The following is a 54,757-nucleotide window of genomic DNA, read 5'->3' on the forward strand; positions in this document are numbered from 1 at the left end:
CCGGCCGGGGCGGTTCACCGTGCTGCTGGCCCTGCGCGGCGGGCGCGAGCCGGGTGCCGCGCACCGCACGGTCGTCCACCCGCCGGACCCGGAGGCCGAGCTGGACTTCCTGGTCTCGGCGGGCGGTGACGAACCGCCGCGTCCCACGGTGACCGTGCTGCGCCCCGACGACCCCGCGCTCGCACCGGACGACGCGCACGAGTCCGTGGTGCTGTCGGCGGTGGTGCCGGCCGGTGCCGGCTGGGACCGGGAGGGCACGGTCCGGCGGTACACGGACCATCTCCTCGAAGCCGCCGGTCGCGCACTACCGGGGCTGCGGGAGCGTGTCCTGTGGCAGGAGGTGCGCACACCCGGGCACACCGACGACGGGGCGAGCGGCTTCCCCGGCGCGGTGACCGCGCCCGCGCTCGCCGCCGGCCAGGGCCGTTTCCTGCACCCGGCGAACACCACCCGGCTGCCCGGTCTGTACCGGGTGGGCGGCTGGTCGCACCCCGGAGGCGGTCTGCCGCACGCGGGCATGTCGGGCGCGCTGGTGGCGGGGCTGATCGTGGAGGGCCCGGAGTTCCGCGGCTCCCAGTGAGCCGCGGCCCGGCCCGCGCAACGGCACGGGCCGGGTCTCAGAAACGGTACTGCTCGTCGTACCCGGTGCCGGGCTGTGCCTGCGGTGCGTGGCCCTGCGGCTGGCCCTGGTACGGGTAGGGCTGCTCCTGCGGGAGTTCGCCGCCGTAGGTCTCGTCGGTGCGCTGCTGCGGCACCCACACACCGCCCGCCGGGGTCTCGCCGTAGCCGCCGCCGGCGTACGGGTCCTGGGCGTAGCCCTGCTGGCCGTACTGCCCGGAGTAGCCGGCGTCGTACGGGGCGCCCCCGTAGGACTGGCTGCCGATGTACGGGTCGGAGTAGTTGGCGTAGGCCTGCTGGCCGGTGGCGTCGTAGCCGTAGCCCTGCTGGCCGTAGCCCGAGTAGTCGTAGGCGTAGTTCTGCTGCTCCGCGCCCTGGGCCTGGGGGGCGCCAACGTGGGCGGGGTCGCCGTAGACGCCGTAGGAGCCGGTGTCCTCGGGGAGCGGCTGCGGCTCGTAGACGGCGGTGCTCTCGGCGGCGGTGGGGTCGGCGGGTCGGGCCGGGGTGAAGACGTCGTCGCGGTCGTAGTCGTCGTAGTCGCCGTGGCCCTGCTGGTAGCCGGCCCGGCCGGGGTCGTCGTCCGGGCCGCCGGGCTCCAGGTCGGGGGCCTCCGGCTCCGGGTCGTGCCGGTCCGTCCTGCCGCGGCGGCGCTTGCTGCCGCCGCCGGTCTCGGCGTCGGGGCGCTTGACCGCCCAGCCCGCGGCGAAACCGCGGCGGAAGGAGAGCGTGACGTAGGTCTGGCCGAGCGCGAAGGCGATCGCGCCGACGCCGATCACGATCACGGACGGCATCAGGACGCCGACCACGACGCCGAGGAAGCCCGCGAACGCGAGCAGCCGCCAGCGCAGGCGTGCCTTGTACTGCAGCAGCACCTCGCCCAGCAACCACAGTGCGACGATGCCGAACGCGATGTAGAGGACCGTCCAGCCCATGTACGCCCCTCTCCCAGTGACCGCTACGCAGTGTGTCGTACGGCGGTGCGGCCGGTCTAGGCCTGCGGGGGGTGGTGCAGGCCCAGGTTCTCGTAGATTTCCAGGGTCGCCGTGGAGTTGTTGAGCGTGATGAAGTGCAGTCCGGGCACTCCCTCGGCGAGCAGCCGAGCGCAGAACTCCGTGGCGAAGTCGATACCGATGGAGCGTACCGCCGCCGGATCGTCCTTCGCTGTGAGGATCCGCTCTTTCAGGGCGTCCGGAAAGTACGCGTTGCTGAGTCTGGGCAACCGTTCCAGCATCTTCACGCTGGTGACCGGCAGGACTTCCGGGATCACCGGGGTGTCACAGCCCGCCGCCGCCACGCGGTCGCGCAGCCTGAGATACGACTCCGGCTGGAAGAACATCTGTGTGATGGCGTAGTCCGCGCCCGCACGGCACTTGTCCACGAAGTGGGCGACATCGGCGTCCCACTCCGTGGAACGGGGGTGCATCTCGGGGAACGCGGCGACGCCCACGCAGAAGTCGCCCGACTCCTTGATGAGCCGGACGAGCTCGGCGGCGTAGGTCAGGCCCCGCGGGTGCGGGACCCACTCGCCCATGGGGTCGCCGGGCGGGTCGCCGCGGACGGCGAGCATGTTGCGGATCCCGGCGTCCGCGTACTGGCCGATGATGTTGCGCAGCTCGGCGATGGAGTGGTCGACCGCGGTGAGGTGGGCGACCGGCGTGAGCGTGGTGTCCGCGACGATCTGCTGGGTCTCCTTGACCGTGCCGGCGCGGGTGGAACCCCCGGCGCCGTAGGTCACGGAGACGAAGTCGGGCGCGACCGCCTCGACCCGCCGGAGCGCGCTCCACAGGTTCCGCTCGCCCTTGGGGGTCTTCGGTGCCGAGAACTCGAACGAGTACGTCGTCTTGCCGGTGGCGAGGATCTCGCGCACGGTGCGTGCGCGATCAGTCCTGGTGGATGCGGTTCCGAGGGCCATACGGGCAGGTTAGCCAGGGGTGGACGGTCCCCCAACCGAATGCCGGAAATTTGCCCGAATTGTCGCTCTCCTGTCCACCCCTTGGACAGGAACGTGGACAGAGGGCGTCTCTAGGCCTGCCGCAGCCGCTTCGCGAACTCCGCGGCGGCGGCTCCCGGGTCGTCGGCCTCGGTGATCGCGCGGACGACGACCACCCGGCGGGCGCCCGCGTCCAGCACCTCGTCGAGGTTCGAGAGGTCGATGCCGCCGATCGCGAACCAGGGGCGGTCGGTGCGCAGGCCGGCGGTGTACCGGACCAGGCCGAGGCCGGGGGCGTGGCGGCCGGGCTTGGTGGGGGTGGGCCAGCAGGGGCCGGTGCAGAAGTAGTCCACGCCGTCCTGCACGGCGGCCGCCGCGGCCTCGGACTCGGCGTGCGTGGAGCGGCCGATCAGCACCCCGTCGCCGAGGATGGCGCGGGCCGCGGGCACCGGCAGGTCGTCCTGGCCGAGGTGCAGCACGCCGGCGCGGGCGGCGTGCGCGACGTCCGCGCGGTCGTTGACCGCGAGGAGCTTGCCGTGCCGGGCGCAGGCGTCGGCGAAGACCTCCAGGTGCGCGAGCTCCTCGGCGGCCTCCATGCCCTTGTCGCGCAGCTGCACGATGTCGACACCGCCGGCCAGCACCGCGTCCAGGAACTCGGGCAGGTCGCCCTGGCGTGTGCGCGCGTCCGTGCAGAGGTACAGACGGGCGCCGGTGAGCGCGGCGCGGGCGGTGTCGGACATACGTGGGTCCCCCTGGTGGGTGGGCGGGCGGCAGGCGCGCGTGGCGTACGGGTCGGTGCGGCCCGCACGCCACCGCGCGTGGTGCAGGTCGGCTCAGACGGCGAGCGCCTGGGCCCGGCGCTTCACCTCCGTGCCGCGATTCTCGCTCAGGGCCTGCGCGGGGGTGCCCGGCAGGGTCGGGTCGGGGGTGAAGAGCCACTCGATCATCTCTTCGACCGTGAAGCCGTCGTCCCGCAGGAGCGTCAAGGTGCCGGACAGGCCCTTGACGACCTTGTCCCCGTCGATGAAGGCGGCGGGGACGTGCAGCGCGCGGTTCTCACCCCGGCGTACGGCGATGAGCTGGCCGTCCTTGACCAGCTGCCGCACGCGCGTCACCTCGACGCCGAACTGTTCGGCGATGTCGGGGAGGGTGAGCCAGGCGGGCACGAGAGCATCGATTTTTGCGTCAATCTCGGTCACGGCCTCTAGCGTAGGCGCTCCGCCGGTGCGCTCGCGATGTCGTCGGCGCCGGGTTGTGTCGCCGGTCGGCCACGGGTCCGTCGTGGTGGCTCGCGCCCGCGCGGCGGATCCGTACGCCGGGACGGCCCCGCGCCCCTCGGGCAGGCCGCCGCCCAGGGCGCCGATCAGCCGGACGTGGCGTCCTTCAGGGGCTTTGCCGGATCCGCCAGGGCCTGCGTGTCCATGGTGCGGCCCGCCTCGATCAGGCGGCGGCCCTGGGCCAGATCACGCGGTCGGCCCACCGCCAGCAGGGCCACCAGGCGGTCCTCCCGGAGCCAGCACACCGACCAGGCCGGGCCCTGCGGGTCGCCGCGCCACACCATGCGGTCGGCGCCGGAGTGGTGGCCGGCGTACTGGACGAAGCGGCCGAACTGCTCGGACCAGAAGTACGGCACCGGGTCGTAGACCGCCGGGGTCTCGCCGAGGATGTTCGCCGCGACCGTGCGGGGGCCCTGCAGGGCGTTGTCCCAGTGGTGGACGAGCAGCCGTTCGCCGTAGCGGGCGGAGGGGAAGGAGGCGCAGTCGCCGACGGCGTACACGTCCTCCGCGGAGGTGCGCAGACGGTCGTCGGCGAGGACGTCCCCGTGCGGGCCCAGCTCGATGCCGGAGCCGGCCAGCCAGGCGGTGGCGGGGCGGGCGCCGATGCCGACGACGACGGCGCCCGCGGGCAGCCGGGCGCCGTCCGTGAGGAGGACGGCGCCGGGCTCGACGCGCTCCACGCGCGCGTGGGTGCGCAGTTCCGCGCCCGCGTCGGCGTACCAGGCGGTCATGGGGGCGGTGGCCTCGGCGGGCAGGGCGCCGGCGAGCGGCCGGTCGGCGGCCTCCACGACGGTCACCGCGCAGCCGGCCTCGCGGGCGGCGGTGGCGAACTCGGCGCCGATCCAGCCGGCGCCCACGACCACGATCTCGTGCTGCCGGGCGAGCACCGGCCGCAGCCGTTCGGCGTCGTCCAGGGTGCGCAGCAGGTGCACGCCGGGCACGCCCTCGGTGCCGGGCAGGGTGATCGGTTCGGCGCCGGTGGCGAGGACCAGGACGTCGTACGGGACCGGGCCCGCCTCGGTGTCCAGCTCGTGCGCGGCGGGGCGCACGCCCAGCACCTCGCAGCCGAGCCGCAGCTCGACGCCGAGCGATTCGAAGTCCACGTCGAAGGCGGAGTCCTCGGCCTTGCCGAGCAGCACGGCCTTCGACAGCGGCGGCCGGTCGTACGGCTGGTGGGGTTCGGCGCCGATGAGGGTGACGGTGCCCCTGAAGCCCTGTTCGCGCAGGGCGACCGCGGTCTGCACCCCGGCCATGCCGGCACCCACGACGACCACGCGCCGCCCCTGTGACGTGCCCTCTTGTGCTGTCTGCTCGCTCACTCGATCACCATAGACACGTGACGGAACGTCAGTCAGCGGGCGTGCTCCGTGACCTGTTCCACAACACTCGTGCCGGAGCCCGCCCGGGACTCCCACTCCCACGTCTCCTCCAGCCGCACGCGCCCGTCCGGCAGCTCGACGACCGTGGACACACAGTGCCCGGAGGCGGTCGTCCCGTCGGTCCGCAGCTGGACGTAGCGGAAGTCCAGCCGGTCCCCCTCCCGGGTGCCGACCAGGTGGCCGCGCACGACATCGCCGCCCGCGTACTCGGCCCAGATCTCGCCGTCCTTCTCGTGGTACGCGAACCGGGTGTGAGTGCCCACCTGACCTGGGGCTTGGTCCGCCACGGGGGCGAGGGTCAGTCCGTCGAGCGACCGGGGCATGGGCAGGGGCTCCCTTACGGGTGACGAGTGCGGCGGGCTAGGGTGGCCACCGTACAAGCACTCGCGGGAGCCCGGACGCACCGGGCTGAGAGGGAGGCTGGCGGCCTCCGACCGTACGAACCTGATCCGGGTCATGCCGGCGAAGGGAGGGGCTGGACGCCCATGTCGTCACGTACGTCCGACACATCCGACACGTTTGACGTCCTGGTCATCGGGGGCGGACTCATCGGCCTGGTCACGGCCTGGCGCGCGGCGCAGCGCGGGCTGACCACGGCCGTGGTGGACCCCGAGCCCGGCGGCGGGGCCGCGCGGGTGGCGGCCGGGATGCTGGCCGCGGTCACCGAACTGCACTACGGCGAGGAGCGGCTGCTCGCCCTGAACCTGGAATCGGCGCGCCGCTACCCGGACTTCGCGGCCGAGCTGACCGAGCTGACCGGCCATGACCTCGGCTACCGCCGCTGCGGCACCCTGGCGGTCGCGCTCGACGCCGACGACCGTGCCGATCTGCGCGAGCTGCACGCCCTGCAGCGGCGCTCGGGCCTGGAGTCGGAGTGGCTGTCCGGGCGGGAGTGCCGGCGCCTGGAGCCGATGCTGGCGCCCGGGGTGCGCGGGGGGCTGCGGGTCGACGGCGACCACCAGATCGACCCGCGCCGGCTGGCGGCGGCCCTGGTGGCCGCGTGCGAGCGGTCCGGCGTGGTGTTCCACCGGGCGTGGGCCGAGCGGCTGGACGTGGTGCGGGACCGGGCCGCGGGGGTCACCACGGCGGACGGCACCGAACTGCGCGCCGACCAGGTCGTCCTCGCGGCCGGCAGCATGAGCGGGCGGCTCGCGGGCGTGCCCCGGGCGCTGCTGCCGCCGGTGCGTCCGGTGAAGGGCCAGGTGCTGCGGCTGACGGTGCCCCGCCGGTACGCGCCGTTCCTCAGCCGGACCGTGCGGGCCGTCGTCCGCGGCAGCCACGTCTATCTCGTGCCCCGCGAGAACGGCGAACTGGTCGTCGGCGCCACCAGCGAGGAGCTGGGCTGGGACACCACGGTCACCGCGGGCGGCGTGTACGAGCTGCTGCGCGACGCCCATGAGCTGGTGCCGGGCATCACCGAACTGCCGCTCACCGAGACCCGGGCCGGACTGCGCCCCGGGTCCCCCGACAACGCGCCGCTGCTCGGTCCGTCCGGGCTCGACGGGCTGGTGCTGGCCACCGGGCACTACCGTAACGGGGTGCTGCTCACCCCGGTCACCGGCGATGTGCTGGCCCGGCTGCTCGCCGACGGCGAACTTCCGGAAGAGGCCCGCCCGTTCACACCGCGGCGCTTCGGTGCCGCCCTCCTCATGGAGCAGCCCGCATGAGCATCTCGATCTCCGTCAACGGAGAGCGCCGGGAGATCGTCCCGGGCACGGCTCTCGACATCGTCGTACGGTCGCTGGTCGCGGCGCCGGCCGGGGTGGCCGCCGCGGTCAACGAGACCGTCGTCCCGCGCGCGCAGTGGGCCGCCACGGCACTGGCCGAGGGCGACCGGGTGGAAGTCCTCACCGCGGTCCAGGGAGGCTGAGTCATGGCCGACGATTCCTTCGTCCTCGGAGGGACGACCTTCTCCTCGCGGCTGATCATGGGTACGGGGGGTGCGCCCAGCCTCGACGTGCTGGAGCGGGCACTGGTCGCCTCCGGTACGGAGCTGACGACGGTGGCCATGCGGCGGGTGGACCCGTCCGTGCACGGCTCGGTGCTGTCGGTGCTGCAGAAGCTGGGCATCCGGGTGCTGCCGAACACGGCGGGCTGTTTCACCGCGGGCGAGGCCGTGCTGACCGCGCGGCTGGCGCGGGAGGCGCTGGGCACGGATCTGATCAAGCTGGAGGTCATCGCCGACGAGCGGACGCTGCTGCCGGATCCGGTGGAGCTGCTGGAGGCGGCGGAGACGCTGGTCGACGACGGATTCACGGTGCTGCCGTACACCAACGACGATCCGGTGCTGGCCCGGAAGCTGGAGGACGCCGGGTGTGCGGCGGTGATGCCGCTGGGGTCGCCGATCGGCTCCGGACTCGGGATCCGCAACCCCCACAACTTCCAGCTGATCGTCGAGCACGCGCGGGTGCCGGTGATTCTGGACGCGGGGGCCGGTACGGCGTCGGACGCGGCGCTGGCCATGGAGCTGGGGTGCGCCGGGGTGATGCTGGCGTCCGCGGTGACGCGGGCGCAGGAGCCGGAGCTGATGGCCGCCGCGATGCGGCACGCGGTGGAGGGCGGCCGGCTGGCCCGGCTGGCCGGGCGGATCCCGCGCAGGCACTTCGCCGAGGCGTCGTCTCCTGCGGAGGGACTGGCCGTGCTGGATCCCGAGCGTCCCGCGTTCTGAGCCGGTGCCGCAGGGGTGCGGGAAGCGTCACAGGTCGGCTTCAGTGCCTGCGGGAAAGCGGTCTCGGCCGGGGAAGTACCGGTCGCTCCTCGTAGACTCCCCTCTCGTGGATACGACCCTTCAGGACCCCCTCGTCGGGCAGGTGCTCGACGGCCGCTACCGCGTCGACGCACGGATCGCGGCCGGCGGGATGGCCACGGTCTACCGGGCCCTGGACACCCGTCTCGACCGCGTTCTCGCGCTGAAGGTGATGCACCCGACGCTCGCGTCCGACGGATCGTTCGTGGAGCGGTTCATCCGGGAGGCGAAGTCCGTCGCCCGGCTGGCGCACCCGAACGTGGTGCAGGTCTTCGACCAGGGGACCGACGGGTCGTACGTGTACCTGGCGATGGAGTACATCGCCGGGTGCACCCTGCGCGACGTGCTGCGGGAGCGGGGCGCGCTGCGACCGCGGGCCGCGCTGGACATCCTGGAGCCGGTACTGGCCGCGCTGGGCGCCGCGCACCGGGCCGGGTTCGTGCACCGGGACATGAAGCCCGAGAACGTGCTGATAGGGGACGACGGCCGGGTCAAGGTCGCCGACTTCGGGCTGGTGCGGTCTGTGGACACGGTGACCAGCACCACCGGCGCCGTCCTCGGGACCGTGTCGTACCTCGCGCCCGAGCAGATAGAGCAGGGCACCGCCGACCCGCGGGTCGACGTCTACGCCTGCGGTGTCGTGCTCTACGAGATGCTGACCGGTGCCAAACCCCACTCCGGCGACTCCCCGGCCCAGGTCCTCTACCAGCACATCCACGAGGACGTGCCGCCGCCCTCGGCGCTGGTCCCGGGCCTGCCGTACCCGCTGGACGAGCTGGTCGCGTCGGCGGCCGCGCGCACCCCGGACATCCGGCCGCACGACGCCGTGGCGCTGCTCGCCCAGGTGCGCGAGGCGCGCCGGGGGCTGAGCGAGGAACAGCTGGACACGGTGCCGCCGCAGGCGCGCGCCGCGGAACACGACAACGCCGAGGACCGTACGAGCGTGATCCCGCGCTCGCTGACCGTGCCCCGGCCGCTGCCCGTGAACGGGGACGAGCCCCCCGTCCAGCACACCAGCCGGCTGCAGGCACCGCCGGTGCCGCCGCGCCGGCCCAGGCGCCTGGTGCTGGCCGTGGTCGCCGCCGTGCTGGCGGTGTTCGGCGTGGGCGCCGGGATCTGGTACATCAACTCCGGCCAGTTCACGAAGGTCCCGCCGCTGCTGGCGAAGACCGAGGCGCAGGCGCGGGACCGGCTCGACGCGGCCGGGCTGAAGGTGGGGCAGGTCAAGCGCGCGTACAACGACACCGTCAAGCGCGGCACGGTCATAGGCACCGACCCGGCGCCCGGCGCCCGGATCCGCGACCACGACGCGGTGACGCTGACCGTCTCGCTGGGCCCGGAAACGGTGAACGTGCCGGATGTCGCGGGCCGCACGCTGGCCGAGGCGCGGGCGCGGCTGAAGGCGGACGGGCTGGAGCCGGGCATGGTCACCCGGGCGTTCAGCGAGGACGTCGGCAAGGGTTCCGTGATCGCCACGACGCCGAAGGCGGGCACCAGGCGGCACGCGGGTTCGGCGATCGCGCTGACCGTCAGCAAGGGCAGCCCGATCGATGTGCCGGACGTCACCGGTGACGACCCCGACGACGCCAGGCAGGAGCTGACGGACGCCGGGCTGAAGGTCGTGATCGCCCCGGAGCAGGTCAACTCCGACGTCGACAAGGGCAAGGTGGCGCGGCAGAGCCCGGGCGACGGCAGCCAGGCCGCCGAGGGCGACACGGTGACACTGACGCTGTCCAAGGGCCCGGAGATGGTCGAGGTGCCCGACGTGGTCGGCGACAGCGTGGACGACGCCCACAAGGCGCTGGAGGGCGCCGGCTTCAAGGTGGAGGACGACCGCGGGCTGCTCGGGCTGTTCGGCGACACCGTGAAGGAGCAGTCCGTGAAGGGCGGCGACACGGCGCCCAAGGGGTCGACCGTCACGATCACCATCCGCTGACCGGGCGCACGAGCGGCCTCGCGCCGGGTGCGCCGGTCCGGTCGTACCCTGACCGGGGCCTTCCCCACCCGTACTGGCATGCTGGACAGGTCATGACCTCATCTGTTTCTCGCTCCCTGCCGCGCAATCCCGTCGGCGGTCACGTCCCGGTGGCCGGCGGCCTGCACTCCGTGGGGATGACGTACGCCCGTGAGCTGGCGGCGGAGACCGTGCAGGTCTTCGTGGCCAATCCGCGCGGCTGGGCCACCCCCGCCGGGAACCCCCGGCAGGACGAGGCGTTCCGTGAGGCGTGCGCCGAGCAGTCGGTGCCGGCGTATGTGCACGCCCCCTATCTGATCAACTTCGGCTCGCACACCGAGGCGACCGTGGAGCGGTCGGTGGAATCGCTCCGGCACTCGCTGCGCCGCGGCCGGGCGATCGGCGCACTGGGTGTGGTCGTGCACACCGGCAGCGCGACCGGCGGGCGGGCCCGGGACGTGGCGCTGAAGCAGGTGCGCGAGCACATGCTTCCGCTGCTGGACGAGCTGACCCACGACGACGATCCGTTCCTGCTGCTGGAGTCGACGGCGGGGCAGGGCGCGTCGCTGTGTTCCCGCACCTGGGACTTCGGACCGTACTTCGAGGCGCTGGACGCCCATCCGAAGCTGGGCGTGTGCCTGGACACCTGCCACATCTTCGCCGCCGGGCACGACCTGGCCGGGCCGGGCGGGATGCACCGGACGCTGGACCTGCTGGTGGACACCGTCGGCGCGGGGCGGCTGAAGCTGATCCACGCGAACGACTCCAAGGACGTGGCGGGCGCGCACAAGGACCGCCACGAGAACATCGGCGCCGGTCACATCGGCGAGGACCCGTTCCGGGAGCTGATGACGCACCCGGCGACCGAGGGGGTACCGCTGGTCATCGAGACACCGGGCGGCAAGCAGGGGCACGCGGCGGACGTGGAGCGGCTGAAGAAGCTCAGGGCCGGCTGAGCCCGTCCGGGGGCGCGGGACTCACAGCTCCGGGCCGTCGCCCGGTCCCTCCTGGTAGGAGTAGCGCTGTTCCTTCCAGGGGTCGCCGATGTTGTGGTAGCCGCGTTCCTCCCAGAAGCCACGGCGGTCGGCGGTCATGTACTCCACGCCGCGGACCCACTTGGGGCCCTTCCAGGCGTACAGGTGGGGCACGATCAGCCGGACCGGGAAGCCGTGCTCGGCGGTGAGCAGCTCGCCGTCCTTGTGGGTGGCGAAGATGGTGCGGTCGCCGGTGAAGTCCGACAGGCGCAGGTTGGAGCTGAAGCCGTACTCCGCCCACACCATCACATGGGTGACGTCGGGCGCCGGCGGGGCCAGGTCCAGGATCGCGCGGGCCGGGATGCCGCCCCACTCCGCGCCGGTCATGCTGAACTTCGTCACGCAGTGCAGATCGGCCACCACGGTGGTGTACGGCAGGGCCGTGAACTCCTCGTGGTTCCAGGTGTGCTTGTCGCCGTCGGCGGTGGCGCCGAAGACCCGGAACTCCCAGCGCTCGGGCCGGAACTTCGGGACGGGCCCGTAGTGCGTGACCGGCCAGCCGCGCTGGAGCCGCTGACCCGGCGGAAGCTCGGACCCTGCCGCTGCTCCAGACTCGCGCTCCACCGGATGACCCATGTATCCATCCTGACAGACCTGGGGCAGTGCCCTTGACCACCCCCCGATGAAACGGACAAGCACTACCAACCCAGGACGCACTTACTAAGTGCACACTTACTGGACGATCTTCCCTGCCGGTGCAATCATGCCGCCGCACACCTCCCCCGTTACCCCGTGTGGAAGGAGCCGCTGCGATGCAGGGCGACCCCGAGGTCATCGAGTTCCTCAACGAGCAGCTCACCGGCGAGCTGACCGCGATCAACCAGTACTTCCTGCACGCGAAGATGCAGGAGAACTTCGGCTGGACGAAGCTCGCCAAGTACACACGGCACGAGTCGTTCGACGAGATGAAGCACGCGGAGGTGCTCACCGACCGGATCCTGTTCCTGGAGGGGCTGCCCAACTACCAGCGGCTCTTCCACGTCCGGGTCGGACAGACGGTGCGGGAGATGTTCGAGGCCGACCGGCAGATCGAGGTCGAGGCGATCGACCGGCTCCGGCGGGGCATCAAGGTGATGCGCGAGAAGGGGGACATCACGTCGGCGAACATCTTCGAGGACATCCTCGCCGACGAGGAGCACCACATCGACTACCTCGACACCCAGCTGGAGCTGCTGGACAAGCTCGGCGAGGCGCTCTACATCGCCCAGGTGATCGAGCAGCCGGAGAGCTGAGGCTAGGCCGCTTCGGGAAGGCCGGCGGGGCCGCCCGCGGGGATCTCCGCCAGCATCGGCCGGCCCTGGTCGGCCAGCTCACGGCGCGGGCAGGCGCCCCGGCCGAGAAGGGCCTGGATCCGGCGGACGCACGAGCCGCAGTCCGTGCCCGCCTTGCAGGCGGAGGCTATCTGGCGGGGGGTGCAGGCACCGTCCTCCGCGTGCTTCTTGACCTGGGCCTCGGTGATGCCGAAGCAGCTGCAGACGTACACGCGGACTCACCTCCCGACGGGATCACTCTGTCTACTGCCATCCCGTTTTCCGGTGAGGCAAACCTAACCTTACCCATCCCCCGGGGTCCGCGAAAGGAGGAGGAGCGCGGATCCTGTGTGATCCGCGCCCCTTCGGATGCTCACTGGTCCCGGTACATCTCCGCGACGAGGAACGCCAGGTCCAGCGACTGGCTGCGGTTCAGCCGCGGGTCGCAGGCCGTCTCGTAGCGCTGGTGCAGGTCGTCGACGAAGATCTCGTCGCCGCCGCCCACGCACTCGGTGACGTCGTCGCCGGTCAGCTCCACATGGATGCCGCCCGGGTGGGTGCCCAGCGCCTTGTGGACCTCGAAGAAGCCCTTGACCTCGTCGAGCACGTCGTCGAAGCGGCGGGTCTTGTGCCCGGAGGCCGCCTCGAAGGTGTTGCCGTGCATCGGGTCGGTCACCCAGGCCACCGTCGCGCCGGACGCCGTGACCTTCTCCACCAGCTCGGGCAGCCGGTCGCGGACCTTGTCGGCGCCCATCCGGACGATGAAGGTCAGCCGGCCCGGCTCGCGGTCGGGGTCGAGGCGCTCGATGTACTGCAGCGCGTCCTCGGCCGTCGTCGTCGGGCCGAGCTTGATGCCGATCGGGTTGCGGATCCGCGACGCGAACTCGATGTGCGCGCCGTCCAGCTGCCGGGTGCGCTCACCGATCCACACCATGTGCCCGGAGACGTCGTACAGCTTGCCGGTGCGGGAGTCGACCCGGGTCAGGGCGGACTCGTAGTCCAGCAGCAGCGCCTCGTGCGAGGAGAAGAACTCGACGGTCTTGAACTCCTCCGGCTCGGCACCGCAGGCCCGCATGAAGTTCAGCGCGTTGTCGATCTCCCGCGCGAGCTGCTCGTAGCGCTGGCCCGAGGGCGACGTCTTCACGAAGTCCTGGTTCCAGGCGTGCACCTGGCGCAGGTCCGCGTAACCGCCGGTGGTGAAGGCGCGCACCAGGTTGAGCGTGGAGGCGGAGGCGTGGTACATCCGCTTCAGGCGCTCGGGGTCCGGGACGCGGGCGGCCTCGGTGAAGTCGAAGCCGTTGACGGAGTCGCCGCGGTAGGTCGGCAGCGTCACGCCGTCGCGGGTCTCGGTCGGCTTGGAGCGGGGCTTGGAGTACTGCCCGGCGATACGGCCGACCTTCACCACGGGCACGGAGGCCGCGTAGGTCAGGACGGCACCCATCTGGAGCAGCGTCTTGAGCTTGTTGCGGATGTGGTCGGCGGACACCGCGTCGAAGGCCTCGGCGCAGTCGCCGCCCTGGAGGAGGAACGCCTCTCCCTTGGCGACGGCCGCCATCCGGGCGCGCAGCTGGTCGCACTCGCCCGCGAAGACGAGCGGCGGATACGACTCGAGGTCCGCGATCACTGCGCGCAGAGCCTCGGGGTCGGGGTACTCGGGCTGCTGCGCCGCGGGCAGGTCTCGCCAGGTGTTGCCAGCGCTCGCGCTGGTCTTAGCGTTCACGGTCACCTCGTAAACATTACGGGGTCGTGTCGCGTGCCCCCTCTTCTGGCTCGAAGGGTGAGACGCGAAGGTTGTCCCGTGGACAGCGCCCCTTCCCGGGACACGTGCGGTAGGGTGCCTGCCATGTTCGCGCTTTCGACCCGGAACCAGACCCGGAACTGGTGGTGGACCGCTTCTCCGGCGGCCCACTGATCGCGCGTACCAAGACTTCGCGAAGGCCGCCCGAGGGGCGGCCTTCGGTGTGTCCGGGGTCGTTCCTCTCCGTCAGAAGATCGAGAAGGAGCCCCCGTGAACCTCCAGGACCTGCTGTCCGACCACCGCCCCTTCGCCCTGCTCCGGCGCCGCGTCCCGGGCCGTGACGAGCACCCGGTGGAGCTGCTGCTCGGCCCGGTGACCAGCCGCGACCGGCTCGCCGACCTGCCCGACGAGGGACTCGCGCTGGTCCCCTTCCGGCAGATCCGCGAGCGCGGCTTCGACGTCCGCGACGACGGCACGCCGCTGCTGGTGCTGACCCCCGAGGAGTCCTGCGAGATCCCGCTCGACGTCGCGCTGTCCCAGCTTCCGGCGCACGAGGTGCGCGTGGCGGGCGGTGGCTTCGACGTCGGCGACGAGGCGTACGGCGAGATCGTCGCCCGGGTGCTGGAGCAGGAGATCGGCCGGGGCGAGGGCGCGAACTTCGTGATCCGGCGCACGTACGAGGGCGAGATCCCGGGGTTCGGCCGGGCCGACGCGCTCGCGCTGTTCCGCCGGCTGCTGGAGGGCGAGCGCGGCGCGTACTGGACCTTCGTCGTGCACACCGGGGACCGCACGCTGGTCGGGGCCAGCCCGGAGGTGCACGTCCGGATGTCCGGCGGCACGGTCGTCATGAACCCGATCAGCGGGACGTACCGCTATCCCGCCGGGGGGCCGACCCCGGAGCACCTGCTGGACTTCCTCGCCGACGGCAAGGAGACCGAGGAGCTGTCGATGGTCGTCGACGAGGAACTGAAGATGATGTGCACCGTCGGCGACATGGGCGGGGTCGTCGTCGGGCCGCGGCTGAAGGAGATGGCCCACCTCGCGCACACCGAGTACGAGCTGCGCGGCAAGTCCTCCCTGGACGTGCGGGAGGTGCTGAGGGAGACCATGTTCGCGGCGACGGTGACCGGGTCGCCGGTGCAGAACGCCTGCCGGGTCATCGAACGGCACGAAGCCGGCGGACGCGGCTACTACGCGGGCGCGCTGGCCCTGCTCGGCCGGGACGGTGGAGGCGCGCAGACCCTGGACTCCCCCATCCTGATCCGCACCGCCGACATCTCCGCCGAGGGGCGTCTGCGCGTGCCGGTGGGCGCCACGCTGGTGCGCGGCTCGGACCCGGCGGGCGAGGTCGCGGAGACGCACGCGAAGGCGGCGGGGGTGCTGGCGGCCCTCGGGGTACGGCCTTCCCGGCCGCGCGCGGAGCGGGAGCGGCCCCGGCTGGCCGACGACCCGCGGGTGCGGGCGGCGCTGGACGGGCGGCGGGCCGCGCTCGCGCCCTTCTGGCTGCGGATGCAGGAGCCGGCCCAGGAGCTCACCGGCCATGCCCTCGTCGTCGACGGCGAGGACACCTTCACCGCGATGCTGGCGCATGTGCTGCGCTCGACCGGCCTGGAGGTCAGCGTACGGCGGTACGACGAGCCGGGACTGCGGGCGGCCGTGCTCGCGCACGGGGGCCCGGTGGTGCTCGGCCCCGGACCGGGCGACCCGTCCGACCGGACCGATCCGAAGATGCGGTTGCTGCGCGAGCTGACCGCCACCGTGATCCGGGAGCACCGGCACGGGGTGCTGGGGGTCTGCCTGGGCCATGAGCTGATCGCGGCCGAGCTGGGGCTGGACATCGTCCGCAAGGAGGTGCCGTACCAGGGGGCGCAGACCACGATCGACCTGTTCGGCCGGGCCGAGACCGTCGGCTTCTACAACAGCTTCGTCGCCCGCTGCGACGACGAGGCGGCCCGGGAGCTGGCCGCGCACGGCATCGAGGTGAGCCGGACCGCAGGCGGCGAGGTGCACGCCCTGCGGGGTGCGGGCTTCGCGGGTGTCCAGTTCCACCCGGAGTCGGTGCTCAGCCTGAACGGGGCGGCGATCGTGCGGGAGCTGGCCGGCCGGCTGCGCGGGACGGGCACGTCCTGCGAGCCGCGGCCCGCCGGGTAGCCCAGGACGTCGTCGTCCTCTGCGCGTGACGCCGCCGCGGTGGCCGCGGCGGCGTCACGGGGGTGGTGCGAGGTCTGTGTGATGACAGGCGGGCCGGCTGCCGGGGTCAGCCGAAGAAGACCCCGATCTCCGCGTACAGCTTCGGGTCCACCGTCTTCAGCTTGGCCGTGGCCTCGGCGAGCGGGACGCGGACGATGTCGGTGCCGCGCAGGGCGACCATCGTGCCGAAGTCGCCGTCGCGGACGCAGTCGATGGCGTGCAGGCCGAAACGGGTGGCCAGCCAGCGGTCGAAGGCGCTGGGCGTGCCGCCGCGCTGGACGTGCCCGAGGACCGTGGTCCGGGCCTCCTTGCCGGTGCGGCTCTCGATCTCCTTGGCCAGCCACTCGCCGACCCCCGAGAGCCGGACATGCCCGAAGGAGTCCAGCGACCCGTCCTTGAGCACCATGTCGCCGTCCTTCGGCATGGCACCCTCGGCGACGACGACGATCGGCGCGTACGACGCCCGGAAGCGGGAGGTGACCCAGGCGCAGACCTGGTCGACGTCGAAGCGCTGCTCGGGGATGAGGATGACGTTGGCGCCGCCGGCCAGGCCCGAGTGCAGGGCGATCCAGCCGGCGTGCCGGCCCATCACCTCCACGACCAGGACCCGCATATGGGACTCGGCGGTGGTGTGCAGCCGGTCGATCGCCTCGGTGGCGATGTTGACGGCGGTGTCGAAGCCGAAGGTGTAGTCGGTGGCGGACAGGTCGTTGTCGATCGTCTTGGGCACCCCGACGCAGGGCACCCCGTACTCGTCGGACAGCCGGGCGGCGACACCGAGGGTGTCCTCGCCGCCGATCGCGACGAGGGCCTGGACGTCCAGCTTGGCCAGGTTGTCCTTGATCCGGCGGATGCCGTTCTCCACCTTGAGGGGGTTGGTGCGCGAGGAGCCGAGGATGGTGCCGCCGCGGGGCAGGGTGCCGCGCACGGCGGGGATGTCCAGACGGACCGTGTCGCCTTCGAGGGGGCCGCGCCAGCCGTCCCGGAAGCCGGTGAAGTCATAGCCGTACTCCTGCACGCCCTTGCGGACGATGGCCCGGATGACGGCGTTGAGCCCGGGGCAGTCGCCGCCTCCGGTCAGTACTCCGACCCGCATGGAAATGTCCCTTCGCCGCGGTTCCCTGACACAGAGTCACGCTAGTGGTGATTCGCGTCACATCGGGAGAGGCGGGAAGGGTGATTCGTGGCGGACGCCTCCGCGGCGGGGGCTACGCGTCGTCCAGCCCGCGCTCTATGGCGTACCGCACCAGCTCGACCCTGTTGTGCAACTGGAGCTTGCCGAGGGTGTTCTGGACGTGGTTCTGGACCGTGCGGTGGGAGATGACGAGGCGTTCGGCGATCTGCTTGTAGCTCAGGCCCTTGGCGACCAGCCGCAGCACCTCCGTCTCCCGGTCCGTCAGCCGGGGCGCCCCGGGCTCGTCGGTGTCGGGGGCGGCCACGGGCTCGGCGGCCAGCCGGCGGTACTCGCCGAGGACGAGCCCGGCCAGGCCCGGCGTGAACACGGGGTCGCCGACGGCGGTACGGCGCACGGCGTCCAGCAGCTCCTCGGTGGAGGCCGACTTCAGCAGGTAGCCGGTCGCGCCGGACTTCACGGCCTCCAGGACGTCGGCGTGCTCACCGCTCGCCGAGAGGACCAGGACGCGCAACCCCGGGTCGTGGCCGACCAGTTCCTTGCACACCTGGACGCCGGGCTTGGCGGGCAGGTTGAGGTCCAGCACGAGGACGTCGGGGGCGGCGGCCATGGCGCGGCGGACCGCCTGCTCGCCGTCGCCGGCGGTCGCCACCACCTCGAAGCCGGACTCGGCCAGGTCCCGGGCGACCGCGTCGCGCCACATGGGGTGGTCGTCCACCACCATCACCTTGATCGGGTCCTGCTGCTCGCTCATCGCCGCTCCGCCTTCTTCCCCCGCGCCCGTGCGGCGCTCTTCGGTACCTTCAGTTCCACTTCCGTGCCCTGCCCGGGGACGGAGACGAGTTCGGCGCTGCCGCCCAGGTCGCGCAGCCGCCCCCGGATCGACTGGGCCACGCCGAGCCGGCCCTCGCCCTCGGCCTGGGCGAGCCGGCCCTCGGGGATGCCGGGGCCGTCGTCCCGGACGGTCACGACGATCTCCTCCGGCTCGTCCTCGACCAGGATCCAGGCCCGGGCCCCGGCCCCCGCGTGTCTGCGGACGTTGTCCAGGGCGGCGCCGACCGCGGCGGCCAGCTCCCGCGCGGCCGGCCGGGGCAGCTCGACCGGCGCCCCGGGCTCGGCCAGGCTCACCCGGGCACCGGCGTACGGCGCCAGCAGGGAGCGCAGATCGAGCGGGGCGTCCGGTTCGTCCTCGTACGGCTCCTCCACGGCCCGTACGAACGCCCCGTCGGAGGCGTCCTCGGACACCCGGGAGACGGGCACCAGACCGCCGGAGACCAGCGTGCGCAGCGCCACCTCCTGCTCCCCCGCGAGCCGTCCCAGCTCGGCCGCCTCACCGCCGATGACCGTGCCGCGCCGCTGCACCATCGCCAGCACCTGGAGCACCCCGTCGTGGATGTCCCGGGCCAGCCGCTCCCGCTCCCGGGTCGCGGCCTCGATCTCCAGGGCGCGGGCCAGGGTGCGCTCGGAGGCGCGGGCGACCTCCACGACGTAGCCGATGGCGATCGAGGCCACCCAGACCAGGATCACGTTGTGCACGGTGTCCAGGGCGGGGTGGCCGCGCTCGACCAGGTTGGCGGCCGCCACCGGCGTGGAGGCGACCGCCGCCCAGCGCCAGCCGCCCTTGAGGGCGAAGGCCAGCACCGAACCGGCGGTCCATATCGACGGCAGGGTGGGCCCGTCGCTCGCGATCCGCGCGTGGCTGTCGGCGAACGGGGTGAGCAGGATGCCGACGAGGGCGATGGTCAGGTCGGCGGCCAGGAAACGCCTGGTGCAGCTCGCCGCGTTGCGCACCCGGGGCAGGGTGGCGAGGGTCCACACGAGCAGGACCGCGTAGTAGGCGACGGCGATCCAGGGGCGGACGAAGTGGGAGTACGCGGTGGCGCACAGACCGATGGCGTACAACACGGTCAGCACGCGGTAGCCGGTGAGCGCGCGCCACAGCGGCAGCTCGACCGACATCCTCATGACGCGCTCGCGCTTGGGCATGTCCCCCCGTCCCCCGTCCCCTGGATCCCCCCGGGCTCCCCTGCTCCCCGGCTAGCCTTCCGCCTTCTTCTTCTCGGCCTCCCTGGCCTTCTCCGCTTCCTTGGCCGCCTTCGCCGCCTCCGCGATCTGCCGCTTGGCCGCCGTCGCGTACATGTCGACGTACTCCTGGCCGGAGAGCTTCATGATCTCGTACATGACCTCGTCGGTCAGCGCGCGCAGGACGAAGCGGTCGTGCTCCATGCCGTGGTAGCGGCTGAAGTCCAGCGGCTTGCCGATGCGGATGCCGGGCCGCATCAGCTTCGGCATCACCTTGCCGGGCGGCTGGATCTTCTCGGTGTCGATCATCGCCACCGGGATGACCGGCGCGCCGGTGGCGAGCGCCACGCGCGCGAGGCCGCCGGGCTTGCCCCGGTAGAGCCGCCCGTCGGGCGAGCGGGTGCCCTCCGGGTAGATACCGAACAGCTCGCCGCGCTCCAGCACCTCTATGCCGCTCTTGATCGCGGCCTCGCCCGCGCCGCGCGCCCCGGAACGGTCCACCGGGAGCTGTCCGACGCCCTTGAAGAAGGCCGCCGTCAGCCGGCCCTTGACGCCCGGGGTGGTGAAGTACTCGGCCTTCGCGATGAAGGTGACCTTGCGGTGCAGGACCGAGGGCAGGAAGAACGAGTCCGAGAAGGACAGGTGATTGCTCGCCAGAATGGCGGCGCCCTCGGCCGGTACGTTCTCCAGGCCTTCCACCCAGGGCCTGAAGGCGACCTTCAGCGGTCCCCCGATGGCGACCTTCATCGTCCCGTACAACACCCGTGTGCCTCCTGTTTCCGTCGGACAGACCTTAACCCGGAGGACCGTCGATGGACCCGACGACCCTGGTCGGTGTCAGTGCGGTCGCGTACGGTGAACCACATCCGCGCGTTGTCCCCTCGCCTCTGCCGGCCATCGGTGGGGGCCCTCTCAGAAAACAGGAGCGTCGAAGGTGCCGGTCCTCCCCGGAGCCGAGCCGTACCGCCACGAGGGCGGGGAAGTGGGGGTCCTCCTCTGCCACGGCTTCACCGGCTCGCCCCAGTCGCTGCGCCCCTGGGCGGAGCACCATGCGGCGCACGGCCTGACCGTGTCGCTGCCGCTGCTGCCCGGCCATGGCACCCGCTGGGAGGACATGCAGGTCACCGGCTGGCAGGACTGGTACGCGGAGGTGGACCGCGAACTGCGCGTGCTGTCCGAGCGCTGCTCCCGGGTGTTCGTCGCGGGCCTGTCGATGGGCGGCGCGCTGGCGCTGAGACTGGCGGCCCGGCACGGCGAGCGGGTCGCCGGCGCGGTGGTCGTCAACCCGGCGAACCGCGTGCACGGCCTGTCGGCGTACGCCCTTCCGGTGGCACGGCATCTCGTGCGGACGACGAAGGGCATCGCCAGCGACATCGCGAAGGAGGGCGCGGCCGAGCTGGGCTACGACCGGGTACCGCTGCACGCGGCGCACTCGCTGCGGGTGTTCCTGCGCCGGCTGGACGGCGAGCTGCCCCAGGTCACCCAGCCGTTGCTGCTGCTGCGCAGCGCCCAGGACCATGTCGTCCCGGCGGCCGACTCGGCGCGGGTGCTGAGCCGGGTGTCGTCCACGGACGTGACGGAGACCGTGCTGGAACACAGCTACCACGTGGCGACGTTGGACGAGGATGCGGACCGGGTCTTCGAGGAGAGCCTCGCCTTCATCGGCCGGCTCGCACCCGGTGTCGGTGAGGAAGGGACGGCCACAGGTGGCTGAGCACGAGTCCGGCCGCGAGGACCACGAGGGCCGCGAGCCGGACGAGCAGAAGGTGCCCTTCGACGAGGACGCCGCCTGGCGGGCCATCGTCGCCGGGTACGGCGACGAGCCGCCGGATCCGCCGGGCTCCAGGCCCTTCAAGCCGGTGGAGGACCTGGCGCTGCCGGAGCCGGAGAAGGACGCCGAGAGCGACACCGGCAAGGCACCGGTCCGGCCGCTGGGCAGCTCGGTCTCGTTCGCGCCCGGCGTCGGCCCGCGCGACTACACGGCTGCGGAGCCCTCCGAGGACGACTTCGACGAGGACGACGAGGGCCACTTCGAGCCGCCGGAGCCGCCGCCGCTGCCCGCCGCCGATGCCACGGCGAAGTTCGCGTGGCTGGGTGTCGTCGGCGGGCCGGTCCTGGTGCTGCTGGCGGTGCTGCTCCGCTGGGACATGACCTGGTGGCTGACGACCCTCGGCGTCGGCGGCTTCCTCGGCGGCTTCGCCACGCTGGTGATGCGGATGCGCACGGACGACGAGGAGGACGACGACCCCGGGCGGGGCGCCGTGGTCTGAACTTTGTACAGGTCGCCGCCGGCTCGCCTATCGTGAGCCCATGCCGCGTGACACGCTCACCCCGGGACAGATCGTCCGGACCGCCGTGGAGCTTTTGGACGACGAAGGTCTCGAAGGGCTGAACATGCGCAGCCTCGGCACACGGCTGGGGGCCGCGGCGACCGCCGTCTACTGGCATGTGAAGAACAAGGACGACCTCGTGCTGCTCGCCGCCGACCGGGTGTGGCAGGAGATCGAGCTGCCGGCACTCGACGCGGCGGACTGGCGGGGGGCCGCCACGGCGATGGCCGACCGGCTGCGCACGATGCTCGTGCGGCATCCGTGGCTGGTGCAGGCGATCGGCTCCCATCTGCTCTACGGCACCGGGAAGGCCCGTTACGACGACCATCTCCTCGGCGTCTTCGAGACCGCCGGGTTCTCGGCGCGGGAGGCGGACCGGGCGGCGGGCGCGGTGGTGACGTACGTGCTCGGGAACGCGCTCGGGGCGTCGGCGACGGCGTCCTTGTCGCGCAGGCTGCGGCGCGCCGGCGAGGACGCCGAGGGGCGGTTCGAGGAGACGCTGGCCGAGGCGGCGAAGGCGGCGGAGGGGTTTCCCCGGCTGCGGGCGCGGCTCGACACGAGTGCGGCGACGGCCGCGGGGTACGCCGACGCACCGGACGGGACCTACGCGGCCGGGTTGCGGGCGCTGCTGGAGGGACTGCGGCCTGACGCGGTGCGCGACACTGCCTGAACGAGTCGGTGCCGCCGACGAGCGCCCCGAAGGGGCGCGGGGGACCACGCGACCAGCCCCCACGCGCCCGCAGCCGCGTACGGCGAGTCAGACCCGGTTGAAGAGACGCCCCGCCAGGTCGACCCCCGTCACCGTGCCGTCGGCCGCGCGGGAGAAGAAGCCCCGCTGGCCCTTCAGGCCGCCCTCGACGACGAGGTACTCGTCCCCGGGCAGGAAGCCGATCTCCGCCGCCGGATAGTCCGGCGGCATCTGCGCCTCGGACGCCGCGCGGATCTCCGGCTTGATGCCCACGGCCAGCGTGAGCCGGCCGTCCCCGGCCACGATGTCGAGGTTCAGCGCGTCGATCTCGTACCGCCCGGCGGCCTCCCGCGCCCGCTCCTCGTCGTACGGCAGCGGCTCGGGCTCCCGCTCGACCACACCGAGGAAGAGCTCCAGCGCCTGCTTCAGCACCGCCTGGTTGAACTGGTAGCCGTCCGGGCCGGCATTGGCCAGCGAGACGACGGCGAAGTCCCGTCCGGGCACCAGGAGGAGCTCGGCGAACTGCCCGTTGCCCGAGCCGCCGTGGCCGACCGTGCGTACGCCCTCCACGTCCCGCAGGAACCAGCCGATGCCGAAGGCGTCGCCGAGCGTGCTGCCCCGCAGTGCGACGGTCGGTTCCTGCATCCGGCGCAATGACTCGGTGGCCAGCACCCCCTCCCCGTCGCCCAGTTGGAACCGCGCCCAGCGCAGCAGGTCGCTCGCCGAGGAGACGACGCCGCCGCCGGGGTTGTTGCCGCGCAGTCCGGCCCGCCAGGACTTCCAGGGGCGGGCGAGGGTGAGGGTGCCGTCCTCGGCGCGGTTGTGGCCCGTGGCGAAGCGCCGGACCACGACGTCGTCGAGATCGAAGACGGTGTCGGTCAGGCCCAGCGGCCGCAGCACCAGATCGGCCAGCGCCTTCTCGAACGTGCTGCCGGTGACGTTCTCCACCACCCGGCCGAGCAGGTTGTACCCGGCCTGGCTGTAGGAGGCCCGGGCACCGGGCGGCGCGATCAGCGGCAGCCGGTCCAGCTGTCCGACGAACGCGGCGAGCGAGCCGTCGCCCTCGTCCGCGTCGATCAGGTTCCAGTCCAGGCCGGCGGTGTGGTTGAGCAGGTTCAGCACGGTGATCCGGGCGGCGGTGTCCTCGTCGGCGAGGCGCAGCTCCGGGACGTACCGGCGGACCGGTGCGTCGAGGTCCACCCTGCCCTGCCCGGCCAGGCGCAGCAGCGCGGTCGCCGTGAAGGTCTTGCTCACCGAGGCGATCGGGAAGAGCGTGTGCTCGTCGACGGGCAGGGGGTGTTCCACGTTCGTCACGCCGTGCGCGACGTGGATCTCCTCGCCGCCCGTCAGTACGGCGACCGCGGCCCCCGGCACCCCGTACTCCTTCGCCGCCGTCTCCACGAACGCGGCCAACCGCTCACGCCTGCCGGACATCGGACTCCCCCTCCTGGCCTCTGGGACCAAGCGACTTGAACTAAGTACAGGAAGGACTGTAGGCGAGCGCGGTGAGGCGCACAAGGCGTTTCCTGTACTTAGTTCAAGAAGGCCTCACGCCACGGGTACGCGCAGTGCCGCCAGCACCGGGAGGTGATCCGTGGCCGCGTCCAGGTCGGCCCTGGTGACACCCGGCTGGTCCAGCGGGACCCCGCAGCCGAGCGTCTCGATGCCCTGCGTCGTGAAGACGGCGTCGATGCGCTCCGGGGGCTCGCTGTGCGGCCAGGTCTCCTCGCCGCCCCAGGGGGCGGCGGCCCGGCAGTCCTTGAGGGTCGCGGAGACCAGGCGGAAGGCGGGGCCCTCGGGACCCTCGTTCAGGTCGCCGCCGGCGACGACGTGCTCCACCCCCAGGGCGGCGACACGGTCCAGGAGCAGGGCGGCCTGCGCGTACCGCTCCGTGTCGTCCAGGCTCAGATGGCAGCTGATCACGCCCAGCCGGGCCCCGCCGAAGCGGATCACCGCGGTGGCGAGGCCGCGCCGGTGCAGGCCGGGGGTGAGGGGCAGCAGGAGGTCCTCCGTCCGCTCCACGGTGGCCCGGAGCGAGCAGAGGATCGCCGGACCCGCCGCGGTGGCGCCGCCGGTGAGGATCACCTGGCCACAGGCCGCGGCGAGCCGGGCGAGCTTCTTGCGCCAGCGGAAGAAGCGGGGGGCTTCCTGGATCAGGACGAGGTCGGGGGCGCAGGCGGTGATCACTCTCGCGAGGGCGTCGGTGTCGTCGCGCATCGAGCGGATGTTGTAGCTCAGGACGCGGATGACGGATGAACCGTCGGCTTCTGTGCGGGAGTTGGGGAGCAGGGGGGTTGCCATGCCGTCAATGTACGACGCGCTCGGGGCGGGGGCGCCCAACAACTCGGGGCGCGGGGTTCGTCGCGACCGCCGGTGGTGGATGGCTGGTCGCGCGGTTCCCCGCGCCCCTGAGGTCGGCGCAGCGGCCGCGGCCGGGAAGCGAGCGTCACATGATCGGGTCGGGCTCCCGGGCCAGGTCGGCCGCGCCCACCAGGCCCGCCTTGTTGCCGAGCTGGGCCGCGATCACGTCGGCCACCGGACGCCAGTTGCCGCCGACCAGCCAGCGCTTGTAGGACTTGCGGATCGGGTCGAGGACCAGTTCGCCCTCGTCGGACAGACCGCCGCCGACGATGAACGCGGACGGGTCGAAGAGGGAGGCCAGGTCCGCGAGGCCCGCACCGGCCCAGCGGGCCAGCTCGCGGTAGGAGTCGACGGCGACCGGGTCGCCCTGACGGGCGGCCATGGAGATGTGCTTGCCCTCGATGCCGTCGGGGGTGCCGTCGCCGAGGCCGAGCAGGATCTCGGCGTGCTCGGGGGTGGCGTTGGCGCGCTGCTTGGCGTACCTGACGAGCGCACGGCCGGAGGCGTACTGCTCCCAGCAGCCCTGCGAGCCGCAGCCGCACAGCAGACCGTCCGGGACCATCCGGATGTGCCCGAACTCCGCGGCCACGCCGAAGTGGCCCCGGCGCAGCTTGTTGCCGATGATGATCCCGCCGCCGAGGCCGGTGCCGAGCGTGATGCAGATGACGTTGCGGTGGCCCTTGCCGGCGCCGAATTTGTACTCGCCCCAGGCGGCGGCGTTGGCGTCGTTCTCGACCACGACCGGGAGGCCCACGCGGGCCTCGACCTTCTCCTTCAGCGGCTCCTGGCGCCAGTCGATGTTCGGCGCGAAGTACACCGTGGAGCGCTGCCGGTTCACGTAACCGGCCGCACCGATACCCACGCCGACGATCTCGTGTCCGGCGCGCGCGCCCTCCACCGCCGAGGCGATGGCGTCCACGATGGCCTCGGGCGTGGTGGGGGTCGGCACCTTGAAGGTCGAGAGGATGTTGCCTTCCTCGTCGACCACGCCGGCCGCGATCTTGGTGCCGCCGATGTCGACGCCGATGGTGAGTCCCATGAATCCCTCAGTTTCGGTCGAGCCCCGCTACGGCCAACCGTACCCGAGGCCCTGCTGGAGAAGGGCTTCAGTCCAGGTCGATACGTTCCCCCGGGCCGGTGCCCTCGCCCCGGTCGTGCCGGCCGTCCGGCCCCTCGCGGGTGAGGTCGTCGGCCGTGCGGGCGGTCCAGCGCTGCTCCTGCGCCTGGACGGCCGAGCGGTAGGCGGCGAGCAGTTCACCGCCGGCCGCGGCCAGGTGGTCGAAGACGTCGGGGTTGCGGTCTATGACGGGCTCGACGGCGGCCTTGGCCTGCTGGACGACCTGGCGCACCACCTGCTGGGCGGCCGGTCCGGCGAGGCTGCCGAGGAGCGGTGACGAGAGGCCGGAGAGCTTGTCGGCCACCGTGTCCACGAGTTTCTTCAGTTCCTCGGCGGCCGAGCCCGGCTCCGGGCCGTACTCGGTGCGGCGGCGGGCCTTCTCGGCGGCGAGGTCCTCGGCGCAGGCCGTGGCCCAGGCGTCGGCGTCGGCCGCCCGGCCCTGCTCCTCGGACGAGTCGGATGCGGGACGCTCTTCGCTCATGGCGGACTCCTGACTACGGTTCGCCTTTACGACGTTACCTGAACGGCCGTATCCGGTTCACCGTCCGCCGGCGGGCCACAGGCCGGGGTCCGGGGCGAAGCGGATGCGCAGCTCGCCCTCGCGCAGGGCGGCGCCGGCGACGGTGCAGCGGCGCAGGGCGGACGGCAGCGGCACGAGCCGGCGGAAGGGTCCGGCGGTGATGACGAGTTCGTCGCCGCGCCGGATCAGGTCCAGCTCGTCCCGTATCGCGCCGGGCAGCGGGATGTGCCAGACCAGCACGCCGTCCTCGGCGATCCGGTCGGCGACGGGCCACTCGGGCGGGGCGGGCGACGGGTTGACGGCGGGCAGGTCGAGGGCGCCGAGGTCGTCGGTGCCGCGCGGGTCGCGCCCGAGGTGGGGGACGGGGTGGACGTCGTACGGCTCGTCCTGCCAGTCGGCGAGCGTCTTGCGCTGCTGGGCGAGGAGGGAGGAGAACCAGCTGTCGCCGGTGGCCTCGGGCAGGACGCGGTTGGCGATCAGGGCCTCGGTGCGCAGGGCGCGCAGGGCGAGGCCGAGGCCGGCGGCGCGTACGGCGTCGGCACCGGCCGGGCCGGGTTCGGCGACCAGGCGTACGACGGTGTCCCGGTCGGCGAGGACGGCCTCTACGGCGGCCAGTTCGACGTCCCAGCGGGCCGCGGTCTCGTACAGCCAGTCGGCGGGCATGGGGACGCCGGCCAGCCGGCCGAGGACGGGGCGCAGGGCGCGGGCCGCCTGCCGCTCGGGCGGGAGCAGACGGCGCAGGTAGCGGCGCAGCTCCTCGGGGAGGGCGAGCAGGGCGAGGGCCTGCGGCAGGGGCGGGAGGTCGACGACGAGGAGGTCGTAGCGCTCGCAGAGGGCGGCGTCCCGCAGGGCGCGCAGGAAGGACAGCTCCCCGGCGCCGGGCAGCGGGGTGACCTCCTCGGCGTCCAGCCGGGCGGCGCCGAGCAGGTCCAGGACGTTCGCGGCGCGGCTCTGGAAGGCGGTGAGGTCCTGGCGGAAGCGTTCGGCGGCGTCCGGGCGCCAGGCGGTGAGGTTCGCGGCGGCCTCGACGGGGGCCGGTCCGGTCGCGGAGCCCAGTGCGGCGCCCAGGGTGTCGGTGTGGTCGGCGCCGAGCAGGAGGGTGCGGGTGCCGTCGGCTGCGGCGCGCAGTGCGGTGGCGGCAGCGATGGTCGTACGACCGCTGCCGCCTGGGCCCGTGATCAGGATGGTGCGCATGAGGCTGAACGGTACCGCCGTGCGCGGGTGCCGGACCGGGGTGACTACTTCTCCCCCGACTCCACCCTCTTCTTCAGGCCCGCCAGGGCGCGGTCGATGATGACCTTCTCCGCCTTGCGCTTGATCATGCCGAGCATGGGGATCTTGACGTCGACCGTGAGGAGGTAGGTGACCTCGGTCGTGGCGGGGCCCGCGGGCTTGAGGATGTACGAGCCGTCGAGCGAGCGGAGCATCTGGGACTTGACCAGGGTCCAGGAGACCTCGTTGCCGCCGGTCCAGGTGTAGGCCAGCGTCTGGTCGTCCTTGATCGCCCCCGCGTCCATGACGAGGCGGACCTGCTCGGCGCGGCCCTGGTCGTCGGTCCTGAGGACCTCCGCCTCCTTCACCTCGCCCGTCCAGTCCGGGTAGCGGGCGAAGTCGGCGATCACCCCCATGACGTCGGCCGGTGCCGCCTCGATCGTGATGCTCGAGCTGGTGTGTTCCGCCATCGCCGTGGCTCCTCCAGATGCGGGCCGGTACAGAGGTCGTGTGCGCACGTGTGTGCAGCGTGAAGGCTACCGCGCCGCCGACCTGCCGCCTTCACCCATGTCCCGCCGGTCACCGTCCATGGCCTGCCGACGACCATCCATGGCCTGTTGATCACCATTCGAGCGCCCAGGGCCGGCCCGTCCCGGCGAAGTGGCCCACGTTCACGCACTCGGTCGCGCCGATCCGCATCCGGGGGGTGAGGGGCTGGTGGACGTGTCCGAAGAGCGAGTAGCGGGGCTTCGTCCGGCGGATCGCGGCCAGCAGGGCGCGGCTGCCGCGTTCGAAGCGGCGGGCGACGGTGTCGTAGACCAGCTCGGGGACCTCCGGCGGGATGTGGGTGCACAGCACGTCGACCTCGCCGACCGCCTCGATCTTCGCGGCGTACTCCTCGTCACCGATCTCGTACGGCGTCCGCATGGGGGTGCGCAGGCCGCCGCCGACGAAGCCGAAGGTCCAGCCGCCGATCTCCACCCGCTGGCCGTCGAGGACGGTGGTGCCCGGCCGGGCGTACTCCCGCCACAGGGGCGGCATGTCGACGTTGCCGTAGGTGGCGTACGTCGGGGTGGGGAACGCGGCGAACAGCTCGGCGTACTGCCTGCGGACCGCCTTCTCGATGGCCCCGGCCCGGTCGGTGCCGATGCCGCCCCACAGCCGGGCGCCGAACTCCCGGGCCTCCGCGAAGCGGCGGGCGGTGCGCAGCTCGACGATCCGGTCGGCGTTCTCCTTGCCGAACAGGTCCGGGAAGATGCCGCGCGAGTGGTCGGCGTAGTCGAGGAAGAGGACGAGGTCGCCCAGGCAGATCAGGGCGTCGGCACCCTCGCCGGCCCGGGCCAGGTCACGGGCGTTGCCGTGCACGTCACTGACGACGTGCACGCGCGTCCTTCGGTTGCCGGAGCGTGTGGATGCCATGGCGATCAAGCGTAGGCCCGTGGGATGTGCGTGAACAGTGTCGGTCCGGCCTGCGGTTACTCGCCGGTCGGTTCGGGCGTGGACTACTGTGCGCGAAGGAACGCCAACATGTGTGACGCAGCGAACATCTCACCGGAACCCCCTGTCGGGATCGCCATACCGGCGGGTAACGTCCGGGCCGTCCAGTCGTGCTCTGGATTTCAACGACCGAAGACCCGAGCACCAGCCCGAGCCTTGGACCGCACCGTCGCATCACACAGTGTCGTGGCGCCGGCGCCCTATGAGGAGCAGCAGTCTTGCGCGAGTTCAGCCTTCCGGCTTTGTACGAGGTCCCTGCCGACGGCAACCTGACCGACATCGTCCGCAGAAACGCCGCGCAGCATCCCGACGTCGCCGTCATCTCCCGCAAGTCCGGCGGTGCCTGGCAGGACGTGACGGCCCGGGAGTTCCTGGCCGAGGTGCACACCGCCGCCAAGGGCCTCATCGCCGCCGGGGTGCAGCCGGGCGACCGGGTGGGACTGATGTCCCGCACCCGCTACGAGTGGACGCTCATGGACTTCGCGATCTGGAGCGCGGGCGCGGTCACGGTGCCGGTGTACGAGACCAGCTCGCCGGAGCAGGTGCAGTGGATCCTGTCCGACTCGGGCGCGACGGCGTGCGTCGTGGAGCTCGACAACCACGCGGCGGCCGTGGAGTCGGTGCGCGAGTCGCTGCCCGCGCTCAAGCACGTCTGGCAGATCGAGGCCGGGGGCGTGGAGGAGCTGGGCCGGCTCGGGCAGGACGTGTCGGACGAGACGGTCGAGGAGCGCAGCTCGCTCGCCAGGGCCGACGACCCGGCGACCATCGTGTACACGAGCGGTACGACCGGCCGCCCCAAGGGCTGTGTGCTCACCCACCGCAGCTTCTTCGCGGAGTGCGGCAACATCGTGGAGCGGCTGCGCCCGCTGTTCCGTACCGGCGAGTGTTCGGTGCTGCTCTTCCTGCCGCTCGCGCACGTCTTCGGCCGGCTCGTGCAGATCGCCCCGATGATGGCGCCGATCAAGCTGGGCTGCGTCCCGGACATCAAGCACCTCACCGACGAGCTGGCCGCCTTCCGGCCGACGCTGGTCCTCGGTGTCCCGCGGGTCTTCGAGAAGGTCTACAACTCGGCGCGGGCCAAGGCGCAGGCGGACGGCAAGGGCGCGATCTTCGACAAGGCCGCGGACACCGCGATCGCCTACAGCAAGGCGCTGGACAGCCCGTCCGGCCCGGCGTTCGGCCTGAAGGTCAAGCACAAGGTCTTCGACAAGCTGGTCTACAGCAAGCTGCGCGCGGTCCTCGGCGGCCGGGGCGAGTACGCCATCTCCGGCGGCGCCCCGCTGGGCGAGCGGCTCGGCCACTTCTTCCGGGGCATCGGCTTCACGGTGCTGGAGGGCTACGGCCTGACCGAGTCCTGCGCGGCGACCGCGTTCAACCCGTGGGACCGGCAGAAGATCGGCACGGTCGGCCAGCCGCTGCCGGGCTCGGTGGTGCGGATAGCGGACGACGGCGAGGTGCTGCTGCACGGCGAGCACCTGTTCAAGGAGTACTGGAACAACCCGGGCGCGACCGCGGAGGCGCTGGCCGACGGCTGGTTCCACACCGGTGACATCGGCACGCTGGACGAGGACGGCTACCTCAAGATCACCGGCCGGAAGAAGGAGATCATCGTCACCGCGGGCGGCAAGAACGTGGCTCCGGCGGTGATCGAGGACCGGATCCGGGCGCACGCGCTGGTCGCGGAGTGCATGGTGGTGGGCGACGGGCGGCCGTTCGTGGGCGCGCTGGTCACCATCGACGAGGAGTTCCTGGGCCGTTGGGCCGCCGAGCACGGCAAGCCCGCGGGTGTCACCGCGGCGTCGCTGAAGGACGACCCGGATCTGCTGGCGGCGATCCAGGCGGCGGTCGACGACGGCAACGCCGCGGTGTCGAAGGCGGAATCGGTGCGGAAGTTCCGCATTCTGCCCTCCCAGTTCACGGAGGAGTCGGGCCACCTCACCCCGTCGCTGAAGCTCAAGCGGAACGTGGTGGCGAAGGACTACGCGGACGAGATCGAGGCGATCTACACCAAGTAGGGCCCCTCTCGGCGGTACTGACGGAGTGTCATGGCGCGGTGTCCTCGACGAGGACCCGCGCCATCGTGCGTTCGGCGAGCGCGGTGATGGTGACGAAGGGGTTCACGCCGATGTTGCCGGGCACGAGCGAGCCGTCGGTGACGTAGAGCCGCGGGTACCCCTTCACCCGGCCGTAGTCGTCGGTCGCCTTCCCGAGGACGCAGCCGCCGAGGGGGTGGTACGTGAAGTCGTCGGCGAAGACCTTGCCGGCCGAGCCGAACAGGTCGTACCGGTAGATCGTGAGGTTGGCCAGGTTGATGCGGTCGAAGAGCTTCTTGGCCATGGCCACCGACACCGCGCTCTGGTCGGCCCGCCAGCCGAGCTTCACCGCGCCGGAGGCCGGGTCGTAGGTGAAGGACGCCCGTTCCGGGTTCTTGGTGATCGCCAGGTAGAGGCTGATCCAGTGCTCGAACCCCATGGGCAGCGGGGCGATCTCGGCGAAGACCGGGTTGTCGGTGTTGGCCCAGTCGTCGATGCCCATCACCGGCATGGTGGCCTCGTCGGCACCGACGGTGTCCCAGACGTGGTTGGCGCGGCCGAGCATGGTGTTGCCGTTGGTGCCCCAGCCCGCGCCGACGGCGGGGTCCAGGTCGGGCAGGGTGCCGGTGTCCCGGGCGCGGACGAGGAGTTCGGTGGTGCCGACGCTGCCGCCGCCGAGGAACAGGTAGGTGCAGCTGTACCGCTTGGTCTCGACGACCGTACCGGTGGTGTCGATCCGGTCGGCGGTCAGGACGTACGAGCCGTCGCCCGCCCGGCTGACGGACTTCACCCGCTCCAGGGTGTGGAGGGTGACGTTCCCGGTGCCGAGGGCCGCGGCCCAGTAGGTCTTGTCGAGGCTGCGCTTGCCGTGGTTGTTGCCGTAGATGACCTCGCCGGCGAGCGCGGACTTCGTGGCCGTACCGGCGGCTTCCTGCTGCATGTAGCCGAAGTCGTAGACGTTCGGCACGAAGGTGGTCTTCAGGCCCGCGTTGCGGGCGGCCTTCCGGGAGGTGCGGGTGAAGCGGTACCACTCGGTGGACTCGAACCACGCCGGGTCGATGGTGTTGACGCCGAGCATGGCGCGGGCGCGCGGGTAGTAGGTGCCGTACATCTCGTCGGCGTCCACGGTCGGGAACTGCTCGGTGAAGTACGACTTCAGGGGCGTGACCGCCATGCCGCCGTTGACGAGGGAGCCGCCGCCGACGCCGCGGCCGACGTAGACGGACATGTGGTCGTAGTGCACGCGGTCCAGGGCGCCGGGGTAGGGGCTGATGTCCTTGTTGACCACGTCCAGCCAGAGGAAGGTGGCGAGCGGGGCCTCGGTGCGGGTGCGGAACCACATGGAGCGCTGGTCGGGGGCCGAGGTGGAGCAGAAGACCTTGCCGTCGCTGCCGGCGGTGTTCCAGAGCCGGCCCATTTCGAGGACGAGGGTGCGGATGCCGGCCTGGCCGAGGCGGAGGGCGGCCACGGCGCCGCCGTAGCCGGAGCCGATGACGATCGCGGGCGCGGACTCGACCGCGTCGGGCTCGGCGGCCCGGGCCGACTGGAGTCCTATGCGGGTGAAGCCGAGGGCAGCCGCTGTCTGCAGCGCTGCCATACCGAGTATGTGACGTCGCGTCAGCTGACGTCGCATCAGGTTTGCTGTCATGGGCGCAGCATGGGCGGATTACGGGGTTCCGCCAAGAGGCGCCGCATGAAGGGGTGGGTGCGCGTCGTCAGCGGCTGCGGGCCGTGCGGGCTGATCGCGCCCACGCGGCGGAGCCGCATATGGACACAGCCCCGCGCCCCGTGCGGGCCGCCGCACTACAGCAGTGCCTTCAACCTCTCCGCGAGCAGGTCCCAGCGCCACTTCTCCTCGACCCACTGTCTGCCCCGCTCGCCCATGCGGCGGCGCAGCTCGGGGTCGCCCAGCAGGGGCACGATGCGGTCGGCGGCCTCCTCGGGGGAGCCTCCCCTGACCACCCAGCCGGTCTCACCGTCCAGCACCGCGTCCGGGGCGCCGCCCGAGTCGCCGGCGACGACCGGCAGGCCCGTCGCGGAGGCCTCCAGGTAGACGATGCCCAGGCCCTCCACGTCCAGGCCGCCCCGCCGTGTGCGGCAGGGCATGGCGAAGACGTCGCCCGCGCCGTAGTGGGCGGGGAGCTCGGACCAGGGGACGGCGCCGGTGAAGCGCACGCTGTCGCCCACCCCGGTCTCGGCCGCCATCCGCCGCAGATCCCGCTCGTACGGTCCGCCGCCCACGATCAGCAGGACGGTGTCCGGCTCGGCGGCGAGGATGCGCGGCATGGCCCGGATGAGGGTGTCCTGGCCCTTGCGCGGGACCAGGCGGGAGACGCAGACCACGACCGGGCGGTCGGTGAGGCCGAGGCGGGCGCGGATCTCGTCGCCGCCGGAGGCGGGGTGGAAGGTCTTCTCGTCGACCCCGGGCGGCAGCTGGACCATCCGCCGGGCCGCGTCGGGGGTGAGCGCGGTGGCGATGCGGGAGCGGGTGTACTCACCCAGATAGGTGAGCGTGTCCGTCGATTCACCGATCCGGCCCAGCAGCTGCCGGGCGGCGGGCAGCTGGGCCCAGCCGGCCTCGTGGCCGTGGGTGGTGGCCACCAGCCGTTCGGCCCCCGCCCCGCGCAGTGCCGGGGCCATGAGGCCGAGCGGGGCCGCCGCGCCGAACCACACCGAGGTGCAGCCGTGCTCGCGCAGCAGCTCCACCGCCCGCCGGGTCGCCCGCGGGGTGGGCAGCAGCATGGTCGTACGGTCGCGTACGACGGTGAAGGGCTGCTCGGCGTCGAAGGCTGCGGTGGCCTCGGCGCCCTCCCGGCCGCGCTTCCAGGTGGAGGCGTAGACGACCAGCCGGCCGGGGTCCAGGCGGAGGGCCATGTTGTGCAGGAATGCCTGGATACCGCCCGGCCGGGGCGGGAAGTCGTTGGTGACGATGAGGGTCCTGTGCATCGCCGCCGACCCTACCCAATGGGGCGGGCGCGGCCGAGTCTGTGGCAGGCGCACAGCCGGGCAGGACATCATGGTCACGCGACGCGTCCATCGACGCGGGAAATCGAACGGCAGGGGAGCACGTGGAGACGAAGGGCACCGCGCGGTCCCTGTCATGGCCGCTGGCGACCTGGGCCGTCACCCGTGCGGCGCTGCTGCTGTTCGTCTTCCAGGTGTTCGTCTTCCCGGGCCCGGACGTCACCTCGGACGTGTCGGTGATCTACCGGGGCTGGTACGAGGTACTGCGTCAAGGAACGTTTCCGCTGGACGACGTGACCTGGCAGTACCCGCCGGCCGCCGCCCTGGCGATCCTCTCCCCCGCCGTCCTGCCCTTCCTGTCCTACACGCACGCCTTCTTCGTGCTGGCGTTCCTCGCCGACCTGGTCGTGCTCGCGCTGCTGCTGGGGCCGTGCCGGCGCCCCGGCCGGTCCCCGCGCGGCGCGTGGGTGTGGGTGGCGGGAGCACCGCTGCTCGGTCCGACGGTGTACGCCCGCTACGACGTGATGGTGACCGCGGTGGCCGTGGCGGCGCTGCTCGCCGGGGCCCGGCGGCCACGGGTGATGGGCGCGCTGGCCGCGTTCGGGGCGCTGCTGAAGGTGTGGCCGGCGCTGCTGCTGGTGGGGGCCGTGCGGCGGCGGGCGTGGGCGTCGGCGGCGGTGACGGCGGCCGGGCTGGCGGCGCTGTTCGCGGTGTCCATGCCGGGCGCCTTCACCTTCCTGACCTTCCAGCGGGAGCGGGGCACCGAGGTGGAGTCCCTGGGCGCCCTGGTCTTCCATGTGGCCCGGCACTTCGGCTGGCAGGGGCAGGTGCTGCTGAACTACGGGTCGATCGAGTTCCTCGGTCCGCATGTGGACCAGGTCAGCGCGGCGGCGCTGGCGCTGACCGGGGCCGCGTTCTGCTGGCTGCTGCTGTGGCGGCTGCGCGTGACCCGCCCCGTGCCGCACATGCCGGCGGACGCCGCCTTCACCGCGGTGCTGCTGTTCACGGTCACCAGCCGGGTGATCAGCCCGCAGTACCTGGTGTGGCTGATCGGCCTGGCCGCGGTGTGCGGGTCGTACCGGGCGAGCCGGATGGGGGCGCCCGCGCTGATGGTGCTGGCCGCGTCCTTCGTGACGGTCCTGGAGTTCCCGCTCGGCTTCTCGCACGTGGTGGTGAGCGACCGGTACGGCGTCCTGCTGTTGGTGGCGCGCAACGGCCTGCTGGTCGTGGCCTCGCTCTCGGCGGCCCGCCGGCTGTGGCGCTCGACCGTGCCGCCGGCCCCCACCGCCCCGCTGCCGCCCCGGCCCGCCCGGCCCCGGCGGACCCCGGTCTCCCCCTGACTCAGCCCGCGCGCACCAGGGCGGCCACGGGCTCCTCGCGGCGCCCGGACCGCCGCAGCAGTGCCGCCACCGCCCCGCACTGCACGGCCATCGCGAGCGCCTGCGCCAGACAGACACCGGGCAGGCCGAGGCCGCACAGGGCGTACGCCAGGGGCAGCTGCACGGCCGTGCCGAGCAGCGTGATCCGCAGCAGCGCTGGTGCTCCCCCACCGCCCTCGAAGACACCGCCGAGCGCGATGAAGCAGGCCATCAGCAGCAGAAAGGGGCCGACGCAGCGCAGGAACAGCGCGCCCTGGCGGGCGACCTCGGGTCCGGCGCCGAAGGCGGCCATGATCCAGGGTGCCGTCACGGCGAACAGGACGGAGGCGGTCAGGCCCAGGGCCCCGGAGACCAGCACCGCCTGCCGGCCGATGTCGCGCCGCGCGTCCGCGCCCGCGCCCCTGGCGTGGGCGGTGTGGATCGCCGCGGCCTGCCGTACGGCGTAGAAGGCCATGGTGGCGACGTACATGGTCTTGTAGCCGATGGCGTAGGCGGCCACCGCCGTCACCCCGAGCCTGGCCACGATCGCCACCAGCACGAGGGATCCGCCCTGGCGCACGGTGAAGTCGGCGGACATGGGCAGACCGGTGGTGAGGGTACGGCGCAGGGCGGCGCCGACGGGCCCGGCGGGCGCGGTGCCGGCCGCCGTCCGCAGCAGGGGGTTGCCGCGCAGGGCACGCAGGCCCACGGCGAGGGCCACGCAGCGGCACAGCACGGTGGAGGCGGCGGCACCCCGCACGCCATGGAGGTGGATGAGGACGGGGTCGCACAGCAGGATCAGCCCGTTGGCGAGCAGGGCGAGCCGCATCGGCGTGCGGGTGTCGCCGGCGCCCTTGAGGATGCCGTCGACGAGCTGCTGGGCGAAGAAGACGGCCATGCCGGGCAGGGAGATCGCGAAGTAGGCGGTGGCCAGGCCGGTGGCCGCTCCGCCGTGACCGCCGAGGACCAGGCCGGCCAGGGGCGCGCGCAGCAGCAGACCGCCTGCCGCGACGACCGGCGTCACCAGGCCGCACAGCGCCCAGCCGCCCCGCACGGCGGCACGTACGGCGGCCGGGTCCCGGGCTCCTCGGGCGTGCGCCACCAGCACGGTCGTACCGGAGGCGAAGACCAGCGCGACGCCGAGGAGCACGTTCTCGGTGGTGGTGGCGACGGCGACGGCGGCCACGGCGGCACCGCCGAGCCGGGAGACCCAGACGGTGTTGATGATCCCGGAAGCGACCGAGGCGAGCAGGGAGAGGTAGACGGGCCGGGCCAGTGCCATGAGCTGCTTGCGGTGGGCGTTCACACGCGGATCCCCTCGTTTCGAGCTACCTCGTTTCGAGGTAGCTCGATCAGAGGTAGCATGGTGTCCGGGGTCGCCGCAAGGAGGAGAACGCGTGCTGGAGTTGTCGATCCTCGGCTTCCTCGCCGGGGAACCGCTGCACGGTTACGAGCTGAAGGAACGCATCAGGGCGCTGAGCGGCCATGTCCGCCCGGTCAGCGACGGCGCCCTGTACCCGGCGATCAACCGGCTCCTCGCCGCCGGGCTGCTCGACCAGCGCACCGAGGACGGCGCGAGCGCCGCCCCGCGGCGGGTGCTGTCCCTGACCGGCGAGGGACGGAAGGAGCTGCTCGCGCGGTTGCGCGGCCCGAAGCAGGCGGAGATCACCGACCAGGTCCGCTTCAACACGCTGCTGGCCTTCCTGCGGCACCTGGACGATCCCGCCGAGCAGGCCGCGGTACTGCGCCGCCGGCTGGACTTCCTGGAGACGCCGGCCAGCTTCTTCTACCGGGAGGGCGAGCCGGTGCGGGCCGAGGAGGCGGGGGACCTGTTCCGCGAGGGCATGCTGCGGGTCGCGCGGGCCACCGCGAAGGCGGAGCGGGCCTGGCTGCGCGAGGCCGTCGAGACGCTCAGCCGAGCTGCGTCCTGACGTAGGCGCGCCACCGCTCGGTGAGCGCCTCCGGCGTGGTGCCGAGCACCTTCTTCAGGGCGTCCTCGACCGCGCCCGCCCGCTTGTCGTGGGCGCCCACGGCGCGGTAGAAGGCGCCGAGCCGGGTGGTGCCCCAGTGGGCGGCGATCATCCGGCACGCCAGCCAGCCGCCCTCGTAGGCCTGCGCCAGCTCGGCCGGGTCGCTGGTGAAGCCGAAGTCCTTGTCGGAGGGGAGCCTCGTGGGGGCGTGGCCGTCCTGGACGGCGCGGGACAGTTCCGGCGCGGCCTCGGTGGGGGTGCGGCCGGTGCCGAGATAGCCGATCCAGTCGGCATAGCCCTCGGAGAGCCACAGCGGGGTGGCGGCGGTGGTGTGGGCGCGGGTGGCCACATGGGTGGTCTCATGGGTGAGCACCACCTGCTTGCCGATGTCACCGAGGGCGGCGTACGCCTCCGGGTTGACGACCACCCGGTCCGCGGGCGCCCGGCCGGAGCCCCCCGCCTCACCGGTGGTGACGGCCGCGATGCCCCGGTAGTTGGCGGCGGGCGAGCCGAGCAGTGCCCCCATCGCCTGCAGGGACCGCGGGACGAGGACGACGACATGGCGGCTCCAGCCGGTGCCCCAGGCCCGGGACACGGCCGGGACGGCGCGGTCGGCCAGTGCGGCGTAACCGCGCAGCGCGGCCGTCCGGCCGGTGCCCAGCACCAGGCTGTGCGCGCCCTTCACGGCGGTCACCGGGCCCTGGTCCCACAACTGCTGCCCGGCGCCCTTCGCGGGACTGTCGGAGGTGACGTACCACGCGCCGTCGGCGGTGCGGCCGAGGGCGAGGGTGCGCCGGACGTCGACCGGGGCCCTGTCGTAGCCGGCGACGCGGAAGTTCAGGTCGGCGTCGGCGGTGGCGCCGGACGAGGTGCGGCGCAGGGCGGTGACCTGGTAGCTCCAGGAGGCCAGCGGGAGGGCGCGCAGCCGGGTGTACTGGGTCCGGCTGCCCGTCGCGCCGTACGCCGTCTCGTCGTGGCCGAGGAGGGCGGCGGAGCGCCGGTCGAGCAGGTGCTGCACCTCGGCGCGGGCGGCGTCGGTCCCCGCGCCACCGCACCCGGTCAGGGGCAGCAGCAGACCGAGGACCACCGCCCCGATGCTCCACCCCCGTCTGCGACCAGCCATTTCCCGATCGTAACGGTGAGCGGCGCGGTCAGGGCCGGGTCACCGAGGAGATCGGCATCATCCCGACCGGGTCGTAGCGCACCGCCGCTCCCGGATAGGGCGCGTGGATGACCTGGCCGTTGCCGACGTACATCCCCACATGGCTGGCGTCGGAGCGGTAGACCACCAGGTCGCCGGGGCGGGCCTCGGACAGCGGGATCTGCCGGCCGGCGAAGCGCTGCTCCTGCGAGGTACGCGGCAGCTGGATCCCGGCGTGCGCGTACGCCCACTGCATCAGGCCCGAGCAGTCGAAGCCCGAGGGGCCGTTGGAGCCCCACACGTACGGGCGGCCGAGGGCGGAGCGGGCGGCGGCCACCGCGGCGGCGGCGCGGGCGTCGGGCAGCACGGCACCGGCCAGGTCCGGCAGGTCGGGCAGGTCGAGGCGGTCGGGGCCGTCGGAGCGCGAGGCCCGGTGGTAGGCGGCGCGGTCGGCGGCGGACATGGAGTTGAGCAGCTGCCGGGCCCTGGCGAGCTTGGTCTCCACGGTCCGCTTGTGCGCGGCCACCGCCTTGCGGCTGCCCTCCAGCGCGCCGAGCTTCCCGGCCGCCTCCGCACGCTCCTGGGCGAGGCCCCGCAGCGCGGAGCGCAACTCCCGCAGCCGGTCGACCTGCTGGGCGCCGATGCGGTCGAGGGTGGACGCCTTGTCGAGGTACTCGGCGGGGTCGTCGGAGAGGAGCAGCGCCACGGCCGGGTCGACGGCGCCCGCGCGGTACTGGGCGCCCGCCAGCGAACCGAGCTGCTCGCGCAGGGTGTTGATGTGCTGCTGCAGCCGTGCGACGTGGTCCTGGGCGCCCTGCACCTCGCGGCGCAGCGCGCCCTCCTGCTCCTGGGCCTTGTCGTAGGCCTGGGTCGCCTGCTCGGCCTCCTGGTAGAGCCGGTCCACCTCGGCACGGGCACCCTCGTGCGGCGCCGCGTGCGCCGGTACGGCACCGAGCGCGGCGGCGGCGGCCGACAGCACGCACAGGGCGGCGGCACCCCGGTCGAACCCGGACGAGGCAAGGCGGCGATGAGACCCCACGGCAGTCCTTCTGCTGGCGGACGGATACCGCTCCCCCGGCGCCTGGGGACGGGGAGGCCCCGGCGCCGGGGAAACGCGGCAGACAGTAGCCGCAGGAAAGGGCGCCGACCAAAGCCGGCGACGGCAACAACGGGTGACGCCCCGCCGCTGACGCAGGTCAGTGGCGGGGCGTGGAGTCAGCCTCGGTCCGCGGGATTCGCCCGTTCGGACGTCACCGTTTCCGGGTGTCGGTGTTTGCTCAGACCCGGACGCCGAACTGGAACGGCATGTCGGCCATCGCCTCGTAGCGGACCACGGCACCGGTGTGCGGGGCGTGCAGCACCTGGCCGTTGCCGGCGTACAGGCCCACGTGGTGCAGGTCGCCGTAGAAGAACACCAGGTCGCCGACCTGCAGGTCGTTGGCCGAGCTGATCCGGGTGCCGATGTTCGCCTGCTGCTCCGAGGTGCGCGGGATGGAGACGCCGGCCTGGGCGTAGGCCCAGGAGGTCAGGCCCGAGCAGTCGAAGGAGGACGGGCCGGTGGCGCCGTAGACGTAGGGCTTGCCGATCTGGCTCTGGGCGGCGGAGAACGCCGCACCGGCACGATCGGAGGCCGGCGGGGTGTCGCCGAGGTTCACGCGCGCGCTGGAGGAGCGGTCGGCCCGCTGCTGCTGGGCGGCCAGGGCCGCCTTCTCCTTGGCCGTCAGGGTGTTGAGGAGCTGCTGCGCCTCGGCGAGCTTGCCCTGGACCTCTTTCTTCTTCTTCTCCAGCTGGGTGCGCGTGGAGGAGAGGTCCTTGAGCTTCTCGGTGGCCTCGGCGCGTTCCTGGGCCAGTTCGCGCTGTTTGTCCTGGATCTTCTTCAGGGAGTCGACCTGCTGGGCACTCAACTGGTCGAGCGTGGAGGCCTTGTCCAGGAAGTCGTCCGGGTTGGAGGACAGGAACAGCTGGACCGAGGGGTCGATGCCACCGGAGCGGTACTGCGAGGTGGCCAGCGAGCCCAGGCCGTCGCGCAGCTTGTTCAGGTCCTGCTGGCCGCGGGCGACGTTGTCCTGGATCGTGGATATTTCCTTCTGCAGCTTCTGCTGCTTCTCCTTCGCCCCGTTGTACTTCTCGGTGGCCTGCTCGGCCTCCTCGTACAGCTTGTCGACCTTGGCCTTGACCTGGTCCTTGCTGAGCTTCGGCGCGGCATTGGCGGCGTTCGCGCTCAGGACGACGGCTGCGGCGGCTGCGGTGGTCAGCACGGTCACGCGGGCGCGACTCTGCTGCTTGGGTCGACGGTGGGACGCCACGGAGGACGAACTCCTTCTTGTGAGTGAGTGAGTGATCACCCGTTCGGAGGTTCGAGCCCAGACCCTAGTGACCCAGCTGTGATCAGTTCAAATCCTCTCAGCAGAAAATCCTGTCACGCAATGCATTCTTTGCACAGAACTCACATGCAGTGATCCGCGATTGACACTACGTTGTGTGACGATACGGCCAATTCGGGCATTAGCTATGCCCGTTGGACCTTCAGGACAACCGCTTGAGAAGCACCGCAGAGGCGACAGGACGGGCGCCCACCTTGGCGACCCCGTCGGCCACCTCCCGGTCGGTGGAGGCCACGATGACCGGACGGCCCGGCGGCTCCGCGCGCACGAGCTGGCGGATCAGCTCGTCCGCCGTGACGCCCGGCTTGGAGAACAGCACCCTGACCCCGCGCGGCGGCGCGAGCAGCACCGGGGCGGCCAGTTCGGCGCCGTCGAAGACACACGTCACCTCGGCGCCGGTCTGGGCGGCCAGCGCCGACAGCTGGCCGAGCAGCCTGAGCCGCTGCTTCTCCAGCGGCATCTGCGGATAGCCGGTCTTGGTGACGTTGTAGCCGTCGACCACCAGATGCGCCTGGGGCAGCGCGAGCAACTGGTCGAGGATGGCCGGGTCGTGCTCCGACAGGGCGCGCGCCGCGATGTCCTTCGGGGTCATTCGTCCGGGTTCGACCGCGTCGACCGTCTCGGCGGGCCGCACGGACACCGGAGGCAGGGCGAGTTCACGGCGCAGCCCCTGGGTGGCCTCCAGCAGGGTGTCCAGCAGCAGCCGCACCCGCATGTCCTCCACGCTGCGGCCCTCGCGGGCCGCGCGGCGGGTGGCCTCCAGCGCGGCCTCCGCCTCGCCCAGGCGGGCCTTGAGCCGGCGGGACTCGCTCTCGGCGGCCGACACCTGCCGGTGGGCCTCCGTGCGTACGGCGTCGCTCTCGCCCTGAACCTTGCGCAGGGCCGCCTCGCCGCGCTTGACGTCGCTGAGGGCGGCCCGGAGTTTGCGGTGAAGCGATTCGGCTTCCTTCTTCGCCGACTCCAGCTCCGTACGCAGCCGTTCGGTCTCGGCGCGGGTGTGGTCGCGGGCCTGGGTCAGCTCGGCGCGCAGCCGTTCCAGCTCCGCTCGGCTCTCCTCGTCCGCCCGCTCGGCGTCCGCGCGCTGGGCCTCCTCGCCGGCCGCGGTGACGAGCTTCACCCAGCCCGCCGGGCGCAGCACGTAGGCCGCGGCCGCGACGTCGAGCGGATCCGCGGCCGGGGGCGGGGAGCCGGAGTCCAGGGCGCCGGCGAGTTCCGGCTGGGCCTCTCTGAACTTCTCCCCGATCCGCTGCCGGAACAGCGGATCGGTCTCCAGCGCCGCCGCCATCGCGTTCCCGGCGAACTTCGCCCGGCGATTGGGGGCGAACCGGGCGTACTGCCGCAGCTGGGCGGGCAGTTCCGCCACGGTCAGCCCGCCGAAGCCGTCCGAGACGATCTGCACGACCCGCCGGCGCACGCCGTCGGGCAGCGGACGGTCAAGCACCTCAGCGGTGCCGTCGCCCGGCCCCCCGCCTGCGGTCTCCACCATCCGTCACACCCCACTACTTCACTTCTACGGCGTCACTTCCACCGCGTCGCTTCCACTGCGCTTCTGCGGGCCGCCCCGCTCAGGAGCCGGCACCCGGCCTGTCCACGAGTTCCACCTGGTCCACCGCGTTGCACCAGCGACAGCGCACCGACTCGATGGTCTCACTGACCACCTCGCGCTCCTCCACCGTCGGCTCGCCCGCCAGGTCGAGGTGGACGTACTCGACGACCTTCGAGGAACGGGTCACGTCGAACCGCGTGAGGTTGCCGCACAGGGTGCAGCGCCAACGGGTCGTCGCGGTCGGCAGGGGAACCGTCATCGTGGCTGTCCGCTTCCTTCTCGTCTCGCTCCCGCGCCGCCGGCCGACGCGTGTGGCCGTAACCCTACGGCCTGCCGGGGACTCGCCGCCCGTCCGTCCACGGCGGCGAGGCGGTCTGTCGGCTTGCGTCCCGTTACGTCATGCTCTGTGTTCATGATCAGCGAGTGGAGCACGGCGGCCGGCAGGGCCCTCAGAGCGGTCCGGAACGCGCCGGCGCCCATGACATACGTCCTCATCGGTCTGTGCTGTCTGCTCTTCGCCCTGGGCCCGGCCTCGGGGCTCACCCCGGGGTACGGCTCCGGGGACGCGCTGCTCGCCGCGCAGCGGGCGTACTTCCGGCGCTGGGGCGTGGTGCCGGCCGAGCTGTTCGCCCGACCGGCGCGCGCCGCCCTCACTCCCGCCACGGCCCTGTTCGTGCACGGCAGCTGGGTGCATCTGCTCGGCAACATGCTCTTCCTCTTCGTCTTCGGCGTGATGACCGAGGAACGGATGGGCCGGGTGGAGTTCACCCTCTTCTACGTGGGCTGCGGCTACCTGGCCCTGCTGGGCTACGCGGCCGCCAACGACGCCTCCGAGCAGTCGCTGGTCGGCGCGTCCGGGGCGATCTCGGCGGTCCTCGGAGCGTTCCTCTACCTGTTCCCACGCGCCCGCGTGACCAGTCTTCTTCCCTTCCTGTTCTTCCTGCCGCTGCGCTTCCCGGCGTGGGTCGTGCTGCCGTTCTGGGCGGCGTTGCAGTGGGCGGCGGCGGGGCAGGCCTCCGACGGCCCCGGGGTGGCGTATCTGGCCCACCTGGTCGGCTTCGGGCTGGGCTTCGGCTACGCGTGGGTCCGCTACGGCCGTGCGGCTAGAGTGAGGTCCGCCCCAGCTCCGGCACCCGAGGGAGAGAACCAGCCGTGATCACCGCGATCGTCCTCATCAAGACCAGCGTGGACCGGATCCCCGAGATCGCGGAGCAGATCGCCGCGCTGGAGAGCGTCAGCGAGGTCTTCTCGGTCACCGGCACCTACGACCTGATCGCCATGGTCCGGGTCGGCCGGCACGAGGACCTGGCCGAGGTCATCCCCGCCCGGATCAGCAAGATCCCGGGCGTGGAGGCCACGGACACGCACGTCGCGTTCCGCACGTACTCCCAGCACGACCTGGAGGCCGCGTTCGCGATCGGCCTGGACAACTAGGACCGGCGTCGTTCAGCGGGTGATGTCCACGGCCGCGACACCGGTGCCCGAGGGGATGCAGAGGCGGCGGCCGCGGACGACGGGGGTGTGCCGGTCGTCGCCGGCGCTGTGGCCCAGGGGCGCGGTCCAGCGCTCGCGGCCGTTCAGGTCCAGGGCGAGCACCTGGTCCGACGCGCGCGCGTACACGGTCTCGCCGGCCGCCACCGTGCGTGGCGCGTCCGGGCCGCCCTCGATGTGACGGCCCCAGGCCTGCGAGCCGTCGGCCGCCCGGACGGCGTAGACGCCGGCCCGCTCGGCGCCGACGGCCAGGGAGCGGCCGGCGCCGGTCAGCACTCCTGCGGTGGCGGCGTCACGGTGCCACCGCCGTCGCCCGTCGCAGACCCGGAAACCCTCGCGCCGGGCCGCGGAGCCGGCGAACAGGGTGGTGCGCCCGCCAGGGCGAGGGCGGTCGCCTCGGCGCCCGTGGACACCTTCCACCTCGGTGATCCGTCCCGCGCGTCCAGCGCCGGCAGGGCATCGCCGTGACCGCCCGCGCAGACCACGTCCGAGCGGATGGGCGCGCGGTCGGCCGCCGGGCCCCAGGGGCGCGTGTGCGGGCGCCGGTCACACCGCCGGGACGCAGCGGCCGTCCTCCGTCCGGTACGTCCACTTCGCACCCTCGGTCACCAGCTCCCTGACCGCGCTGACGAACCGCTCGACGTGTTCGTCGGGGGTGCCCGCGCCGAAGCTGACGCGGATGGCGTTGAGGGACTTCTCGCCCGGGGCGGCCTCGGGGGCGCCGCACTCGCCCTGGGTCTGCGGGTCGCTGCCGAGGAGGGTGCGGACCAGGGGGTGGGCGCAGAAGAGGCCGTCGCGGACGCCGATGCCGTACTCGGCGGAGAGCGCCGCGGCGAAGTGGGAGCTGTTCCAGCCCTCCACGACGAAGGAGATCACGCCGACGCGCGGGGCGTCGTCGCCGAACAGGGACAGCACCCGCACCTCGGGAACCCCGGCCAGGCCCTCGCGGACCTTGGCGATCAGGTGCTGCTCGCGGGCGACCAGGGCGTCCCAGCCGGCACCGGTGAGCGCCTTGCAGGCCGACGCGATGGAGTAGGCGCCGATGACGTTCGGGGAGCCGGCCTCGTGGCGGGCGGCGCTCTCGTGCCACTCGACGTCCACGCCGCCGTCCTGACGCCGGGTCACCTTGCGGCTGGCGCCGCCGCCCGCGAGGTACGGCTCGGCCCCGCGCAGCCAGTCGGCGCGGCCGGCCAGGACGCCGGAGCCGAAGGGGGCGTACAGCTTGTGGCCCGAGAAGGCGACCCAGTCGACGTCCAGGTCGCGGATGTGCACGGGGTGGTGGGGGGCGAGCTGGGCGGCGTCGAGGACGATCCGGGCGCCGTGGGCGTGCGCGGCCGCGGCCAGTTCGCGCACCGGCCACAGTTCGCCGGTGACGTTGGAGGCGCCGGTGACGCAGACCAGGGCCGGGCCGTGGGGGGCGCGGTCGGCGAGGGCCCGCTCCAGGGTCGTGACCGCCTGCTGCGGGCTGCGCGGGGCGTCGAGGTAGGTGACGTGCGCGTCCTGCCAGGGCAGCAGGGAGGCGTGGTGCTCGGTCTCGAAGACGAAGACCTGGCAGTCGGCGGGCAGGGCGCGGGCGAGGAGGTTGAGGGAGTCCGTGGTCGAGCGGGTGAAGATCACCTGGTCGTCGGCGCGGCAGCCGAGGAATTCGGCGACCGTCCGGCGGGCGTTCTCGAACAGGTCGGTGGAGAGCTGGGAGAGGTAGCCGGCGCCGCGGTGGACGCTGCCGTAGTAGGGGGCGTAGGCGGCGACGTCGTCCCAGACGCGCTGGAGGGCGGGGGCGCTGGCCGCGTAGTCGAGGGCCGCGTAGGTGACCTCGCCGCCGGTGACGAGCGGGACCGTGACATCGCTGCCCAGAACGGGCAGAGGGGCACAAACGGACTGGTCGGCGGCAGCGGTGAAGACGGACATGGGTGAGCTCCCGTGAAGCGAAGGAAGAAGTGAGAAAAGGGGTGTGCGGAGGCGGGGCTCTGCGGCCCTATCGCATTCGCTTGCTCACGGAAGGCTCCCTCGATGACCAGGACCCCTGGCCCTGCGCTCGCTCAGAAGCGCACGAGGGGTCCGCGCTTGCCGTAGACCTCGCTGCCTACGGCCTGGTCTTCACCCGGGGCACCCCGCCACGGACGGAGGGTTGCCGGACAGTCGGCCGGGGCCGAATGACTGTCACTCATGACCTGGTACAGGAACGTACGGGAAACGATCGTCGTCCCGCAACCCGAGTCCGGATCGCGGGACGACCGCCGGTGACCGCTACGCGTTGCTGGCCGCCACCCAGCGCTCCAGCGCCCGCCTGGCCGCACCCGAGTCGATCGACTCCGCGGCCCTCGCCATGCCGGCGCGCAGCTGCTCGGCGAGCGGGGCGTCCGTGGGGTCCAGGGCGGCCAGGGCCGCAGCCGAGTTCAGCAGCACCGCGTCACGCACCGGGCCCTGCTCGCCGTCCAGCAGACGGCGGGCGACCCCCGCGTTGTGGGAGGGGTCGCCGCCGCGCAGCGCCTCCACCGGGACCAGGTCGATCCCGACGTCCCGCGGGTCGAAGGACTCCTCGGACACCTTGCCGTCCCGGACGATCCAGACCCTGGAGGTGGACGTCGTCGTCAGCTCGTCCAGGCCGTCGTCCCCGCGGAAGACCAGCGAGGAGTTGCCGCGCTCCGCGAGGACGCCCGCGACGATGGGTGCCTCGTGTGCGACGGCCACGCCGACCGCCTGGGCCCGCACCTTCGCCGGGTTGGTCAGCGGGCCGAGCAGGTTGAACACCGTCCGGATGCCCAACTGGCCCCGCGCGGCGCCCACATGGCGCAGGGCCGGGTGGAACTTCACGGCGAAGCAGAAGGTGATGCCGGCCTCCTCCGCGACCTGTGCCACCCGCCGGGGGGTCAGGTCGAGGTTGACGCCCAGTCTCTCCAGGACGTCGGACGAGCCGGACGCCGAGGACGCGGCCCGGTTGCCGTGCTTGACGACCTTCGCGCCCGTACCGGCGACCACGAGCGCGGACATCGTGGAGATGTTCACCGTCTTCGCGCCGTCGCCGCCCGTGCCGACGATGTCGACCGTGCGGCCGGGCACCTCGATCACGTTCGCGTGCTCGTACATCGTGCGGACCAGACCGGTGATCTCCTCCACGGTCTGCCCCTTGGCCCGCAGTGCCACCGCGAAGCCGGCGATCTGCGCGTCGGTCGCCTCGCCGCGCATGATCCGGTCCATCGCCCACGCGGTGTCGTCGGCGGACAGGTCCTGGCCGTTCAGCAGGCCGTTCAGCAGGACGGGCCAGGAACGGCCCGCCGCGGTGTCGCCTCCAGCGGGGGTCACAGCGCTCATAAGCCGCTCCTGGGTGTGTCGTACCAGAACAGTGTGATCCCACCCTATCCAGCCCCGGGCACGGCGAAGGGCCCCGTCCGCAACCCGGACGGGGCCCTTCAGCGTGGTGTGGCGACGCTGGGATCAGTGGTGGCCGTGGCCGCTCGTGATCTCCTTGTACTCCTCGACGGTCGGCTTCGGGATCTGGTTGTCCTCGCCGTAGTAGGCGTTGGACAGCTTCGCCCGGAGCTTCTCCGAGGCTCCGACCTTGCGCTCGACACCGTTCTCGTCGACCGTCGGGCCGATCTCGGCCGGCTCGTACTGGTGGTGAGCGGTGAGGGTGTGCAGCTGCTCCTGGCTGAGCGGCTCGTGCACCTCGATGAACTCACCGTGCGGCAGGCGCTTGATGATGCCGGTCTCCCGGCCGTGCAGCACCTTGTCGCGGTCGCGGCGCTGCAGGCCGAGGCAGATCCGCTTGGTGACGATGAACGCGATGACCGGCCCGGCGAAGAAGCCGATCCGGACGAACCAGGTGACGGCGTTGATCGACAGGTGGAAGTGGGTGGCCCACAGGTCGTTGCCACCGCCGACCAGGCCGATCATGTAGACCGTCACCCAGGCGACACCGAACGCGGTACGGGTCGGAGCGTTGCGCGGGCGGTCCAGGATGTGGTGCTCGCTCTTGTCGCCGGTGACCCAGGACTCGATGAACGGGTAGACCGCGATCGCCGCCAGGACGAGACCGAAGAGCACCAGCGGGATGAACACACCCAGGACGAGCGTGTGACCCCAGAGGTTGATCTCCCAGCCCGGCATGTAGCGGACCAGACCCTCGGCGAAGCCCATGTACCAGTCGGGCTGGGCGCCGGTGGACACCTGGTCCGGGCGGTAGGGGCCCATGGCCCAGATCGGGTTGATCTGGGCGACCGCCGCGATGGCCGCGATGACGCCGAAGACCAGGAAGAAGAAGCCTCCGGCCTTCGCCATGTACACCGGCAGCAGCGGCATGCCGACGACGTTCTTCTCGCTCTTCCCGGGACCCGCGAACTGCGTGTGCTTGTGGTAGAAGACCAGGATCAGGTGCGCCACCATCAGGCCGAGCATGATGCCCGGCAGCAGCAGGATGTGGATCGAGTAGAACCGGGCGACGAAGTCGTGGCCGGGGAACTCGCCGCCGAAGAGGAACATCGAGATGTACGTGCCGACGATCGGCATCGACAGGATCGCGCCCTCGGTGAAGCGGACACCGGTGCCGGAGAGCAGGTCGTCCGGCAGCGAGTAACCGGTGAAGCCGGTGAACATGCCGAGGACGAACAGCAGGAAGCCGAACAGCCAGTTGATCTCACGCGGCTTGCGGAACGCGCCGGTGAAGAACACGCGCATCATGTGCACGAACATGCCGGCGAGGAAGATCAGCGCGGCCCAGTGGTGGATCTGCCGGACGAGCAGACCACCGCGCACGTCGAAGGAGATGTGCAGGGTCGAGTTGAACGCCTCGGACATCAGCTGTCCCTGCAGCGGGACATAGCTGCCGTGGTACTCCACCTCGTTCATCGACGGGTGGAAGAACAGCGTCAGATAGACACCCGTCAGGATGATGATGATGAAGCTGTACATGCACACTTCGCCCAGCATGAACGACCAGTGGTCGGGGAAGATCTTGCGCATGTTGGACTTGGCCAGGGAGTAGATCCCGAGCCGGCCGTCGGCCCAGTCGGCGATCCGCTCGCCGGCCGGTGCCTTCCCGCGCGAGCGGGGCGTCTCGTTCGCTGCAGTACTCATCCGCGCTCCCAGAATGCAGGACCGACGGGCTCCTCGAAGTCGCCGAGCGCCTGGAGGTAACCGTCACTGTCCACGCCGATGTGCAGCTGCGGCAGGGCGTGGCCGGCGGGGCCGAAGATCACTCGGGCGCCGTCGGAGAGGTCGAAGGTGGACTGGTGGCACGGGCACAGCACGTGGTGCGTCTGCTGCTCGTACAGCGAGATCGGGCAGCCGACGTGGGTGCAGATCTTCGAGAAGGCGACGATGCCCTCGTGCGACCAGTCGAGCTCGCGCTTGTCCTTGATGTTGTCCGGCTGCAGCCGGACGATCATCAGCGCGGCCTTGGCGATCTCGTTCTGGAAGTCCTCGTCGGTCTCCTCCAGCCCGTCGGGCTTGGCGAAGGTGAGGGAGCCGACCGCGACGTCCTCGGGACGCAGCGGCTGGTTGGTGTTCATGTTGATCAGGCGCTTGCCCTTGGCCCACAGGGTGTGCCGGAGCATGGTCCCGGGCTTCGGGCCCAGGCCGCCGAGCAGCATGACGCCGGAGAGCGGCACCAGGGCCAGCGCGCCGAACATCGTGGTGCGGATCAGGCCGCGGCGGCCGATCGCCGACTCCTTGGCGCCCTGGCGGAAGTCCGCGTGGACCTGCGCACGGACCTCGGGCGAGGCCGCGATCGCGTGCCGGTCGTCGGCGACCTCCACGTCGGACATCAGGGTGCGGGCCCAGTGGACCGCACCCGCGCCGATGCAGAACAGCGCCGCACCGAGGGTCAGACCCAGCGCGAAGTTCATCGCGCTGATGTGACCGATCGGGAAGACGAAGATCGACTTGTCGTTCGGGATCACCAGGTAGGCGACGATGAAGCCGATGGTGGCCAGCATCGACACCGTGAACAGGAGGGCCACCATCCGCTCGGACCGCTTGGCGGCCCGCTCGTCGATGTCCTGGATCCGGTGCTCGTGAGGCGGCAGCCCCGGGTCGGCGAACGGGTTCTCCTCGTCCGCGACCCCTACCGCACCGTGTGCGTGGTCCTGCTCTGCGGGCAGGTTCTCTTCTGGAATGTCTTGGCTACTCATGACTTCTTGGCCTTTGCGGTCCGAGCGGCGACCCAGACGGCGACGGCGATCAGCGCGCCGAGGCCGAAGATCCAGGCGAACAGACCCTCGCTGACCGGCCCGAGGCCGCCCAGCTCGAGACCGCCAGGATTCGTCGTCTCGCTGCTGTCGACCGAGTGCAGGTACGCGATGATGTCCTTCTTGTTCTTCTCCGACAGCGTGGTGTCGGGGAAGGACGGCATGTTCTGCGGGCCGGTCTGCATGGCCTCGTAGATGTGCTTCCGGTCGACGCCCTCCAGCGTGGGCGCGTACTTGCCCTTGGTCAGGGCACCGCCCTTGCCGGTGAAGTTGTGGCACTGCGCGCAGTTGGTGCGGAACAGCTCGCCACCCTTGGCGATGTCCGCGCCGGCCGGGCCGTACTGCTCCTTGGTGGGCACGTTCGGGCCGGCACCCAGCGAGGCGATGTACGCGGCGAGCTGGTCGATCTGCGTCTGGTTGTAGACGACCTTCTTGCGCGGGACCTGGGCGCCCTGCGAGGTGGCCGCAGGCATACGGCCGGTGCCGACCTGGAAGTCCACGGCCGCGGCACCCACGCCTACCAGGCTGGGTCCGTCGGAGCCGCCCTGGCCACCGGTGCCGTGGCAGCTGGCGCAGCCGACCTCGTAGAGCTTCTTGCCCTCCTTGATGGTCAGGGACTGGGCGGAATCATCGGCCTGCGCCTTGCCCGCGGGTGCGAACGCGGCGTACAGCCCCCCAGTGGCCGCCAGCGCGAGGAGTAGGACGACGACCGCCGCCAGCGGATGGCGTCGTCGTGCGGAGAGCTTTTTCACGGATTACCCCGGTGTCAGGATCTTCTGCGTCGGTGCTTCTGGATGTGCGGGAGACGGTCCCGCTACTTGATCAGGTAGATCGTGGCGAAGAGGCCGATCCAGACCACATCGACGAAGTGCCAGTAGTAGGACACGACGATGGCGGCGGTCGCCTGCTCGTGGGTGAACCTCTTGGCCATGTACGTGCGGCCGAGGACCAGCAGGAAGGCGATGAGGCCGCCCGTCACGTGCAGGCCGTGGAAGCCGGTGGTCAGGTAGAACACCGAGCCGTACGGGTCGGAGGACAGCGAGATGCCGTCCTTCTTCACCAGCTCCGTGTACTCGTAGATCTGACCGCCGATGAAGATCGCACCCATGATGAAGGTGAGGATGAACCAGCCACGGAGCTTCTTCACATCGCCGCGTTCGGCCGCGAACACGCCGAGCTGGCAGGTGAGGGAGGAGAGCACCAGGATCGTGGTGTTCGTCGCGGAGAAGGGCACGTTCAGCGCGTGCGCCATCTCCTTCCAGTGATCCGGTCCGGTCACCGACCGGAGGGTGAAGTACATCGCGAAGAGGGCCGCGAAGAACATCAGCTCGGAACTCAGCCAGATGATGGTTCCGACGCTGGTGAGGTTCGGCCGGTTGACCGACGGGTGCGCGTGCCCGGTTTCTACTGTCGTTGCTGTCGCCACGACCGACATTATGTCGGTCGCTTATCCCGCCCTCACTCCGGGGGGTGCCGTTCGGAGTGTTGCCCCCCGCGGAAGCGGTGTTGACGTGGTGTTCATGGGAACTTCGACGGGAGTAACATCCGCCCGAACGGCCCTGTCCGTCCCGTCCGTACGACGCTGACGTCCCGGAGGAACAATGCAGCCGACCGCCACGGTGCTGGTCTACAGCGACGACTCCAACACCCGCGAACAAGTACGGCTGGCCTCCGGCCGCAGGCCGGCCCCCGACGTCCCCCTGGTCGAGTTCGTGGAGTGCGCGACGCCCGAGGCGGTGCTGCGCGAGCTGGGCCGGGGCGGCATCGACGTGTGCGTGCTGGACGGGGAGGCCGTGCCGATGGGCGGCATGGGGGTGTGCCGGCAGATCAAGGACGAGGTGTTCAACTGCCCGCCGGTGCTTCTTCTCATGGGGCGGCCGCAGGACGCGTGGCTGGCCACGTGGAGCCGCGCCGACGCCGCCGTGACCCTGCCGGTGGACCCGGTGGAGTTCGCGTCCGCGCTGGCTGATCTGCTGCGCCAGAAGCGGCTGGTGGGCGCCTAGCGGCCCGGGGCGCCGGGGGCGGGCGCGCGTGCGGGCCGACGGGGCCTGCGCGCGCCGTCCCGCGCGCCCTTTCGGGGTGCTCCTCACACCGCTGCCGGCCGGAGGCGCAGCGCGTCCTGCGGGGTCGGCCCGTCGGGGGCGGTGTTGGTCAGGGCGCTGCCCGTGAGCCACTTCTTCCAGTCGACGTTCCAGTCGCCGAAGCCGTTGCCGAAGGGTTCCATGGGGTCGCCGTTGGAGTTGACGACCCTGACGATGTCCCCCTCGTGGATGTGGTCGAAGAACCATTCGGCGTTGCCCGTGCTCATGCCCGTGCAGCCGTGGCTGACGTTGGCATAGCCCTGTGAGCCCACGGACCAGGGTGCGGCGTGGACGTACTCGCCCGACCAGGTGACCCGGGTGGCGTAGTAGACCGGCAGGTCGTAGGAGTCGGAACTGCCCTCGGCGATGCCGACGGTGACCCCGCGCATTCGTACGAAGTACTGCTTTTCCAGGACGACCTTGACGCCGTTGCGGGTCTCGTAGCCGGCCTTGCCGGTGGTGACGGGCACCTGGTTGATCACCTTGCCGTTCTCGAAGAACGTCAGCTGGTGCGCCGAGGCGTCCGTGACGGCCTCGATCCGCTCGCCCGTGGTGATCTTCAGCGGCTTCGACCTGCCGCCCCACAGCCGGTCGCTGATCCGGACGCCGTCCAGGTTGCTGTGCACCTGGACGGTGGCGTGCGTGGGCCAGTACTCCTTGGGGCGGTAGTGGAGTTCCTTGGCGCTCACCCAGTACCAGGAGCCCGGCACGGCCGGCGTGGACTGCACCCTGAGGGCGCGCTCCACGATGGCGCGCTGCGCCTTGTCCTTGACCTCCTGGTCGAGTTGCGCGGTGATGGGCTGTCCGACGCCGTACTGGCCCGCGTCCGGCCCGAAGGTGACGTTCAGGCGCTTCTTGCCGCTGGGCTTGCTGGTGTCGAACGTGTAGACCTTGCGGCCCGGCTCGCCGTCGTCGTCCTCGGTGCTCACCGTGACCGTGTAGTGGGCGTTGGCGGCCAGCGGGGAGGTGCTGTGCCAGCGACTGCCGTCGGCGGTGAGTTCGCCCGTCACATAGCGCCCTGTGGCGTCCTGGGCGGTTACGTCGGTGATGCGCCCCTCGTCGTCCACGGTGACTTCGAGGGGCTTGTCGGGGTCGGCCCGCTTGCCCGCGTCGGCGGGGCCGTTGAAGGAGATGAGGTCCGCTGCGTCGTACGGCTGGGCCGACAGGGGGTTGCCGTCCGAACCGCAGGCGGTGACGCCCGCGCCGAGGACGGTCACCAGCAGGGCGCAGCTGACGACGGTGCGGGTCCGCGGAGTGTGGTTCATATGATCACGCTATGAGACGCCGACCCCCGTGGCGCGGTAGGTAATCCGTACGAGTCACCGACACTACGGCAGAAGAACGACTCCGAACGGACGGCCGCGGGTGCGGCAGCCGGAAAGACCGGAAGCCCGGACCCTCCTGATGGGGGTCCGGGCTTCCGGGACGCGCTCTCGTGTGCTACTGGGTGCGGTTCTCACCGTGGTAGTACTCGAACACCCAGCCGAACAGGCCGATCACGATGAACGGGGCCGAGAAGTAGATCAGCCACCAGCCGACCGCGATGCTGAGGAAGGCGATCGCACCGCCGAAGCCCAGCATGAGCGGCTGCCAGCTGTGCGGGCTGAAGAAGCCCAGCTCGCCCGCGTCGTCCGCGACATCGGCCTCCTTGTCGTCCTGGGCGCCCGCGTCGACCCGCCGGGCGGTGAAGCCCAGGTAGAAGCCGATCATGACGCTCAGGCCGAAGGCCAGGAAGAGTGCGGTGGTACCGGCCGGCTCCTTCGACCACACGCCATACACGATGGCCATGATCAGGATGAAGACGCTCAGCCAGATGAACATCCGACCCTGGATCTTCACTTGCCGGCCTCCTTGCTGCCCGCGATGGCGGTGCCGTGACCGGCGTGCTCGAGCTGCTCGAGCGCGGCGATCTCAGGGTGGTGCAGGTCGAACGCCGGGGATTCGCTGCGGATCCGCGGCAGGGTGAGGAAGTTGTGCCGCGGCGGCGGGCAGGACGTCGCCCACTCCAGCGAACGGCCGTAGCCCCACGGGTCGTCGACGTTCACCGGCTTGCCGTACTTGGCCGTCTTCCAGACGTTGTAGAGGAACGGCAGGATCGACAGGCCGAGCAGGAACGAGCTGATCGTCGAGATCGTGTTCAGGGCGGTGAAGCCGTCGGCCGCCAGGTAGTCGGCGTAACGACGCGGCATGCCCTCGGCACCCAGCCAGTGCTGGACCAGGAAGGTGCCGTGGAAGCCGATGAACAGCGTCCAGAAGGTGATCTTGCCGAGGCGCTCGTCCAGCATCTTGCCGGTCATCTTCGGCCACCAGAAGTGGAAGCCGGAGAACATCGCGAAGACGACCGTGCCGAACACCACGTAGTGGAAGTGGGCCACCACGAAGTACGAGTCGGAGACGTGGAAGTCCATCGGCGGCGAGGCCAGGATGACACCGGTCAGACCACCGAACGTGAAGGTGATCAGGAAGCCGACCGCCCAGAGCATGGGCGTCTCGAAGGACAGCGAGCCCTTCCACATGGTGCCGATCCAGTTGAAGAACTTCACGCCGGTCGGGACGGCGATGAGGAACGTCATGAAGGAGAAGAACGGCAGCAGCACACCGCCGGTGAC

General features: G+C 71.9%; 55 protein-coding genes and 2 riboswitches (1 of these 57 running past the window's edge). Of the genes, 17 read left to right on the top strand and 38 right to left on the bottom strand.

Annotated elements, in window-relative coordinates:
- On the top strand, nucleotides 1-580 hold the 3' end of the coding sequence (locus IO33_RS0119215) for a phytoene desaturase family protein (RefSeq protein WP_031166537.1). Its footprint begins 932 nt before the window's first position; only the last 580 of its 1,512 coding nucleotides appear in the window; its start codon lies off the left edge, out of view; its stop codon occupies nucleotides 578-580.
- A 37-nt stretch (nucleotides 581-617) separates the two neighbouring features.
- On the opposite strand, the gene IO33_RS0119220 is transcribed toward IO33_RS0119215, so the two are convergent.
- The 6 genes from IO33_RS0119220 to IO33_RS0119245 all read right to left on the bottom strand — a co-directional run bounded on the left by IO33_RS0119220 (nucleotide 618) and on the right by IO33_RS0119245 (nucleotide 5,527).
- Nucleotides 618-1,550, bottom strand: a complete 933-nt coding sequence (locus IO33_RS0119220) for an SCO2102 family sporulation regulator (protein ID WP_031166539.1) — start codon at nucleotides 1,548-1,550, stop codon at nucleotides 618-620.
- Between the two features lie 56 nt (nucleotides 1,551-1,606).
- Nucleotides 1,607-2,530: a methylenetetrahydrofolate reductase [NAD(P)H] gene (gene metF / locus IO33_RS0119225; RefSeq protein WP_051926856.1), complete on the bottom strand. Its 924-nt coding sequence runs from the start codon at nucleotides 2,528-2,530 to the stop codon at nucleotides 1,607-1,609.
- 110 nt (nucleotides 2,531-2,640) lie between these two features.
- A complete protein-coding gene (gene thiE, locus IO33_RS0119230; RefSeq protein ID WP_031166545.1) occupies nucleotides 2,641-3,288 on the bottom strand; it encodes a thiamine phosphate synthase in 648 nt (215 codons plus the stop codon).
- A 93-nt stretch (nucleotides 3,289-3,381) separates the two neighbouring features.
- The gene (locus IO33_RS0119235; RefSeq protein WP_031166547.1) at nucleotides 3,382-3,747 is read right to left on the bottom strand and encodes an Rv2175c family DNA-binding protein; all 366 of its coding nucleotides are present in this window, start codon (nucleotides 3,745-3,747) and stop codon (nucleotides 3,382-3,384) included.
- 164 nt (nucleotides 3,748-3,911) lie between these two features.
- Nucleotides 3,912-5,144, bottom strand: a complete 1,233-nt coding sequence (locus IO33_RS0119240; protein WP_031166549.1) for an NAD(P)/FAD-dependent oxidoreductase — start codon at nucleotides 5,142-5,144, stop codon at nucleotides 3,912-3,914.
- Nucleotides 5,145-5,176: 32 nt separating this feature from the next.
- Nucleotides 5,177-5,527: an avidin-fold protein gene (locus IO33_RS0119245; RefSeq protein WP_031166551.1), complete on the bottom strand. Its 351-nt coding sequence runs from the start codon at nucleotides 5,525-5,527 to the stop codon at nucleotides 5,177-5,179.
- A gap of 53 nt (nucleotides 5,528-5,580) precedes the next feature.
- A riboswitch (TPP riboswitch) is annotated at nucleotides 5,581-5,692 on the top strand.
- Between IO33_RS0119245 and thiO the strand changes: the two genes are divergently transcribed.
- The 5 genes from thiO (at nucleotide 5,690) to IO33_RS0119270 (ending at nucleotide 10,860) form a co-directional block, all read left to right on the top strand.
- On the top strand, nucleotides 5,690-6,871 hold the full coding sequence (gene thiO, locus IO33_RS0119250) for a glycine oxidase ThiO (protein WP_031166553.1): 1,182 nt from the start codon (nucleotides 5,690-5,692) through the stop codon (nucleotides 6,869-6,871). (Overlaps the previous riboswitch by 3 nt.)
- 2 nt (nucleotides 6,872-6,873) lie before the next feature.
- Nucleotides 6,874-7,074 (top strand): sulfur carrier protein ThiS, encoded by a 201-nt coding sequence (gene thiS / locus IO33_RS0119255; protein WP_037685687.1) that lies wholly within the window; start codon nucleotides 6,874-6,876, stop codon nucleotides 7,072-7,074.
- Between the two features lie 3 nt (nucleotides 7,075-7,077).
- Complete coding sequence (locus tag IO33_RS0119260; RefSeq protein WP_031166557.1) at nucleotides 7,078-7,872, top strand: thiazole synthase; 795 nt, start codon at nucleotides 7,078-7,080, stop codon at nucleotides 7,870-7,872.
- A 106-nt stretch (nucleotides 7,873-7,978) separates the two neighbouring features.
- On the top strand, nucleotides 7,979-9,886 hold the full coding sequence (gene pknB, locus IO33_RS0119265; RefSeq protein WP_031166559.1) for a Stk1 family PASTA domain-containing Ser/Thr kinase: 1,908 nt from the start codon (nucleotides 7,979-7,981) through the stop codon (nucleotides 9,884-9,886).
- Between the two features lie 92 nt (nucleotides 9,887-9,978).
- Nucleotides 9,979-10,860: a deoxyribonuclease IV gene (locus IO33_RS0119270; protein WP_031166561.1), complete on the top strand. Its 882-nt coding sequence runs from the start codon at nucleotides 9,979-9,981 to the stop codon at nucleotides 10,858-10,860.
- A 21-nt stretch (nucleotides 10,861-10,881) separates the two neighbouring features.
- Here the strand turns inward: IO33_RS0119270 and IO33_RS0119275 are convergent, their stop codons facing one another.
- On the bottom strand, nucleotides 10,882-11,514 hold the full coding sequence (locus IO33_RS0119275) for a sulfite oxidase-like oxidoreductase (RefSeq protein WP_031166563.1): 633 nt from the start codon (nucleotides 11,512-11,514) through the stop codon (nucleotides 10,882-10,884).
- Nucleotides 11,515-11,690: 176 nt separating this feature from the next.
- Here IO33_RS0119275 and bfr point away from each other — a divergent pair, with 176 nt between their 5' ends.
- On the top strand, nucleotides 11,691-12,170 hold the full coding sequence (gene bfr / locus IO33_RS0119280; protein WP_031166566.1) for a bacterioferritin: 480 nt from the start codon (nucleotides 11,691-11,693) through the stop codon (nucleotides 12,168-12,170).
- Between the two features lie 2 nt (nucleotides 12,171-12,172).
- On the opposite strand, the gene IO33_RS0119285 is transcribed toward bfr, so the two are convergent.
- Both IO33_RS0119285 and IO33_RS0119290 read right to left on the bottom strand, forming a co-directional pair.
- Nucleotides 12,173-12,421: a (2Fe-2S)-binding protein gene (locus IO33_RS0119285; RefSeq protein WP_031166568.1), complete on the bottom strand. Its 249-nt coding sequence runs from the start codon at nucleotides 12,419-12,421 to the stop codon at nucleotides 12,173-12,175.
- 140 nt (nucleotides 12,422-12,561) lie between these two features.
- Nucleotides 12,562-13,914 (bottom strand): class II 3-deoxy-7-phosphoheptulonate synthase, encoded by a 1,353-nt coding sequence (locus tag IO33_RS0119290; protein WP_031166570.1) that lies wholly within the window; start codon nucleotides 13,912-13,914, stop codon nucleotides 12,562-12,564.
- A gap of 282 nt (nucleotides 13,915-14,196) precedes the next feature.
- Between IO33_RS0119290 and IO33_RS0119295 the strand changes: the two genes are divergently transcribed.
- Nucleotides 14,197-16,077, top strand: coding sequence for an anthranilate synthase family protein (locus tag IO33_RS0119295; protein WP_031166572.1), 1,881 nt, complete (start codon nucleotides 14,197-14,199; stop codon nucleotides 16,075-16,077).
- 106 nt (nucleotides 16,078-16,183) lie between these two features.
- On the opposite strand, the gene IO33_RS0119300 is transcribed toward IO33_RS0119295, so the two are convergent.
- From IO33_RS0119300 to IO33_RS0119315, 4 genes are all read right to left on the bottom strand, one after another.
- Entirely contained in the window at nucleotides 16,184-17,212 is a 1,029-nt protein-coding gene (locus IO33_RS0119300) for a 6-phosphofructokinase (protein WP_031166574.1), read from the bottom strand.
- 112 nt (nucleotides 17,213-17,324) lie between these two features.
- Nucleotides 17,325-18,002: a response regulator gene (locus IO33_RS0119305; RefSeq protein ID WP_031166576.1), complete on the bottom strand. Its 678-nt coding sequence runs from the start codon at nucleotides 18,000-18,002 to the stop codon at nucleotides 17,325-17,327.
- Entirely contained in the window at nucleotides 17,999-19,234 is a 1,236-nt protein-coding gene (gene macS, locus IO33_RS0119310) for a MacS family sensor histidine kinase (protein ID WP_031166578.1), read from the bottom strand. Before macS ends, IO33_RS0119305 begins: the two co-directional genes overlap by 4 nt.
- A gap of 51 nt (nucleotides 19,235-19,285) precedes the next feature.
- Nucleotides 19,286-20,017 carry a lysophospholipid acyltransferase family protein gene (locus tag IO33_RS0119315; protein WP_051926857.1) on the bottom strand — a complete coding sequence of 244 codons (732 nt, stop codon included), beginning with the start codon at nucleotides 20,015-20,017 and terminating at the stop codon, nucleotides 19,286-19,288.
- A gap of 187 nt (nucleotides 20,018-20,204) precedes the next feature.
- Between IO33_RS0119315 and IO33_RS0119320 the strand changes: the two genes are divergently transcribed.
- From IO33_RS0119320 to IO33_RS0119330, 3 genes are read left to right on the top strand one after another with little or no spacing between them, the layout of a single operon-like run.
- Nucleotides 20,205-20,984, top strand: coding sequence for an alpha/beta hydrolase (locus tag IO33_RS0119320; RefSeq protein ID WP_031166582.1), 780 nt, complete (start codon nucleotides 20,205-20,207; stop codon nucleotides 20,982-20,984).
- Complete coding sequence (locus tag IO33_RS0119325; protein ID WP_031166584.1) at nucleotides 20,977-21,540, top strand: hypothetical protein; 564 nt, start codon at nucleotides 20,977-20,979, stop codon at nucleotides 21,538-21,540. The genes IO33_RS0119320 and IO33_RS0119325 overlap by 8 nt, the downstream gene beginning before the upstream one ends.
- Before the next feature lie 40 nt (nucleotides 21,541-21,580).
- Complete coding sequence (locus IO33_RS0119330; RefSeq protein WP_031166586.1) at nucleotides 21,581-22,270, top strand: TetR/AcrR family transcriptional regulator C-terminal domain-containing protein; 690 nt, start codon at nucleotides 21,581-21,583, stop codon at nucleotides 22,268-22,270.
- An 87-nt stretch (nucleotides 22,271-22,357) separates the two neighbouring features.
- On the opposite strand, the gene IO33_RS0119335 is transcribed toward IO33_RS0119330, so the two are convergent.
- From IO33_RS0119335 to IO33_RS0119365, 7 genes are all read right to left on the bottom strand, one after another.
- A complete protein-coding gene (locus IO33_RS0119335; RefSeq protein ID WP_031166587.1) occupies nucleotides 22,358-23,722 on the bottom strand; it encodes a serine hydrolase domain-containing protein in 1,365 nt (454 codons plus the stop codon).
- 114 nt (nucleotides 23,723-23,836) lie between these two features.
- Nucleotides 23,837-24,589, bottom strand: coding sequence for an endonuclease/exonuclease/phosphatase family protein (locus IO33_RS0119340; protein ID WP_031166588.1), 753 nt, complete (start codon nucleotides 24,587-24,589; stop codon nucleotides 23,837-23,839).
- 145 nt (nucleotides 24,590-24,734) lie between these two features.
- The gene (locus IO33_RS0119345) at nucleotides 24,735-25,688 is read right to left on the bottom strand and encodes an ROK family glucokinase (protein WP_031166589.1); all 954 of its coding nucleotides are present in this window, start codon (nucleotides 25,686-25,688) and stop codon (nucleotides 24,735-24,737) included.
- A gap of 67 nt (nucleotides 25,689-25,755) precedes the next feature.
- Nucleotides 25,756-26,247, bottom strand: a complete 492-nt coding sequence (locus IO33_RS0119350; protein ID WP_031166591.1) for a DUF5304 domain-containing protein — start codon at nucleotides 26,245-26,247, stop codon at nucleotides 25,756-25,758.
- A gap of 57 nt (nucleotides 26,248-26,304) precedes the next feature.
- Nucleotides 26,305-27,480 (bottom strand): ArsA family ATPase, encoded by a 1,176-nt coding sequence (locus IO33_RS0119355; protein WP_031166593.1) that lies wholly within the window; start codon nucleotides 27,478-27,480, stop codon nucleotides 26,305-26,307.
- A 44-nt stretch (nucleotides 27,481-27,524) separates the two neighbouring features.
- Nucleotides 27,525-27,968 carry an SRPBCC family protein gene (locus tag IO33_RS0119360; protein WP_031166595.1) on the bottom strand — a complete coding sequence of 148 codons (444 nt, stop codon included), beginning with the start codon at nucleotides 27,966-27,968 and terminating at the stop codon, nucleotides 27,525-27,527.
- 151 nt (nucleotides 27,969-28,119) lie between these two features.
- Entirely contained in the window at nucleotides 28,120-28,917 is a 798-nt protein-coding gene (locus tag IO33_RS0119365; RefSeq protein WP_031166598.1) for a metallophosphoesterase family protein, read from the bottom strand.
- A 296-nt stretch (nucleotides 28,918-29,213) separates the two neighbouring features.
- Here IO33_RS0119365 and IO33_RS0119370 point away from each other — a divergent pair, with 296 nt between their 5' ends.
- A complete protein-coding gene (locus tag IO33_RS0119370) occupies nucleotides 29,214-31,010 on the top strand; it encodes an AMP-dependent synthetase/ligase (RefSeq protein ID WP_031166601.1) in 1,797 nt (598 codons plus the stop codon).
- Nucleotides 31,011-31,038: 28 nt separating this feature from the next.
- Here IO33_RS0119370 and IO33_RS0119375 read toward each other — a convergent pair whose 3' ends face one another.
- Entirely contained in the window at nucleotides 31,039-32,661 is a 1,623-nt protein-coding gene (locus tag IO33_RS0119375; RefSeq protein WP_452746333.1) for a GMC oxidoreductase, read from the bottom strand.
- Nucleotides 32,662-32,831: 170 nt separating this feature from the next.
- The gene (locus IO33_RS0119380) at nucleotides 32,832-33,974 is read right to left on the bottom strand and encodes a glycosyltransferase family 4 protein (protein WP_031166605.1); all 1,143 of its coding nucleotides are present in this window, start codon (nucleotides 33,972-33,974) and stop codon (nucleotides 32,832-32,834) included.
- 122 nt (nucleotides 33,975-34,096) lie between these two features.
- Here IO33_RS0119380 and IO33_RS0119385 point away from each other — a divergent pair, with 122 nt between their 5' ends.
- Entirely contained in the window at nucleotides 34,097-35,332 is a 1,236-nt protein-coding gene (locus tag IO33_RS0119385) for a glycosyltransferase 87 family protein (RefSeq protein ID WP_031166607.1), read from the top strand.
- 1 nt (nucleotide 35,333) lies between these two features.
- Here IO33_RS0119385 and IO33_RS0119390 read toward each other — a convergent pair whose 3' ends face one another.
- Nucleotides 35,334-36,656 carry an MATE family efflux transporter gene (locus tag IO33_RS0119390; RefSeq protein ID WP_031166609.1) on the bottom strand — a complete coding sequence of 441 codons (1,323 nt, stop codon included), beginning with the start codon at nucleotides 36,654-36,656 and terminating at the stop codon, nucleotides 35,334-35,336.
- A gap of 91 nt (nucleotides 36,657-36,747) precedes the next feature.
- Between IO33_RS0119390 and IO33_RS0119395 the strand changes: the two genes are divergently transcribed.
- Complete coding sequence (locus IO33_RS0119395; protein ID WP_031166611.1) at nucleotides 36,748-37,281, top strand: PadR family transcriptional regulator; 534 nt, start codon at nucleotides 36,748-36,750, stop codon at nucleotides 37,279-37,281.
- On the opposite strand, the gene IO33_RS0119400 is transcribed toward IO33_RS0119395, so the two are convergent.
- The 5 genes from IO33_RS0119400 to IO33_RS0119420 all read right to left on the bottom strand — a co-directional run bounded on the left by IO33_RS0119400 (nucleotide 37,262) and on the right by IO33_RS0119420 (nucleotide 42,650).
- Nucleotides 37,262-38,443: a hypothetical protein gene (locus tag IO33_RS0119400; protein WP_209438877.1), complete on the bottom strand. Its 1,182-nt coding sequence runs from the start codon at nucleotides 38,441-38,443 to the stop codon at nucleotides 37,262-37,264. The two genes, IO33_RS0119395 and IO33_RS0119400, sit on opposite strands and share 20 nt — an antisense overlap.
- A 28-nt stretch (nucleotides 38,444-38,471) precedes the next feature.
- Nucleotides 38,472-39,500 (bottom strand): C40 family peptidase, encoded by a 1,029-nt coding sequence (locus tag IO33_RS52555; RefSeq protein WP_031166615.1) that lies wholly within the window; start codon nucleotides 39,498-39,500, stop codon nucleotides 38,472-38,474.
- A gap of 238 nt (nucleotides 39,501-39,738) precedes the next feature.
- On the bottom strand, nucleotides 39,739-40,767 hold the full coding sequence (locus IO33_RS0119410) for a C40 family peptidase (protein WP_031166617.1): 1,029 nt from the start codon (nucleotides 40,765-40,767) through the stop codon (nucleotides 39,739-39,741).
- 220 nt (nucleotides 40,768-40,987) lie between these two features.
- Nucleotides 40,988-42,331, bottom strand: coding sequence for an NYN domain-containing protein (locus IO33_RS0119415; protein WP_031166619.1), 1,344 nt, complete (start codon nucleotides 42,329-42,331; stop codon nucleotides 40,988-40,990).
- A 79-nt stretch (nucleotides 42,332-42,410) separates the two neighbouring features.
- Nucleotides 42,411-42,650 carry a hypothetical protein gene (locus IO33_RS0119420; protein WP_014672226.1) on the bottom strand — a complete coding sequence of 80 codons (240 nt, stop codon included), beginning with the start codon at nucleotides 42,648-42,650 and terminating at the stop codon, nucleotides 42,411-42,413.
- 153 nt (nucleotides 42,651-42,803) lie between these two features.
- Here IO33_RS0119420 and IO33_RS0119425 point away from each other — a divergent pair, with 153 nt between their 5' ends.
- Nucleotides 42,804-43,547, top strand: a complete 744-nt coding sequence (locus IO33_RS0119425) for a rhomboid family intramembrane serine protease (protein ID WP_031166622.1) — start codon at nucleotides 42,804-42,806, stop codon at nucleotides 43,545-43,547.
- Nucleotides 43,544-43,825 (top strand): Lrp/AsnC family transcriptional regulator, encoded by a 282-nt coding sequence (locus IO33_RS0119430; RefSeq protein ID WP_031166624.1) that lies wholly within the window; start codon nucleotides 43,544-43,546, stop codon nucleotides 43,823-43,825. Before IO33_RS0119425 ends, IO33_RS0119430 begins: the two co-directional genes overlap by 4 nt.
- A 12-nt stretch (nucleotides 43,826-43,837) precedes the next feature.
- On the opposite strand, the gene IO33_RS47510 is transcribed toward IO33_RS0119430, so the two are convergent.
- The 7 genes from IO33_RS47510 to ctaE form a co-directional block, all read right to left on the bottom strand.
- Nucleotides 43,838-44,302 carry an outer membrane protein assembly factor BamB family protein gene (locus IO33_RS47510; RefSeq protein WP_157857872.1) on the bottom strand — a complete coding sequence of 155 codons (465 nt, stop codon included), beginning with the start codon at nucleotides 44,300-44,302 and terminating at the stop codon, nucleotides 43,838-43,840.
- Nucleotides 44,303-44,428: 126 nt separating this feature from the next.
- Complete coding sequence (locus IO33_RS0119440) at nucleotides 44,429-45,790, bottom strand: aminotransferase class V-fold PLP-dependent enzyme (RefSeq protein ID WP_031166628.1); 1,362 nt, start codon at nucleotides 45,788-45,790, stop codon at nucleotides 44,429-44,431.
- Nucleotides 45,791-45,937: 147 nt separating this feature from the next.
- A riboswitch (SAM riboswitch) is annotated at nucleotides 45,938-46,054 on the bottom strand.
- Between the two features lie 75 nt (nucleotides 46,055-46,129).
- On the bottom strand, nucleotides 46,130-47,194 hold the full coding sequence (gene trpD, locus IO33_RS0119445) for an anthranilate phosphoribosyltransferase (protein ID WP_031166633.1): 1,065 nt from the start codon (nucleotides 47,192-47,194) through the stop codon (nucleotides 46,130-46,132).
- A 123-nt stretch (nucleotides 47,195-47,317) separates the two neighbouring features.
- A complete protein-coding gene (gene qcrB / locus IO33_RS0119450) occupies nucleotides 47,318-48,955 on the bottom strand; it encodes a cytochrome bc1 complex cytochrome b subunit (RefSeq protein ID WP_031166636.1) in 1,638 nt (545 codons plus the stop codon).
- The gene (gene qcrA, locus IO33_RS0119455; protein ID WP_031166638.1) at nucleotides 48,952-50,010 is read right to left on the bottom strand and encodes a cytochrome bc1 complex Rieske iron-sulfur subunit; all 1,059 of its coding nucleotides are present in this window, start codon (nucleotides 50,008-50,010) and stop codon (nucleotides 48,952-48,954) included. Before qcrA ends, qcrB begins: the two co-directional genes overlap by 4 nt.
- A complete protein-coding gene (gene qcrC, locus IO33_RS0119460) occupies nucleotides 50,007-50,819 on the bottom strand; it encodes a cytochrome bc1 complex diheme cytochrome c subunit (protein WP_031166640.1) in 813 nt (270 codons plus the stop codon). The genes qcrA and qcrC overlap by 4 nt, the downstream gene beginning before the upstream one ends.
- Before the next feature lie 62 nt (nucleotides 50,820-50,881).
- A complete protein-coding gene (gene ctaE, locus IO33_RS0119465; protein ID WP_030616646.1) occupies nucleotides 50,882-51,502 on the bottom strand; it encodes an aa3-type cytochrome oxidase subunit III in 621 nt (206 codons plus the stop codon).
- 166 nt (nucleotides 51,503-51,668) lie between these two features.
- Here ctaE and IO33_RS0119470 point away from each other — a divergent pair, with 166 nt between their 5' ends.
- The gene (locus tag IO33_RS0119470; RefSeq protein ID WP_031166644.1) at nucleotides 51,669-52,070 is read left to right on the top strand and encodes a response regulator; all 402 of its coding nucleotides are present in this window, start codon (nucleotides 51,669-51,671) and stop codon (nucleotides 52,068-52,070) included.
- Nucleotides 52,071-52,153: 83 nt separating this feature from the next.
- On the opposite strand, the gene IO33_RS0119475 is transcribed toward IO33_RS0119470, so the two are convergent.
- The 3 genes from IO33_RS0119475 to IO33_RS0119485 all read right to left on the bottom strand — a co-directional run.
- Entirely contained in the window at nucleotides 52,154-53,413 is a 1,260-nt protein-coding gene (locus IO33_RS0119475; RefSeq protein WP_031166645.1) for a L,D-transpeptidase, read from the bottom strand.
- Nucleotides 53,414-53,588: 175 nt separating this feature from the next.
- Nucleotides 53,589-53,987: a cytochrome c oxidase subunit 4 gene (locus IO33_RS0119480; RefSeq protein ID WP_031166647.1), complete on the bottom strand. Its 399-nt coding sequence runs from the start codon at nucleotides 53,985-53,987 to the stop codon at nucleotides 53,589-53,591.
- Nucleotides 53,984-54,757: cytochrome c oxidase subunit I (locus IO33_RS0119485; protein WP_031166649.1), on the bottom strand; the 774-nt coding region annotated here is incomplete at its 5' end. The genes IO33_RS0119480 and IO33_RS0119485, both read right to left, overlap by 4 nt.

It is taken from the genome of Streptomyces durhamensis, from assembly GCF_000725475.1.
GTDB classification, from domain to species: domain Bacteria; phylum Actinomycetota; class Actinomycetes; order Streptomycetales; family Streptomycetaceae; genus Streptomyces; species Streptomyces filipinensis.

What these genes read in the sequence shown, in the direction of transcription:
- IO33_RS0119420 (WP_014672226.1), bottom strand. Translation starts at nt 42,650, where the DNA reads ATGACGGTTCCCCTGCCGACCGCGACGACCCGTTGGCGCTGCACCCTG.
- thiE (WP_031166545.1), bottom strand. Translation starts at nt 3,288, where the DNA reads ATGTCCGACACCGCCCGCGCCGCGCTCACCGGCGCCCGTCTGTACCTC.
- thiO (WP_031166553.1), top strand. Translation starts at nt 5,690, where the DNA reads ATGTCGTCACGTACGTCCGACACATCCGACACGTTTGACGTCCTGGTC.
- IO33_RS0119415 (WP_031166619.1), bottom strand. Translation starts at nt 42,331, where the DNA reads ATGGTGGAGACCGCAGGCGGGGGGCCGGGCGACGGCACCGCTGAGGTG.
- IO33_RS0119375 (WP_452746333.1), bottom strand. Translation starts at nt 32,661, where the DNA reads ATGCGACGTCAGCTGACGCGACGTCACATACTCGGTATGGCAGCGCTG.
- IO33_RS0119335 (WP_031166587.1), bottom strand. Translation starts at nt 23,722, where the DNA reads ATGTCCGGCAGGCGTGAGCGGTTGGCCGCGTTCGTGGAGACGGCGGCG.
- IO33_RS0119245 (WP_031166551.1), bottom strand. Translation starts at nt 5,527, where the DNA reads ATGCCCCGGTCGCTCGACGGACTGACCCTCGCCCCCGTGGCGGACCAA.
- IO33_RS0119275 (WP_031166563.1), bottom strand. Translation starts at nt 11,514, where the DNA reads ATGGGTCATCCGGTGGAGCGCGAGTCTGGAGCAGCGGCAGGGTCCGAG.
- IO33_RS0119305 (WP_031166576.1), bottom strand. Translation starts at nt 18,002, where the DNA reads ATGAGCGAGCAGCAGGACCCGATCAAGGTGATGGTGGTGGACGACCAC.
- IO33_RS0119340 (WP_031166588.1), bottom strand. Translation starts at nt 24,589, where the DNA reads ATGGCAACCCCCCTGCTCCCCAACTCCCGCACAGAAGCCGACGGTTCA.
- metF (WP_051926856.1), bottom strand. Translation starts at nt 2,530, where the DNA reads ATGGCCCTCGGAACCGCATCCACCAGGACTGATCGCGCACGCACCGTG.
- IO33_RS0119345 (WP_031166589.1), bottom strand. Translation starts at nt 25,688, where the DNA reads ATGGGACTCACCATCGGCGTCGACATCGGCGGCACCAAGATCGCGGCC.
- IO33_RS0119440 (WP_031166628.1), bottom strand. Translation starts at nt 45,790, where the DNA reads ATGTCCGTCTTCACCGCTGCCGCCGACCAGTCCGTTTGTGCCCCTCTG.
- IO33_RS0119330 (WP_031166586.1), top strand. Translation starts at nt 21,581, where the DNA reads ATGCCGCGTGACACGCTCACCCCGGGACAGATCGTCCGGACCGCCGTG.
- IO33_RS0119355 (WP_031166593.1), bottom strand. Translation starts at nt 27,480, where the DNA reads ATGCGCACCATCCTGATCACGGGCCCAGGCGGCAGCGGTCGTACGACC.
- bfr (WP_031166566.1), top strand. Translation starts at nt 11,691, where the DNA reads ATGCAGGGCGACCCCGAGGTCATCGAGTTCCTCAACGAGCAGCTCACC.
- ctaE (WP_030616646.1), bottom strand. Translation starts at nt 51,502, where the DNA reads ATGTCGGTCGTGGCGACAGCAACGACAGTAGAAACCGGGCACGCGCAC.
- IO33_RS0119400 (WP_209438877.1), bottom strand. Translation starts at nt 38,443, where the DNA reads ATGGCTGGTCGCAGACGGGGGTGGAGCATCGGGGCGGTGGTCCTCGGT.
- IO33_RS0119270 (WP_031166561.1), top strand. Translation starts at nt 9,979, where the DNA reads ATGACCTCATCTGTTTCTCGCTCCCTGCCGCGCAATCCCGTCGGCGGT.
- IO33_RS0119475 (WP_031166645.1), bottom strand. Translation starts at nt 53,413, where the DNA reads ATGAACCACACTCCGCGGACCCGCACCGTCGTCAGCTGCGCCCTGCTG.
- trpD (WP_031166633.1), bottom strand. Translation starts at nt 47,194, where the DNA reads ATGAGCGCTGTGACCCCCGCTGGAGGCGACACCGCGGCGGGCCGTTCC.
- IO33_RS0119365 (WP_031166598.1), bottom strand. Translation starts at nt 28,917, where the DNA reads ATGGCATCCACACGCTCCGGCAACCGAAGGACGCGCGTGCACGTCGTC.
- IO33_RS0119315 (WP_051926857.1), bottom strand. Translation starts at nt 20,017, where the DNA reads ATGAAGGTCGCCATCGGGGGACCGCTGAAGGTCGCCTTCAGGCCCTGG.
- IO33_RS0119350 (WP_031166591.1), bottom strand. Translation starts at nt 26,247, where the DNA reads ATGAGCGAAGAGCGTCCCGCATCCGACTCGTCCGAGGAGCAGGGCCGG.
- IO33_RS0119260 (WP_031166557.1), top strand. Translation starts at nt 7,078, where the DNA reads ATGGCCGACGATTCCTTCGTCCTCGGAGGGACGACCTTCTCCTCGCGG.
- IO33_RS0119380 (WP_031166605.1), bottom strand. Translation starts at nt 33,974, where the DNA reads ATGCACAGGACCCTCATCGTCACCAACGACTTCCCGCCCCGGCCGGGC.
- IO33_RS0119470 (WP_031166644.1), top strand. Translation starts at nt 51,669, where the DNA reads ATGCAGCCGACCGCCACGGTGCTGGTCTACAGCGACGACTCCAACACC.
- IO33_RS0119360 (WP_031166595.1), bottom strand. Translation starts at nt 27,968, where the DNA reads ATGGCGGAACACACCAGCTCGAGCATCACGATCGAGGCGGCACCGGCC.
- qcrA (WP_031166638.1), bottom strand. Translation starts at nt 50,010, where the DNA reads ATGAGTAGCCAAGACATTCCAGAAGAGAACCTGCCCGCAGAGCAGGAC.
- macS (WP_031166578.1), bottom strand. Translation starts at nt 19,234, where the DNA reads ATGCCCAAGCGCGAGCGCGTCATGAGGATGTCGGTCGAGCTGCCGCTG.
- IO33_RS0119425 (WP_031166622.1), top strand. Translation starts at nt 42,804, where the DNA reads ATGATCAGCGAGTGGAGCACGGCGGCCGGCAGGGCCCTCAGAGCGGTC.
- IO33_RS0119220 (WP_031166539.1), bottom strand. Translation starts at nt 1,550, where the DNA reads ATGGGCTGGACGGTCCTCTACATCGCGTTCGGCATCGTCGCACTGTGG.
- IO33_RS0119300 (WP_031166574.1), bottom strand. Translation starts at nt 17,212, where the DNA reads ATGCGGGTCGGAGTACTGACCGGAGGCGGCGACTGCCCCGGGCTCAAC.
- qcrB (WP_031166636.1), bottom strand. Translation starts at nt 48,955, where the DNA reads ATGAGTACTGCAGCGAACGAGACGCCCCGCTCGCGCGGGAAGGCACCG.